Source organism: Enterobacter sp. JBIWA003 (genome assembly GCF_019968825.1).
GTDB lineage: Bacteria > Pseudomonadota > Gammaproteobacteria > Enterobacterales > Enterobacteriaceae > Enterobacter > Enterobacter quasiroggenkampii.
In genome coordinates this window covers 1,832,579-1,889,286 of record NZ_CP074170.1, presented here as the reverse complement: position 1 = coordinate 1,889,286, position 56,708 = coordinate 1,832,579, and the positions used below count along the sequence as shown (strand labels likewise).

Sequence of the window (56,708 nt, the reverse complement as noted above, 5' to 3'; positions counted from 1 at the left end):
GGTAACATTGCCGACCCGCAGTGGACGCCGTGGAAACTCTACAGCCAGGACGACATTCGCCAGTCCTCAGCGTATACCTCCGCCCGCTTCTCGCTGGCCGATCCGCTGCATCTGATCCTCGGCGCACGTTATACCAACTATAACATCCGCTATAACCCTGCGGGCTCCCCGGACACCCGTCTGGAAAGTACCAAAGATGACGTGACGCCCTACGCGGGCCTGGTCTACGACATCAATGAAGACTGGTCGACCTACGTCAGCTATACCTCTATCTTCCAGCCCCAGGACAAGCGGGACGCCAGCGGACGCTATCTCGACCCCACTACGGGCAAAAGCTACGAAGCCGGTGTGAAAGCAGACTGGTTCAATACCCGTCTTACCACCTCGCTGGCGATTTTCCGCATTGAGCAGGATAACGTAGCAAGCAATACCTATACCTATATGCCGAGCGGTGAGTCGATTTACCAATCGCTGGACGGCGTAGTGAGCAAAGGGATCGAGTTCGAGCTGAACGGCGCGTTGACCGATAACTGGCAGCTGACCTTCGGCGCGACCCGCTACATTGCGGAAGATAAGAATGGCAACGCCGTCAGCTCCGATCAGCCGCGTACAACCATGAAGCTGTTCACCCGTTATCAACTGCCAATGCTGCCGGAACTGACCGTGGGCGGAGGCGTGAACTGGCAAAACAAGGTGTGGACGGATGTGGATGGCGCGCCGGCTGGCCGTACCCGCGCGGAGCAAGGCAGCTACGGGCTGGTTAACCTGTTCAGCCGTTATCAGATCACCAAAGATTTTGCTGTTCAGGCGAACGTCAACAACCTGTTCGACAAAGAGTATTACGATTACGTCGGCTCTTATGTGGTTTATGGTGCGCCGCTGAACGTCTCGGTGAGCGCGAGCTACGACTTCTGAGTGTTAAGCCGGGTGGCGGCTACGCCTTACCCGGCCTACATTTGCATTTCGTAGGCCCGGTAAGCGCAGCGCCGCCGGGGATGACAAACAGCACAAATAAAAAAGGCAGCCATTCGGCTGCCTTAGTCTCCCCAGGGTCACAACTTAGTTGTTGCGGATGTACTCATCCATTTCGGTTTTCAGGTTATCGGATTTAGTACCGAAGATTGCCTGTACACCCGAACCTGCAACAACTACGCCAGCTGCACCCAGTTTTTTCAGACCCGGCTGGTCTACTTTCGCGACGTCAGCAACGCTCACACGCAGACGAGTGATACACGCGTCCAGGTTAGTGATGTTCTCTTTACCACCGAACGCGGCAACCAGTGCAGGAGCCATTTCGCTGGTCGCGCCCGCTTTGCTGTCTTCTGTCGCATCTTCACGGCCTGGGGTTTTCAGGTCCAGTGCTTTAATCAGCACGCGGAAGATGGTGTAGTAAACAACGGCATAGCACGCACCGACGATTGGGAACAGCCACAGTTTGCTGCTGTTACCGGACAGAACGATGAAGTCGATCAGGCCGTGAGAGAAGGACGTACCGTCACGCATACCCAGCAGAATACAGATTGGGAACGCCAGACCCGCCAGAATAGCATGGATAACGTACAGGATCGGCGCAACGAACATGAAGGAGAACTCGATCGGCTCGGTGATACCGGTCAGGAACGAGGTCAGCGCTGCGGAGATCATGATACCGCCCACTTTTGCACGGTTCTCTGGCTTCGCAGAGTGCCAGATAGCAATCGCCGCTGCTGGCAGACCGTACATTTTGAACAGGAAGCCACCAGACAGTTTACCTGCAGTTGGGTCGCCCGCCATGTAACGTGGGATATCGCCGTGGAATACCTGACCTGCTGCGTTGGTGAATTCACCAATCTGCATCTGGAATGGAACGTTCCAGATGTGGTGCAGACCAAATGGCACCAGGCAACGCTCGATGAAGCCGTAGATACCAAACGCCACAACCGGGTTCTGGTAAGCAGCCCACTGAGAGAAGGTCTGGATAGCGGAACCGATTGGTGGCCAGATGAAGGACAGGATCACGCCAGTGAAAATCGCTGCCAGACCAGAGATGATCGGAACGAAACGCTTGCCCGCGAAGAAGCCCAGGTACTCAGGCAGCTTGATGCGATAGAAGCGGTTGAACATATACGCTGCAATCGCACCGGAGATGATACCGCCGAGAACACCGGTGTCTGCCAGGTGTTTCGCAGCGATCTCTTCTGCCGGTAAATGCAGAACCAGCGGCGCAACCACAGCCATGGTTTTCACCATGATGCCGTAAGCAACCACTGCAGCCAGCGCAGATACGCCGTCGTTATTGGTGAAGCCCAGAGCCACACCGATCGCGAAGATCAGTGGCATGTTAGCAAAGACAGAACCGCCTGCTTCGGCCATCACATGGGACACTACGGCTGGCAGCCAGCTGAAGTTAGCAGAACCGACACCCAGCAGGATACCTGCGATAGGCAGTACGGATACTGGCAGCATCAGCGATTTACCGACCTTTTGCAGGTTAGCAAATGCATTCTTAAACATAATTGAGAGTGCTCCTGAGTATTTGTGCTTTTTTTACGCTTTCACGCATTGGCCCGGGGGGAGTACCGTGCCGTGGACAGGACATCTAAGCGCCCTTTATTTATTACACAGAGTAAAATAATTCCCTCTGAGTTTGTTTGACGGCTATCACGTTTCAGCTTAAGACGGTCGAAAAACTTTCAGTTATTTACAAAAAGCATGTCCGGATGTGTCTAAAAACAGCATCACCGCCCCAAATGAGGCGGTGAACTTTACTCGGTTTATTTATTAATTACGAGCCTAAAAAAAACAGGTGTATCAGACAGATTGCAGGCGGGCAGGGTCAATATGGAACAGCGTGGAGAAGTTTTCTGTCGTCACGCGGGCCAGCTCTTCGATGCTGACGCCCTTCAGGACGGCCATGTACTCAGCCACATCTCGCGTCATCGCGGGCTGGTTCTCTTTACCGCGATGCGGAACCGGTGCCAGATAGGGAGAATCGGTCTCTACCAGAATGCGATCGAGCGGAACATAACGTGCAGCATCACGCAGCTGCTCAGCGTTACGGAACGTCACAATCCCGGAAAACGAGATATAAAACCCCAAATCAAGCAGTTTACCCGCCGTTTCTCTGTCTTCTGTGAAACAGTGTAGTACGCCACCGCAATCCGTCACGTTTTCTTCCCGTAGGATCGCCAGGGTATCCGCACGCGCATCGCGGGTGTGGACGATAACCGGCTTGTTCAGTTCGCGGCCAATGCGAATATGGTTGCGGAAGGACGCCTGCTGGCGCGGTTTGGTTTCCGGCGTGTAGAAATAGTCCAGCCCGGTCTCGCCCATTGCCACCACGCCCTCTTCCGACGCCAGACGACGCAAATCGTCAACGTCATATTCTTCATCCTGGTTCAGGGGGTGTACGCCGCAGGAAAACACCACGTTATCGCGAACGCCCACCAGCTCGCGCATCGTGCGATAGCCCGGCAGCGTCGTCGCTACCGCAAGACAGAATTTCACATCGCGGGCGGCGGCTTTTTCCAGCACGTCATCCACGTTTTTATGCAGGGATTGATAATCCAGGCCATCAAGATGGCAGTGTGAGTCGACTAAAAACATAATGTCTCTCTCAGAGATGGGAAACCGGCGGTGTGGTGCCGGGTTGCAGGTAGTGTTCAATACGCAGTAACTGGTCGGTCAGTAAAAGCTCGCGATTAAGACCCGTCACGGTTAAAAGCTGTTCTCGACTCTGGCAAATTTCATGAAGCATCGCATGAAGAATCGTCCCTGAGAGGCGGTTCGCCAGCGTATTCACCAGTGTCCACGCGTCCGGGTTGGTCAGCAGCGTTGCCCCTTGCTGAAGTTTGAGGGCATCCAGCAGCAACGAGGCCAGCCAGTGCAGACGCTCAACGGCCTGATCGCTGTTAAGCGCAGGCAATACGCTTAGCCAGTCGTGGTTATTCAGTGCCATTTCGACGGCCCGGCAAAGCGTTTCTCGCTGTGACCAGACGTCAGGCTGCAGCAATGCCAGCGCCGCTGCGGGCGCGCCGCTGCTCAGGCGCAAGGCGGACAACGCACTCTCAGGTGACGTTGTCACCTCTCGCTCCAGCCAGCTCAGCGCCCACGATTCCTGAGGCACAGCAAGGTGATGAAGACGACAGCGGCTGCGCAGCGTCGCCAGCAAGCGTCCCGGGTCACGGCACGAGAGGAAAAACCACGTTTTTACCGGCGGCTCTTCCAGAGTTTTCAGCAGGGCGTTAGCTGCCGCCTCGGTCAGCTGCGTGGCGTCTTTAAGCCAGACCACTTTAGCGCCGCCCAGCCGCGCGTGTTCGTACAATTTTTCACTGACTTCCCGCACGGCATCGATACCGAGCGCGCTTTTCCCCTTCTCAGGCTCAAGCGTGTAGTAGTCAGGATGTGTGCCCGCCTGCATCAGCTGACAGCCACGGCATTTGCCGCAGCTTTTATGCCCTTCAGGCTGCTGGCACATCAGAAAACGGGTGATGGCATAAATCAATGCATCATCGCCCATTCCCGGCAATGCCTGAATCAGTAACGCATGATGCCCCCGCCCCGCCTGATAGCTGCCGATCAGCTGTTCAAAGTGCGGGCGCAACCATGGATACCATTTCATGCCTGCTGCTCCTGCACCCACTGCGTCACGGTTTGCTGAATGTCACGCGTCACCTCATCCAGGGATTGCGTTGCATCGATGGTACGAATGGAGCTGTCCTGTGCGGCCAGCTCAAGATAGCGCGCACGGGTGCGGTTAAAGAAATCAAACGACTCTTGTTCAATGCGGTCGAGCTCGCCGCGCGCGCGGGCGCGTTTAAGACCCACTTCCGGGGTCACATCCAGATAGAGCGTCAGGTCGGGGCGAAAATCCCCCAGTACGGCATTGCGCAGCGTTGCCAGCATGGTCTGGTCAATACCGCGTCCACCGCCCTGATAAGCCTGAGTCGACAGATCGTGACGATCGCCGATTACCCACTTGCCATCGGCCAGGGCGGGTTTGATCACCGTCTCAACCAGCTGTACGCGCGCCGCGTAGAACATTAATACTTCGGCTTTGTCAGTGATAACTTCGTCGCCAACGGATTTAATATCCAGCACCAGGCTGCGCAGTTTCTCCGCAAGTTGCGTACCGCCCGGCTCGCGGGTGAAGACCATGTCGGCGACGCCAAGCGATTTCAGCGTATCCACCACCACGTTGCGGGCGGTGGTTTTACCCGCCCCTTCGAGTCCCTCAATGACAATGTATTTACTGCGCATTTTTTTCCTTAAGTGCCTTCAGATAGTCCTGAACAGAGCGATTGTGGCTGGCAAGGTTGGTGTTAAAGGTGTGTCCCCCTTTTCCATCAGCCACAAAATAGAGATACGGTGTTTTCGCCGGATGCGCGGCGGCTTTGAGAGAAGCCTCGCTCGGCGTGGCAATCGGGCCAGGCGGTAAACCGCTAATCACGTAGGTATTATACGCCGTTGGCGTCTCCAGATCTTTTCTGGAAATCTTGCCCGTGTAGCTCTCGCCCATGCCGTAGATGACGGTAGGGTCGGTTTGCAGGCGCATACCAATGCGCAGACGGTTGATAAATACTGACGCCACCCGATCGCGCTCGGCGGCAACGGCGGTCTCTTTCTCGATGATCGAGGCCATGGTGACAAACTGGTTTTGATCTTTATAGGGTAACCCCTCCATTCGCCCTTCCCAGGCCGCATCCACGGCGGCGACCATTTTTTTGTGCGCCCGCTTCAGGATCGCCACATCGGTCGTACCGGCGGTGTACATCCAGGTATCTGGCCAGAACCAGCCTTCCACCCATTCGGGATGCTCAAACTTGAGCACATCGGCCACCGTCTGGTAGCTGTCATCCTTTAGAGTATGTTTGATATACGGCGCATCGCGCAGCTGTTTGAGGTAATCACTCAGGCGCATCCCTTCCACAAATCGCAGAGGGAACTGGGCTTCTTTGCCGCTTTCCAGCAGCTGCAGCATCTCTCTGACGGTCATTCCCGGCGTAAAGCGATAGGTACCGGCTTTGAAATGTGACAGTTCAGGCTCCACACGCAATAACCACTGGAATACCCGTGGACGATTGATAATTTTATCACCGTAGAGCTGTTCCCCAAGCGCCTGGCGGCCGGTTCCCGCTTTCAGGGTAAAGATCGTTTCGTCATTAACCAGGATCTTGCTGTCCGCCAGCTGGCGAACTTTCCATACGCCTGCTCCGCCAGCAACGCCCAGCGCAACAATGAGGAGAAGGACAAAGCGCAACATTTTTTTCATGACTATCTGGTTTGCTCACATATCGGGGCTAAAAACTGAAACAGCTCGCGCGACGACCAGCGTAGCTGGCCGCAGGCGCGAACGGGCACAACAGGCATCAGCGCGTTACAAATAATGACTTCATCAGCAGTCTGTAGCACCTCTTCCTTTGCGTTAACTTCGACAACGTGAAAGTCAGAGTGTGCCAGCTGCTGCAAACAAAATTGGCGCATTATGCCGTTCACGCCAGCCTGATCCAGAGCGGGGGTGAACACGCTCCTGCCCTGTCGCCAGAACAAATTAGCCGCACAGCATTCCGTAACGAACCCTTCGCTGTCAAGGACCAACGCCTCATCAGCGTCCGTCTGTTCAAGATGAGTACGAATTAAGACCTGTTCAAGGCGATTCAGATGCTTGAGACCCGCCAGATAAGGATTACGCCCGAGTGATACCGGGCTGGGCGCCAGCGTCACGCCGTCTGCTTTCCAGCGGACATAGTGAGAAGGATAAGGGGAAACATGAAGGATGCGCGTTGGATGCTGACACCCTGCCGTACTGTAACCTCGCCCCCCCGCCCCGCGGGTGATCGTCACTTTCAGGACGCCCTCCGCATAAGGCTGTGCCAGGCGACGCATTTCGTCACTGAGTAACTCCCAGTCCTGAAACGGGATAGCCAGTCGGGTACAGGCGTCCTGAAGGCGAGCCAGATGGCGCGCTAACATCACAACATTTCCGGCATCAATACGTGCAGTGGTGAAACAGCCGTCACCAAACTGAACTCCACGATCGTTTGCTGCCAGTTTATCAATCACTTCACCATTAATCAGAAACATGGGGCCCTCCGTACACAGGCGTACCAGAGTGTCAGGTGAAGGACAGCATCGCAAGCTTTTTGCATGCAGGAATCGAATAGATGTTTCTGAATATTAATATTTTTTTATTGCAAGTGACGCCGTTTAAACGTCACCGTGAAGGGAAAAATATTTTATTCCGAAATAAAAACAACAGATAAAATACACCCCTATTATTTATGTCAGAAATGAATTTAGAAAAATTAAAATTGTTTTTTAAATTAAGTTTATAGTTAACAAAGACACAAATAAATATACTCCTGACAAATAATTAACGGATGCAACAAGACTTTGCAGATGAAATAACACGTCATTATGTATTAAGCAAGTTTACCCTCGGGTGAGCTTGCTTAATATTCGCAAAGAAAATAAACCAAGAAAGGAACTTCTGAAATGAAAGGAAAATTGGCTGCTGCGGCACTGCTTACCGCCATGGGTATGGCATCGTCAGCGATGGCACAGGACGGTACCGTCAACTTCACGGGTAAAATTATTGAGGCAGGCTGCCAGGTCGACAGCAGCGTCACCAACCCACAGTCTGTGAAAATGGGTGAAGTGGCAAAAACGGCATTCGCTGCCGCCGGTGACACCGCAGCCACCACCAAATTTTCACTGGTGTTAAGTGGCTGCCCGGCAGACCTGCTGGGCAAACCGGTCTCCGTTAAGTATGACGGTACACCTGATACCCTCAACAATGACTATCTGCAGCTCACGGGCTATGGCACTACCGGGGTTGCCGACGGCGTTGCAATTCAGTTATTGAACGCTGACAGCACGGCACTGCCGCTCGGTACCGCGTCTAAAGCCATCAACATTAAAGGCAGCACAACTGCACCTGAGTCAACCAAACTCGATTTCTTCGCTCGCTATATTGCAACCAAAGCGGCAGTCACTGGCGGGAGCGCGAATGGTTCCGTCAACTTTACGCTGACCTATAACTAATTGCTAAAAACGGTTTGTCCGTAATATGAAACGCATAAAGCCGGAAGTGCTCCGGCTTTATTTTTAAGGTAATGCCATGAATAAATACATCCCCTTTATTGCCGCAACCGTGCTTACCGTTACGGCGTCAGCGCAGGCTGGCGTTATTGTCGGTGGAACGCGCGTTATTTATAACGGCGATAAAAAAGAGATCTCTCTTAGCGTTAAAAACCCTGATAAATCATCCTATCTCATTCAGTCATGGAGTGATGCGGGTGAAAACAGCGCGGATAAATCCCCCTTCATGGTGACTCCGCCCCTCTTTCGCCTTGGATCTGGCCAGGAAAACACGCTGCGCATCATACGTACGGGTGGCAACCTGCCGGAAGATCGCGAATCGCTTTACTGGATGAATATTAAATCCATTCCGGCCACCGAAAAGCAGGACAACGCCAACACCCTGCAAATTGCGGTTAAAACGCGAATCAAGTTGATCTACCGCCCGACATTCTTAACGCAGCAACCGGAAGCGCTCACCGGCAAGCTCCGCTGGCAGCGCAGTGGAAACACACTCACGGTGACCAATCCCACGGCGTATTACATGAACTTTAGCAAGCTCAAGGTCGGGACCGGCGTGGTAACGGACGCTACCTATGTTGCACCGATGAGCTCAGCCAGCTTCACCCTTCCCATTAATGCCAGCGGGGATGTGACCTGGACATTGATTGATGATTTTGGTTCCGTTGGCGACGAGCATCGCGCGCGCCTCTAACACCATTACCGAAAGGATATCGGGATGCATGCAGACGCATACAAAAAAACAATGACATTGAGTCAACTTGCCTGCTTTATCGCCTTGCAGTGCGCCCTGCCGCTATGTAATAGCGCAATGGCCCGTGAATACTTTGATCCGGCACTTCTGGGAATTGACGGCCCGGGCAAAGACCTGACCGACCTGTCTGCCTTTGAGGAAGGCGTTGGCCAGATGCCAGGCACCTACCGTGTTGACGTGGTTCTCAATAACACCGTATTCGGCACACGCGACATCGAATTCGCACTAAAAAAAGACGCCGCTGGCAACAGTTCACTCCAGCCGTGTCTCAGCACAGAAATATTACGTGAGTTGGGTGTACGCCTCGAACAGTTTCCTGCCCTTACGGGCAGTTGCGCCGATTTAAGCGTCATTCCTCAGGCTAGCGCCAAATTTATTTTCGAACGCCAGCAGCTGCAGCTTTCTTTTCCACAGGCGGCTATCAACGCGCAGGCGCGAGGCTATGTACCACCCGAACAGCTTGATGAAGGTATTAATGCCCTGCTGCTTAACTACAACTTCAGCGGCGATAATACGCAAGGCCGACGCAGTGAAATACCTGACTCTGATAACTACTACCTGAGCCTGCGTCCGGGACTCAACGTTGGGCCGTGGCGTATCCGTAACTACAGTACCTGGAACCGCAGCACTAACGGCAGCGACACGCAGGAAAGCTGGGATTCCATCTACACCTACGCACAGCGCAACATTATTTCCCTAAAAAGCCAGCTGACCGTCGGGGACAGCAACGCGCCGTCGGACATGTTCGACAGCGTGCCGTTTCGCGGCGCACAGCTCGCATCTGATGATGACATGCTGCCGGACAGCCTGCGCGGCTACGCGCCGGTCGTGCGTGGCATCGCCCGCACGAACGCTCAGGTGATTATTAAGCAAAACGGCTACACCATTTACCAGAGCTACGTCTCGCCCGGTGCCTTTGAAATCACCGATATGTACCCGACAGGAAGCAGCGGCGATCTTGATGTCACGATCAAAGAGGCTGACGGCAGCGAACAGCATCAGACCGTTGCATTCGCCTCATTACCCGTCCTGCAGCGCGAAGGACGCGTTAAGTTCAGTCTGACCAGCGGTCAGTATCGACCCTATGATGGCGATATCGACAAAGAGATGTTTACCCAGGCTACTGCCATTTACGGTCTGCCGGCCGGGTTTACGGTATATGGCGGCGGTCAGTTCTCGCAGCACTATCAGTCTTTGCTCAGCGGTGTTGGTAAGAACTTCGGTACGATTGGCGCGGTATCCATTGATGGCACACAGGCATGGTCCAGCCAGAAGGATCAGGATAAAGAGAGCGGCCAGTCATGGCGCGTTCGCTACAGTAAAAACATTCTGGAAACGGGGACAAACATCTCTATCGCCGGATACCGCTATTCCACCTCAGGCTATTATACCCTGTCTGAAGTGCTGGATACCTGGCGTGACGACGCGTGGCGCACAAATAACGATCGCCGACGTAACCGCGCCGAGTTTCTCCTGAACCAGAATATTGGTGAGAAATTTGGCTCACTGTCATTAACGACGATGAGCGAGGACTACTGGAACAGCGATCGGAAAATGCGTTCGATCGGCGTTGGCTATAGCAACAGCTGGTCAGGCATCACCTACAACCTTAGCTACAGCTATAACCGCAACACGACCGATTCGGAGAACGACAAAATTTACGACGAGGACCAGATTTTCTCGTTAAGTATTACCGTACCGCTCGATAGCTGGTTGAGCAACAGCTACGCCACTTACAGCCTGAATACCAGCAAGCGCGGCGATACCAGCCATAACGTCGGGTTGAACGGGTCGCTGCTCGAGGATCGCAACCTCAACTGGAACGTTCAGGAGAGTCAAACCAACCACGGTGAAGGCAACGGTGGCTATGCCAGCCTGGACTATCAGGGCACCTATGCCCGGGTGAATAGCGCCTACAGCTACGATCACGACCAGAAGCGTGTTAACTACGGCATTGAGGGCGGCATTGTTGCCCATGCCCATGGTGTGACGCTGAGCCAGGCACTGGGTGAAACAGCCGCGCTGGTGGAAGCCCCTGGCGCGAACGGCGTCTCGGTGAGTAACCAGACGGGGGTCAGAACCGACTTTCGTGGTTACACGGTCGTCCCTTATGTGACGCCGTACCGGGAATCCACGCTGTCGCTGGATACCGCCACTCTGCCAGAGAGTGCTGACGTAGAGCTATCCAGCCAGAAGATCACCCCTACCCGCGGTGCAATCGTCCGTGCGCATTTTGATACGCGTGTCGGTAAACGCGTACTGATGACGCTGATTCGAAGCAATGGCGAACCCGTACCGTTTGGGGCGATGGTGACCGCTTCCGACAATGCGTCAGGGAACATTGTTGGCGACAGCGGGCAGGTTTATTTAACCGGCATGCCGCAGAAAGGCTCCTTGCTGCTGAAATGGGGTAATGCTTCAAAAGAACAGTGCAGCGTCAGCTACCGTCTTTCGGAAGAGCCCCCGGCAAGCGGCGTGATTGAACTCAATGCCACCTGCCAATAGAGAGACTCAAGCAATGAAGAAGCTATCTATATTCACCGCGATGATTATGAGCACCTTTTTCGCCATAATCCCCGCCCATGCTGACTATTTTTCGGTCGTTAACTTCCATGTGATGACTTATGACCTTGATGATTTCACCGTTCCCGCTGCAGTGGGTGAAACCAGCAGCAGCTGGCACGACTCGGGTTCTATCAAATATGAAATCAACAGCAGTGAAGGTAACCAATCCTATATGGAACTCTCGGTCAATGGCACGCTGAGCGGTGATGGCGTCTCATGGCTAACAAGCAACCCCGGGATTGGTATCCAGTTTTACGTTGTACCGGGTTTAAGCGGTTTTACACCTGCTGAAACCACAACGGCACCTAACTATCGGCTCAATCTCACTGCCGTTACCAGCGGTACGTGGAAAACCTCCTATTACCATTTGAAATACCGACTCGTCAGACTGCTAGATAAGGTGCCAGCGGGCCGTATTACCCAGATGCCGACGGTGACCCTCAATGTCTATAACCCGGACGGCGAAGGTACCGCAGCGATGTCAGGCGTTATCATGTCCGGAATAAGCACGCAGCCTACGGCGGGTGCATGCACGGTTAATGCTCCAACAGAGATCGCACTGCCTACGCTGTACGGTAATGTTCTGCAAAACGGGGCGCAGTTCGCGACCGCCTCTCCATCCATCTCTCTGACAAATTGCCCCGGTGCAGTTGACGGTATCTCCTACAACTTCTCTGCCGTATACGGAACCCAGGATGCGGCAAATGGCGTGATGAAAACCGTCAGTGGCGACGGATATGCACAGAATGTCTATATCCAGGTGCAGAATGCCGACGGAACGCCGCATGCGGTAAATACAGCGGTACCGCTAAACGGATATACCGGTTCTGGTGATTATAAAATCCCCGACTTCAAAGTCGCTTATTACGTTAACGATGCCGAAAACGTTACGGCTGGAAACGTCAAATCAGCGATTGAACTCAAAATGATCTACAACTAATAAGGATTATTTATGCACATCATATACGGAAAGAAGATGATTATCGGTTTACTGGCCTGTAGCGGATTGTTCTCTGCGGCCAGCCATGCGGTCAATATTGATATTACGGGTAAAGTGGTTGCTTCTCCCTGCGTCGTGAATGGCAACAACGATTCTATGGCCGTTAACTTAGGCGATAATATTCAGGCAGATTCGCTGGCAACCAGCGGCAGCGCCACGGCCTGGACTGACGTCACGCTTCGACTCACCGGTTGCCCCGCCTCGACCACCTCTTTCAGCGTCGCCTTTGCCGGTACCGCTGATACCGACGGGAATTATTACAAAAACACGGGAACGGCCACCAACCTGAAACTGGAGCTGACGGACAGCACCAGTAATAACGCCTACAAGAATGGGGCAACATTGCAAAACGTTGCGATTCCCGCGTCTCACAGCTATGACCTTGCCATGCGCGCTCGCGCCGTATCAACCGGCAACGTACTGCCCGGGACTATCGTTGGCCAGGTGCAGGCAACCTTTACCTACCAGTAAGTCGGGACAGGACAATGGCGCAACAAAAAACTAAACGGCTTCTTGCTCTTGCTTGTCTGTTGGCAGTCAGTGGAACGCATGTAGTGTACGCTGCCGATATCAATTTAAGCGGAACCGTCGTCGCTTCCGCCTGTACGGTAGATACGGGCACCAAAGAACAGACCGTCACATTTGATCAGGCTCGCGCCGTTGACTACACGAAGGTTGGCAATACCAGCGAGTGGCAGGACTTTGAACTCACGCTTACAGGCTGCCCACTCTCAACCACGCAGGTGACCGCACTGTTCAGCGGCAATGCCGATCAAGATGACGGCACGAAATTTGCCAACGCACAAGGCAGTGCAACGGGTATGGCGCTCCAGATTATGACCCGCGATCATCTCAAGGAGATCCCGCCCGCGGGCAAGCTGGCAGTGAATATCGACGGTACCAGTCGCCGTGCGGTATTCCCGCTTTCAGCACGAATGTATACCCCGACGGGGATGGTAACAGCAGGCGAGTTCAGGACGGTCGTTCAGCTCACCTTTACGTACCAGTGATCAAGTGCATAAAAAAAACGGAGCGCAATGCGCTCCGTTTTTTTGGCTTCAGGATCTGCTAGACACGCTTGAAGATCAGAGAACCGTTGGTACCGCCAAAGCCGAAGGAGTTACACAGGGTATACTCCATTCCGCTAACCTGGCGCGCTTCGTGAGGAACGAAGTCCAGATCGCAACCTTCATCCGGGTTATCCAGGTTGATGGTTGGTGGAACAGCCTGATCGCGCAGCGCAAGGATGGAGTAGATTGACTCTACTGCACCCGCCGCACCCAACAGGTGACCGGTCATGGATTTCGTGGAGCTCACCAGTACGCGGCTGGCAGATTCGCCGAAGATAGACTTAACCGCCTGAGCTTCCGCTTTATCGCCTGCAGGTGTAGATGTGCCGTGGGCGTTGACGTAGACAATCTGAGCCGGGGTAATACCCGCATCACGGATCGCGTTTTCCATCGCCAGCGCAGCACCTGCACCGTTCTCCGGAGGAGACGTCATGTGATACGCATCGCTGCTCATACCAAAGCCAACGACTTCAGCATAAATTTTCGCACCGCGTTTTTTCGCGTGTTCGTACTCTTCCAGTACGATCATGCCCGCACCGTCGCCCAACACGAAGCCATCACGGTCTTTATCCCACGGACGGCTTGCCGCCTGTGGATTATCGTTGCGGGTAGAGAGCGCACGGGCCGCGCCGAAACCGCCAACACCCAGTGGGGTACTGGCTTTTTCAGCACCGCCGGCAACCATAGCATCTGCATCGCCGTACGCAATAATGCGCGCGGCCTGGCCGATGTTATGTACGCCAGACGTACAGGCGGTGGCGATAGAAATGCTTGGCCCACGCAGGCCGAACATGATGGTCAGGTGACCTGCCACCATATTAACAATCGTGGACGGAACGAAGAACGGACTGATCTTACGCGGGCCGCCATTCATCAGGGATGTATGGTTTTCCTCGATCAGGCCAAGACCGCCAATCCCGGAGCCGATAGCGGCGCCGATACGGGTTGCGTTCTCTTCCGTAATCACAAGGCCAGAATCCTGCATGGCCTGAACGCCAGCGACAATTCCATATTGAATGAAGGCATCCATCTTGCGCTGCTCTTTGCGCGAGATGATCTCTTCACAGTTAAAATCCTTTACTAAGCCAGCAAATTTCGTTGCATAGGCGCTAGTATCGAAATGGTCGATTAGGCTGATGCCGCTCTGACCGGCAAGGAGAGCTTTCCAGGTGGACTCTACGGTATTGCCGACAGGAGACAACATGCCAAGTCCGGTCACAACTACACGACGCTTAGACACGTTTGTCCTCCAGGGAGGGATAAAAAAAGAGATTCGTGGGACTAAAAAAGATAAAACTCAGGCGGTCGAATGACCGCCTGGAGATGTTCACTTACGCCTGGTGACCGTTGATGTAATCAATGGCAGCCTGAACGGTGGTGATCTTCTCAGCTTCTTCGTCCGGAATCTCAGTATCAAACTCTTCTTCCAGAGCCATTACCAGCTCAACGGTGTCAAGAGAATCTGCGCCCAGGTCTTCAACGAAGGAAGCGGAGTTCACAACTTCTTCCTGCTTAACGCCCAGCTGTTCGCCGATAATTTTCTTAACGCGTTCTTCGATAGTGCTCATACTCTTAAATTTCCTATCAAAACTCGCTTTCGCGATGGTTTTCGTAGTGTATAAAATGTTGAAAAATTTGCAACTAAATCCCGGCAGTTCTTACCACGATTTTACGTTATTTTGAGGCCATTCGCCCTAATAACGCAAATATTTTTCATCGTGGTTAAACCATATACATCCCGCCGTTGACGTGGAGGGTCTCACCAGTGATGTAACCCGCTTCGTCAGAGGCTAAAAATGCAACCGCACTGGCGATTTCTTTAGGGTCGCCAAGACGACCCGCCGGAACTGCCGCCAGCGTACCCGCACGCTGCTCATCAGTCAGCGCACGCGTCATGTCCGTTTCAATAAAGCCCGGAGCAACAACGTTTACCGTAATACCGCGGGACGCGACTTCACGCGCCAGCGACTTACTGAAACCAATCAGACCGGCTTTCGCCGCAGCGTAGTTAGCCTGACCAGCATTTCCCATGGTACCAACCACAGAACCGACAGTGATAATACGACCATGACGCTTTTTCATCATAGCGCGCATTACCGCTTTTGACAGACGGAATACAGATGACAGGTTGGTTTCGATAATATCGTTCCACTCGTCGTCTTTCATTCGCATTAACAGGTTATCGCGAGTGATCCCGGCGTTGTTTACCAGAATATCCACTTCGCCAAACTCTGCGCGAATATTTTCCAGAACAGATTCGATAGATGCAGGTTCGGTCACATTCAGTACCAGACCTTTACCGTTTGCACCCAGATATTCACTGATAGCCTGAGCGCCATTCTCGCTGGTTGCTGTCCCAATCACCTTCGCGCCGCGCGCAACCAGTGTTTCAGCAATTGCACGCCCGATACCGCGGCTTGCGCCAGTGACCAGGGCAATTTTTCCTTCAAAACTCATGGTATTCCTCTTTTATTGCGAGAGTGCCGCTGACATCGCTTCCGGCTCGTTAATCGCCGAGGCTGTCAGGGTGTCAACAATACGTTTTGTCAGACCGGTGAGGACTTTCCCTGGGCCGACTTCATACAGATGCTCAACGCCCTGAGAGGCCATAAACTCAACGGTTTTGGTCCACTGTACCGGGCTGTAGAGCTGGCGAACCAGCGCGTCGCGGATAGCTTCCGGCGCGGTTTCGCATTTCACATCGACGTTGTTCACAACGGAAATTGTCGGTGCGTTAAACGTAATTTTTTCCAGCTCAACCGCCAGTTTCTCGGCAGCGGGCTTCATCAGCGCACAGTGAGACGGCACGCTGACCGGCAGCGGCAGCGCACGTTTCGCCCCCGCCGCTTTACAGGCTGCACCGGCACGCTCAACCGCTTCTTTATGACCGGCGATAACCACCTGGCCCGGCGAGTTGAAGTTAACCGGAGAGACAACCTGACCTTCAGCAGACTCTTCACACGCTTTTGCAATCGCGGCATCATCCAGACCGATGATGGCTGACATGCCACCCGTGCCTTCTGGCACTGCTTCCTGCATGAATTTACCGCGCAGCTCCACCAGACGAACCGCGTCAGCAAACGCGATCACACCGGCACAAACCAGCGCTGAGTATTCACCCAGGCTATGTCCTGCGAGCAGTGCGGGCGCTTTACCGCCCTGCTGCTGCCAGACACGCCACAGCGCAACGGACGCGGTCAGCAGCGCGGGCTGGGTCTGCCAGGTTTTGTTCAGCTCTTCGGCAGGACCCTGCTGGGTCAGCGCCCATAAATCATAACCCAGTGCATCAGAAGCTTCACGGAAAGTCTCTTCAATGACCGGATAGGTTGCTGCCATTTCAGACAACATCCCAACGGTTTGAGAGCCCTGCCCCGGGAACACAAAAGCAAATTGCGTCATTTTTTATTCCTTATCCTAGAAACGAACCAGCGCGGAACCCCAGGTGAACCCGCCACCGAAGGCTTCAAGCAAGACCAGCTGGCCCCGTTTGATTCGCCCGTCGCGTACCGCTTCATCAAATGCGCACGGTACTGACGCCGCAGAGGTGTTGCCGTGACGATCCAGCGTCACCACAACGTTATCCATCGACATGCCCAGCTTTTTCGCGGTTGCGCTGATGATACGCAGGTTCGCCTGATGCGGCACCAGCCAGTCGAGTGCGGAGCGTTCAAGGTTATTCGCTTCCAGCGTTTCATCAACGATGTGCGCAAGCTCAGTCACCGCCACCTTGAACACCTCGTTCCCTGCCATCGTCAGGTAAATCGAGTTGTCCGGATTTACGCGATCGGCGTTAGGCAGGGTCAACAGTTCGCCATAGCTGCCGTCAGCATGCAGATGCGTAGAGATGATACCCGGCTCTTCGGACTGCCCCAGCAGCACCGCACCCGCACCATCACCAAAAATAATGATCGTTCCGCGATCGGTCGGATCGCAGGTACGCGCCAGCACGTCAGCACCGATCACCAGCGCATATTTAACGGCACCGGACTTCACGTACTGATCGGCTACGCTCAGCGCATAGGTAAAACCTGCGCATGCGGCAGCGACGTCAAACGCCGGGCAGCCCTTAATACCGAGCATGTTTTGCACCTGGCACGCCGCGCTTGGGAAAGCATGCGTGGCAGACGTCGTGGCCACCACGATCAAACCGATCTGTTCTTTATCAATGCCCGCCATTTCGATAGCACGCTGTGCGGCTTCGTAACCCATGGTCGACACGGTTTCGTCTGGCGCGGCAATACGACGTTCACGGATACCTGTGCGCGTGACAATCCACTCGTCAGACGTATCTACCATTTTTTCCAGATCGGCGTTGGTACGCACCTGTTTTGGCAGGTAGCTGCCGGTACCTAAAATCTTCGTATACATGTACGCTCAGTCACTTTTAGCTAATACAGATCCCAGGCGAGCGGCAATCCGCTGAGGGACTTGTCGCTGCACCGCCTGCACTGCCTGTTCAATCGCGACAGCAAATGCTCGCGGATTGGCGGCACCATGACTCTTAATCACGATGCCGCGCAATCCTAACAGACAGGCGCCATTATACTGGTCGGGGTTGAGGTGACTGAATCGCCGCGTCAGGCTCTTTTGTAACCAACGCTTCAATAAAATCAGCCACCAGGCGCTTTTTTTGCCCTCTCCCTGTGATTTCAGCAGAGAAAGAAACATCCGCACGACCCCTTCCATGGTTTTCAACGTCACGTTCCCGGTGAAGCCATCGCACACCAGAACATCCGTTTTACCCGTCAACAACTCATTGGCTTCGAGATAACCAATATAGTTGATGGAGGGAACCTGTTTGAGCAATTCAGCTGCTTCGCGAATGCTGTCCAGGCCTTTGGTCTCTTCTTCACCAATGTTCAGTAACGCAACACGGGGAGTGTTGATCCCGACCACCTCTTCTGCCAGCACCGATCCCATGACGGCAAACTGAGCCAGCATTGTACTATCACAATCGACGTTCGCGCCCAAATCGAGCACTACCGTCTTGCCCTTCTGCTGATGCGGCAAAACCGTCACCAGCGCCGGACGCTCAATACCGTCAATCGGTTTGAGCAATAATTTCGACAGCCCCATCAGCGCGCCGGTATTTCCCGCGCTAACGCAAGCCTGGGCTCGACCTTCTTTCACCAGCTCCAGCGCTATCCGCATCGAGCTGCCGCGGCTATTACGAATCGCCTGCGAGGGTCGGGCATCACTGGCAATAACTGACTGCGCAGGAATAATCTGCAGACGTGAACGTTGTTCAAAGTCAGCTTTTGCAAGTAATGGCGTGATTGTGTCGGGATTGCCGACTAAAAGAAGAGTGAGTTGCGAATTAGAATTCAGTGCCTGCAATGCTGCAGGCACTGTCACGGAAGGGCCAAAATCTCCCCCCATGACATCTAACGCCAGGGTTAGACGTGTCAAGGTATCGTCGCAGCCTGGTTCGGTAAGTTCCCCGTTTGCACGGGGAGCTCCTCACTAAGCCTAATCACGCTGACGCGTGATTACTTAGTGATAACCTTGCGGCCGCGGTAGAAACCGTCAGCGGTGATGTGGTGACGCAGGTGTTTCTCACCAGAAGTCTTGTCTACAGACAGGCTGGTAACTGCAGTCAGCGCGTCATGGGAACGACGCATGCCACGTTTGGAACGGGTTGGTTTATTCTGTTGTACGGCCATGGACCTTACTCCTCAATTACTTACGCTTTAAGCTGGCTAATACGGCAAATGGGTTTGGTTTTTGCGCTTCATCAGGCAGTTCCCCAAAGACCATGTCCGCCTCGGACACTTCACAGTGTTCAGAATCATGCACCGGAACCACTGGCAAGGTGAGGATGATTTCATCTTCAACCAGAGCCAGAAGATCGATTTCACCGAATTCGTTAACCTCAATCGGCTCATACGCTTCCGGGAGTGCTTCAGCCTGTTCGTCAGAACGAACCGGACTGAAACAATACGTTGTGTGAACATGCTGTACAAACGGTTTCCCGCAACGCTGACACTCGAGCGTTACCGTCACCTTTGCATCACCGGTTAAAACGGCGAGACGCTGGTTGTCGATAGCGAACGACATGGAGCATTCTACATCACTGTCCACACTGACTACGGATTCGGCAATACGCTCAGCCTGATCGGAAGTATAGATACCTTCGTAATCGAGGCGTTTTTGAGCCGTACGAACCGGATCAAGAGTCAGGGGTAATTTTACCTTTTGCATAGGGCGCGCATATTAACTTTGTAACGTCATAGAGTCAAAGAAAAAGGCAACCAGAGCTGCCTTTTGCCAATTATTCGCACACATTGCGGCCTGTAGTTTAAAATGGCTGGCATCGATACGCTATATCTGGTGATAAAAATATGCCAAATCTCGTCCTTGCTTCCACGTCTCCCTACCGCCGAATGCTGCTGGAAAAGCTCGGGATCCCGTTTGAATGCGCCGCGCCAGAGGTGGATGAGACGCCACAGCCGGGCGAGTCACCGCGCCATCTGGTGACGCGTCTTGCTAAGGAGAAGGCGCAATCGCTGGCCACACGCTATCCTTCGCATTTGATTATAGGCTCCGATCAGGTTTGCGTGCTGGACGGCGAAATCACCGGCAAGCCCCATACTGAGGAAAATGCCTGCCAGCAGCTTCTGCGTGCGCGCGGTACTATCGTGACCTTCTATACGGGCCTGGCCCTCTATAACTCCGCGTCAGGCCATCTGCAAACCGAGTGTGAGCCGTTCGACGTACACTTCCGTCATCTCAGCGAGCAAGAGATTATGGATTATGTGCGCCGTGAGCGACCGCTGAACTGCGCGGGGAGCTTTAAAAGTGAAGGATTAGGGATTGCGCTGTTCGACAAGCTGGACGGTCGCGATCCCAACACCCTGGTGGGGTTACCGCTGATTGCCTTGTGTCAGATGTTACGGCGAGAAGAGTGTAATCCGCTGATCATGTGACTTTTGCCCAGCGGCGCTTCGCTTGCATGGGCCTACGGGTTTTGTAGGCCGGGTAAGCGCAGCGCCACCCGGCACAAAATCAGCCGCGCAAAACCTTAAGACAGCGTTTCAGCTGCTCATCCAGCGGCGCTTCAATACGGATCACTTCACCGGTATTCGGATGGGTAAACTTCAGCGCTGCCGCATGCAGGAACAGACGCGACAGTCCCGTCCCCGCCAGCTGCTTATCAAACTCGCGGTCGCCATAGCGGTCATCAAAGGCGATGGGGTGCCCTGCAAACTGCGTATGCACACGGATCTGGTGGGTACGACCGGTCACCGGACTGCAGCGCACCAGCGTGGCAAACTCATAGCGCTCTTCAACCTTAAAGCGCGTCTCAGACGGTTTCCCTTCCTGGCTCACGCGGACAATACGCTCACCGCTTTGCAGAATGTTCTTCAGCAGCGGCGCCTGCACCACTTTTACATGGGACTGCCACTGGCCGCGCACCAGCGCCAGATAGTCTTTCTGCATCCCTTTTTCACGCAGTTGTTCATGCAGGGAACGCAGCGCGGAACGCTTTTTCGCCACCAGCAGGACGCCTGAAGTGTCGCGGTCAAGACGGTGCACCAGCTCAAGGAAGCGCGCTTCCGGGCGCAGGGCACGCAGCCCTTCAATCACGCCGAAGCTCAGACCGCTACCGCCATGGACTGCCGTTCCTGACGGTTTATTCAACACCAGAATATGGTCGTCTTCGTAAAGGATGACATCGCTCAGGGCCGCCACTTTCTGCAGCTTCGGTGAAACGGTCTCTTCTTCACGCTCTGCCACGCGCACCGGCGGAATACGGACTTCGTCACCGGCTTCGAGCTTATACTCAGGCTTCACGCGTTTTTTGTTAACCCGCACCTCGCCCTTACGCAGGATGCGATAAATCATGCTCTTTGGCACCCCTTTCAGCTGGGTACGCAAAAAGTTATCGATACGTTGCCCCGCTTCATCGTCGGCGATGGCAACCATTTTTACGGCTGGAGTCTCTGTTTTCATGGTTGGCGATTCTAAATATCGACAGCCATTAGCGCCACTCATTTTTCTATGCTTATATTTACTTTTATCCGGCCTGTCCCCCGTTTCGCGCAACCGATTTGGTGGTTATTAAACCAATCGCCATTCTGAAGTGAAGAAACTGTGAGTAACCGGGTGATAATTGGTAAAAGTCATCTTGCTATAACCCGGCGAGCAGTGGAATAATGAGGCTGTTTTCCGTGTTAAATCCTGGTTAAGTAAGGATGTTGACGGAATGACCAATTTTGTCTGACCGATCATCCACGCAGCAATGGCGTAAGACGTATTGATCTTTCAGGCAGTTAGCGGGCTGCGGGTTGCAGTACTTCCCGGTATAAGGATTGTTCTCTGGAGAGTTCTACCCAGGCAATTCCCCTGATAATTGCGCTGTGTTTCCGTATGAAATACAGGCAACCGACACTCTGCGCCTCTTAAGCGAGCGACAACCGTGAGGTTGGCGACGTGAACAGACACGAGGCCATCGGTTCATACCCCGGAAAGCGTCACCTTGCCCGCAGCTTTGTCGTCAATGTAAGAATAACGAGTAAGTTACGATGAAAAGAATGTTAATCAACGCAACTCAGCAAGAAGAGTTGCGTGTCGCCCTTGTGGATGGGCAGCGCCTGTACGATCTGGATATCGAAAGTCCTGGACACGAACAGAAAAAAGCGAACATTTACAAAGGTAAAATCACCCGCATTGAACCAAGCCTTGAAGCTGCATTTGTCGATTACGGTGCTGAGCGTCATGGTTTCCTCCCTCTGAAAGAAATCGCCCGCGAATATTTCCCTGCAAACTACAACGCCCATGGCCGACCAAACATCAAAGATGTTCTGCGTGAAGGTCAGGAAGTTATCGTTCAGATTGATAAAGAAGAGCGTGGCAACAAAGGTGCCGCACTGACTACCTTTATCAGCCTGGCAGGGAGCTATCTGGTGCTGATGCCTAACAACCCGCGTGCGGGTGGCATCTCTCGCCGTATCGAAGGTGATGACCGTACCGAGCTGAAAGAAGCTCTGGCAAGCCTTGAACTGCCTGATGGCATGGGGCTTATCGTGCGTACCGCGGGCGTCGGCAAATCCGCCGAAGCGCTGCAGTGGGACCTGAGCTTCCGTCTGAAGCACTGGGAAGCCATCCAGAAAGCAGCGGAAAGCCGCCCTGCTCCGTTCCTGATCCACCAGGAAAGCAACGTGATCGTGCGTGCCTTCCGTGACTACCTGCGTCAGGACATCGGTGAGATTCTGATCGATAACCCGAAAGTGCTTGAGCTGGCCCGCCAGCACATCGCCGCGCTGGGTCGTCCGGATTTCACCAGCAAAATTAAACTGTACACCGGTGAAATCCCGCTGTTCAGCCACTATCAGATCGAATCCCAGATTGAATCCGCCTTCCAGCGTGAAGTGCGCCTGCCGTCCGGCGGTTCTATCGTTATCGATACCACTGAAGCGCTGACCGCTATCGACATCAACTCCGCTCGCGCAACGCGCGGTGGCGATATCGAAGAGACCGCCTTCAACACCAACCTTGAAGCCGCTGATGAAATCGCCCGCCAGCTCCGCCTGCGCGACCTGGGCGGTCTGATTGTTATCGACTTCATCGACATGACTCCTGTTCGCCACCAGCGTGCGGTAGAAAACCGTCTGCGCGAAGCGGTGCGTCAGGATCGTGCGCGTATCCAGATTAGCCATATCTCACGCTTCGGCCTGCTGGAGATGTCCCGTCAGCGTCTGAGCCCGTCGCTGGGTGAGTCCAGCCATCACGTTTGTCCGCGCTGCTCCGGCACCGGTACCGTGCGTGATAACGAATCGCTGTCCCTCTCGATTCTGCGTCTGATTGAAGAAGAAGCGCTGAAAGAGAATACCAAAGAGGTGCACGCGATTGTCCCTGTGCCAATTGCCTCTTACCTGCTGAACGAAAAACGTGCAGCGGTCAGTGCCATTGAAGCGCGTCAGGGTGGCGTTCGCTGCATCATCGTGCCAAACGATCAGATGGAAACCCCGCACTATCACGTGCTGCGTGTCCGTAAAGGCGAAGAGACGTCAACGCTCAGCTACCTGCTGCCGAAGCTGCACGAAGAAGAGATGGCCCTGCCTTCAGATGAAGAGCCAGCAGAGCGTAAACTGCCAGAGCAGCCTGCGTTAGCTACCTTCATCATGCCAGAAGCCCCACCGGAAGCAGCCCTGGAAAAACCAGCGGCCAAACCTGCGGCGCAGAAACCAGAAGCAACGGCAGCGAAAGCCCAGCCGGCGCAGCCGGGTCTGCTGAGCCGCTTCTTCGGCGCGCTGAAGAAAATGTTTGCCGGTGAGGAAGTTCAGCCAGAGCAGCCGAAAGAAGAGCCAAAAGCGGCCAAGCCTGAACGTCAGCAGGACCGCCGTAAGCGTCAGAACAACCGCCGCGACCGTAATGACCGTAGCGATCGTAATGACCGCAGCGAGCGTCGTGACAACCGTGACAACCGCTCTGAGAACAATGAAGGCCGTGAGCAACGCGAAGACAATCGTCGCAACCGTCGCGAGAAACAGCAGCAGAATGTTGAAGATCGTGAAATTCGCCAGCAGGCGGGCGATGAGTCTGAGAAGAGCAAACAGCGTGACGACCAGCAGCCGCGCCGTGAACGCAACCGTCGCCGTAACGACGAGAAGCGTCAGGCACAGCAGGAAGTCAAAAACCTGAACCGCGAAGAACCTGTTGAACAGCAGGACGGCGAGCAGGAAGAACGTACTCAGGTCATGCCGCGTCGTAAGCAGCGCCAGCTTGCTCAGAAAGTCCGCTTCGCCTCCGAAGCAACCGAAGAGTCAGCAATCGTCGCGGTTGAAACCCGCGAGAGCGCAACCGGCACGCAGCTGGCAAAAGTTGACCTGCCAGCGATCGTTGATAACAACGTTGAGCAGGATGAAAACGGTGAAAACCGTGATAACGCCGGCATGCCGCGCCGTTCACGTCGTTCTCCACGTCATCTGCGCGTCAGCGGTCAGCGCCGTCGCCGCTATCGTGACGAGCGTTACCCGACTCAGTCGCCAATGCCACTGACCATTGCCTGTGCTTCGCCAGAAATGGCTTCCGGCAAAGTCTGGATCCGCTACCCGGTAGCGCGTCCGGAGCAGGTTGTTGAAGGACAGCCAGTTGCGGAAGAGATCATTGCACCTGCGGCAGCGGTAGAAGACGTTGTGACTGAAGCGGCAACCGTGGTTGAACCTCAGGTTGTTGAAGCGGAAGCACCTCAGGCAGCTGAGGTCGAAACCACGCATCCGGAAGTGATTGCCGCGCCGGTTGATGCCGCACCGCAGCTTATTGCTGAAGAAGATGTGGTGGTGGCTGAGGAAATCGCTGAAGAAGCTGAACCTGTAGCCGCCGTGGAAGACACCGCTGAAGCCATCGTCGAAACGACCACTGAAGAAATCGTTCAGGACGTTGAGATTGAGGTTGAACCGGTTGTTGAAGAACCGAAAGCGCCTGAAGTGAAACCTGAGCCGGTTGTCTCTGCACCAGCCGCTGCCCACGTGGCGACAGCACCGATGACCCGCGCTCCGGCGCCGGATTACGTGCCTGAAGCACCGCGTCACAGCGACTGGGTTCGCCCGGCATTCAGCTTCGACGGTAAAGGCGCTGCAGGCGGTCACAGTGCAACGCATCAGGCGACTGCACCCGCGACGCGTCCACAGTCTGTCGAATAACGACAAACAACGCTGAAAGTAAAAAGCCGACCTTAAGGTCGGCTTTTTTTATGGCTGCTGTACGGGCTTCCTCATTCCGGTCACCTCCGGCATGACCTGCCGCATCAGCTCAAGAAAACGCCGCAAGCGTGCCGGATAATAACGGGACCAGGGATAGACCAGATGCACCGGTAGCGCCGCTGGCTGCCACTCCGGCAGCAAATGCACCAGCCGCCCTTCCCGAATATCATCCTGTACCGTCCAGCTTGATACGACCGCCACACCGAGCCCGGTCAGTGCCGTATTGCGTGCAACGTACAGGCTGTCGGTGCTGAGGCGTGGCGTAATAGCAATCCGCGCGGTGGCGGGCGAAGCATCGTGAAATAGCTCCACGTGGCGCTGGTAGAAAGAGCTGATGGCTATCCAGGGAAACTGCTGCAAATCTTCCGGCGTATTCACCGCCGGGAAGCGGGCCAGCAGCGCTGGCGCGGCCACCACCGAGCGAGGCACTTCCGCCAGCAGCACGGATACGGTCGCCGGATCGACCTCCACACCCACCCGAATAGCGCAGTCAAGATTGTCGCCGAGAAAATCTGCCGACCGATCGTTGAGCATCCACTCAATCGAAAGCTGGGGATAGCGTTGCAAAAATTCGGTTACGGGTTTCAGAAGCTGGTCCTGACCAAACGCGTGGGGAGCGCGCACCCGCAGCACGCCTACCGGCTCATCTTCCGTCTGCCCCACCTCATCTTCCAGCGCCAGCCAGCTGTCGATCACCCGACGGGCGTGCTGATAGCAGCGCTCGCCGTCATCCGTTAGCCGCGTCGTGTGGGTGGTGCGCAACATCAGGCGCACGCCCAGCATGGTTTCAAGCGACTGCAACCGTCGGCTTACCGTGGCCTGGGTTGTCGCCAGCTGCCGTGCCGCCGCAGAAAGCGAACCCGCCTCGACAATGCGCACAAACGTCCGCATTAGCTCTACCCTGTCTATACGCTCAGCTCTTTTCATAGCATTTTCAGTTATACGTTTAACGTATAAGCGTTTTACCACCGGGCCCGCTACCGTCGCAAGGCGTACTGATAAAAAATAGCCGCACACGACGAATGAGGAACAACTTATGAACACAACAACAACTCCCCATGCTGTAAGCCGCTGGGTGATCTTTATGCTGGCTCTGGGGGCTGGCTTCAGCGTGGCATCAATCTATTACGCGCAGCCCCTGCTGCCGCTGATGGGTGCTGACCTGCATCTGAGCATTGAAGGTATGGGCCTGGTGCCAACATTAACGCAGGCAGGCTACGCGCTCGGCATCCTGTTCCTGCTTCCTCTGGGCGATCGCCACGACCGCAGGACGTTAATTCTGCTCAAAAGCGCGGCGCTGGCGCTATTTCTTCTCAGCTGTAGCCTGACCGGGCAGATCCATTCTCTTCTGCTGGCAAGCCTGCTCATCGGCATGGCCGCCACCATGGCGCAGGATATCGTCCCCGCCGCGGCCATTCTCGCACCGGAAGGTAAACAGGGGAAAACCGTGGGCACGGTAATGACCGGCCTGCTGATGGGTATCTTATTATCCAGAACCGTAAGCGGCGTGGTGGGCGAAGCGTTCGGCTGGCGCGTCATGTACCAGCTGGCGGCGGCGAGCATCGCGTTCATCGGGGTGATGATGTGGTTTGTGCTTCCCCGTTTTGCCATTCACTCCACGCTGAGCTACCCCGCGCTGATGCGTTCGATGGAGCACCTGTGGCGTCGTTATCCGGCACTGCGCCGCGCGGCGCTGGCTCAGGGTTTCCTGTCGATTGCCTTTAGCGCCTTCTGGTCAACGCTGGCGGTCATGCTGCTGGAACGCTACCATCTGGGTAGTGCCGTCGCAGGTGGTTTTGGTATTGCCGGTGCCGCGGGTGCGTTAGCTGCCCCACTGGCGGGAGGTCTGGCGGACAAACTGGGGGCCGGAAAAGTCACGCAGCTTGGTGCCGTTCTTGTGACCGTCTCTTTCGCCCTGATGTTCCTGATGCCCGCATTGGGCGTTCATGGACAGCTGATGCTGATCGCCATCTCTGCCGTCGGGTTCGACCTGGGCCTGCAATCCAGCCTGGTCGCCCACCAGAACCTGGTGTACAGCCTTGAACCGCAGGCGCGTGGTCGTCTCAACGCCCTGCTCTTTACGGTGGTCTTTATCGGAATGGCGCTGGGGTCCGCGTTAGGCAGCAATATCTACTCGCTGGCTGGCTGGACGGGTGTGGTCGCACTGGCCACCGTCTGTGGCGTCATTGCGCTGGTCATCCGTCTGATAGAAAGCGCGCGTGTCGCCTCCGTACCGGCGGAAGCCGCATAAAAAAAATGCCCAATCCAGACGGATTGGGCAGTAAAACATGCCCAGTTTCAAGACATGTTCCAAGAGGTCAAGATGTTATTTGTTCAGCTGGAACAGAGACATGCCCTGCATATCGCTAAACGCTTTATAAGACGCCTGCAAGGCCGCCTGCTGCATGGTGTAAGAGGAAATCGCTTCGTTCCAGTCGACATCAACCAGGTCGCTCATCTGCTTGGTCTGACCCAGCGCGCGGTCATCGCCAAGCGTATCGAGTTTTTCCAGCTCGTTCATCTTGGTGCCCACATCCGCAACGACCGTCAGAATATTGTTCTGGGCGTTTTTGATGCCGATTTGCGCATTGGCAATCACCTGGCTTTGCGCCGTTGCGGCAGCCGGATCGTTCTCAATCGGCGTCTTCAGCGACGCAATCGCAGAATCCAGGATTTTGAACATGTTCGTCTCGCCATATCCACCGCCCGGCAGCTGTTCCGCATTACTGGTAATGCTTTCGAAAATTTGCTGCCCGGTATGGCTAATGGCCATATTACGCGCCGTATCGACCTGCTGCGTGATGGCCTCAGTGCCGCCGTTATAATCCCCGGTCGCGGCATCAAACGGTGCGCTCTCGGTTTTGTATCCCGCAAAGATAAAGCGACCATTACCATCCGTTGTGTTAGCCAGGTTCATAAGCTGATCGCGGATCCCCTGAATATCGGTCGCCAGAGAAAGACGGTCGTCATCGCTTAATGTGCCGTTCGAGGCGTAAACGAGCTTCTCGCGCACGCTTGAGATCGCGGTGTTCACCTGAGTTAACACGTTATCTTCCAGCGAGACTTTTTGCGTGGCGAAGGTACGCGCAAGCGCGAACTGGCTGTTTTGCGACTGCGATTGTGACAGAACGATGGCCTGCGACGCGGCGATAGGATCGTCCGACGGACGGTTGACGCGCTTGCCGGTGGACATCTGCTCACCGTAGCTCAGCCATCTGCTCTGGGAATCGGTGATCCCACGCATGTTCTGCTCATACATCATCTGGGTGCTAATACGCATTGTTCACCTCAACCTTAACGAATGTTGATAATTGCATCGAAGAGCGTACTGGCAGTCTGGAGAACCTGGGCGTTCGCCAGGTAATACTGCTGATAACGCTGCAAATTGCCATACTCTTCGTCGAGGTTTACCCCAGAGATGGTCTGCTGCTGCTTGATTAACTGCGTCTCCACGTTGGCTTTCGTCTGGCTGCTCACCTTCAGTGACGCCGTTGAGCTACCCACGGTACTGACGAGAGAGGCATACGCATCGTTGAAGGTTTTGTTGCCCCCCACGACTTTCGCGTTTTGCAGATCGAGCAGTTTCTGGCCGTTACGGTTATCACTTTCGCCGCCGTTCTGCACTGACGCCATCGCCAGTTTGGACTCGTCGCTGATCGCCAGATCCATGTTCATGATGACGTCGGAAACCGGCTTCACGGTAAAGCTGTCTTTGGTATTTGCCGTGCCGCTCACGTTGACGTTAAGGCCATCAAACGACAGATTGCCGCTGGCATCCGGGCTCATCGTAAAGCTGGTTTTGTCTGATGTACGGGTGATCGTCCAGTCAGTGCCATTGAACTGCAGCTTATAGTCTGTCGTCTGGACCTGTTTGCTGTCCGTCACAGAGGCCGTAACAACCGCCGATCCGCCGTTCTTGCTGTTGGACAGCACCGCCGGAGAACCAAAGTTGAACAGCTTACCTCCCGCATCACCGTTAGCGTCAAAACCGGCTTCATGCTGCGTGTTCATCGAATCGGCAAAGGCCAGCGCCATCTGGTTCAGGGTATTACAGGCTTTATCCAGATCTTCCGTACGGAAAGTCAGTAAACCGCCTAATGAACCGGTGGTGATCATTTTTTCCGGGATCTCGACGTTCCCGGCCACGTCATCGACATAGGCCACGGTAGTACGGGCCGGATCGGCACTCGACTTCACGGCAGCCAGCTGGTTGGCTTTGCTGCCCTGTACCAGGCTGTAACCATTGCCGAAAGAGATGTTAAACGTGCCGCTATCCTGGACAGAGACTTCCACGCCGACGATTTTGTTCAGCTCATTGACGAGCTGATCGCGCTGATCAAGCAGATCGTTAGGCGATGCGCCCGCGCCGACGCCGGTCAGACGGGAAATCTGATCGTTCAGATTGGCAATCTGTTTGGCATAGTTGTTGATCTGAGAAACGCTGGTGCTAATCGCGGTATTGACCTGCGTATCCTGGTCGCGAAGATACTGATCGTTGGTTTTAAACTGATTGACCAGACCGCCCGCTTTACCCAGCACCGTCTGACGTGCCGCCGGGTCTTCCGCGTTGCTCACCAGCGTTTGCAGACTCTTGAAGAAGTCCTGCAGCGTGGTGGAGAGCGAGTTGGTGGTATCGGAGAGCACGTCGTCGATTTTTGACATCTGCTGGTAGCGCGTCGTCAGGCCGCTGCTCTGCGTCTGCGCGGCGCGCAGCTGGTTGGTGATGAAGGCGTCATACTCACGCTGGACACCGGAGACATACACCCCGTTACCCACCCAGCCACCGCCGGTCAGCGTGCTGTTAGATGCGCCCAGCACCGTGGTCTGGCGGGTATAGCCTGCCACGTTATAGCTTGAAATATTATTACTGACGGTATTGAGTGCCGACTGCGCAGCACTGAGGCCACTCATGGCGCTGTTAATCAAACTGGACATGGGGGTTCCTTTTATACGTTCAGACACGAGTCCTGATGAAGGTTATCGGCAACCTCCACCGGGACTTGAGAACTTTCAGAACAGATTTTCAATATCTGTGCTATAGGCTTTGCTGACCTTCTCGCCCATTGATTTCAGCTGCTGGATCATGCTGGTGAGCTTACGCGCATAGTTCGGGTCGGTCGCGTAGCCCGCGTTTTGCAGCGCCTGAGCGCCCTGCTCCGCCGTCGCCGCCTGCGTCACGGCGGTATAGCGCGGATTTCGGCTCAGCAGGCCAACATAATCGGACAAGGCTTCCAGATACGAGCTGTAGACGCGGAATTTGGCTTTCACCTTCACCGCCGCACCGTTCTCGTATTCGGTGGTCGTGATCTCCGTGGTTGGCCCCTTCCAGCTGGAGGTAGCCTTCACGCCGAAGATGTTGAAGCTCGGCTCGCCGTTTTCCTTGCGGATCTGGCGCTGACCCCAGCCCGACTCCAGCGCGGCCTGCGCCAGAATCAGGTGATGCGGCACGCCGCTCTGTTCGCTGGCAAGGCGCGCAGGCAGAGAAAGCTGCGCCAGGAAGTCTTTGCTGTCACCGGAGAGCGGCTCATCGCCGCTGCCCGTAGCTTTCGGCATGGCTTTACGCACCATTTGCGTCAGAGCCTGGTTCTGATAGCTGGTCACCGTTTCCAGGTCGAACTTCATCGGTACCTGCTGCGGCTGATCCTGAGGCTGAATGCCCTGCGCGGCTTCGGTCTGCTTGACAATCATGTCAGCCAGTCCGAGGCCTTTCCCGGCGGTCATCTGCTGCGCAATCTGCTGGTCATACATGCTGGTGTAGAGACGCGTTGAATCACTGCTGAACATCCCGTCTTTCGGCAGGGTTTCGCGCATGCTTTTCAGCATCATCTGTACAAACATCCCTTCCACCTGGCGGGCGACCGGGCGGATATTCGCCGCCGGGTCTTTTCCTGCTTTGGTTTTCAGTTCGTTGAGCGACTGGGCATCCCAGGCTGCACTGGTCAACAGTTTGCTATCGGTCAGCATTAGATGATTTCCAGTTTGGCGCGCAGGCAGCCCGCGCTTTGCATCGATTGCAGGATGGACATCAGATCCATCGGCGTTGCCCCCAGGGCATTCAGGGCACGTACCACGCTGTTCAGGTTGGCGCTGGAGCGCACGCTTTGCAGTGACCCGCCGCTCTGACGCATATCAATCTGCGTTTGCGGCGTCACCACCGTCTGACCGCCACCAAATGGCGTATTCGGCTGGCTCACGTTCGCGGAGCGGTTTACCGTCACGGAGAGGTTCCCCTGCGCCACGGCGCAGCTGTCGAGCGACACTTCCCGGTTCATGACCACCGAGCCGGTACGGGAGTTGATGATCACCTTCGCATCCTGGACCGGAACGTTCACTTCCATATTCTGGATATCGGCCAGCATGCGCACCTGGTTGCTGCTGCCGGTGGAGGTGCGGATCTGCACGGTGCGCGCATCGAGTGCCGTTGCATTACCGTAGCCGCGGCTGCGGTTGATGGTATCGGCAATCTGCTGCGCCATCGTGAAGTCTTCATTATTGAGCTGCAGGTTGATGGTGTTGCCCGCGCCAAACTGGGTCGGCAGTTCACGCTCAATGATCGCCCCGTTGGTAATCCGTCCGCCGTTGAGCTGGTTCACCTGCACGCTGCTTCCGCCTGCGGATGCTCCCGCACCGCCGACCAGAATGTTCCCCTGCGCCAGCGCATAAACCTGGCTGTCGACGCCTTTCAGCGGGGTCATCAGCAGCGTACCGCCGCGCAGGCTTTTGGCGTTACCCATTGAGGAGACCACCACGTCAATGGTCTGTCCCTGGCGCGCAAACGCCGGGTAGGACGCGGTGACCATTACTGCCGCCACGTTTTTCAGCTGCATATTAGTTCCCGCTGGCACGGTAATGCCGAGCTGGGAAAGCATGTTGTTCAGGCTTTGGGTGGTAAAAGGAGTCTGGGTCGTCTGGTCACCGGTACCGTCCAGCCCCACCACCAGGCCGTAGCCAATCAGCGAGTTTTCGCGCACGCCCTGAACGCTGGTGAGATCGCGAATACGGTCAGCCTGGGCAAAGGTAGCCACCAGCGCGAGCGCCACGGCGAAGATCGATTTAAACATGGGTCACCTCGCTTACATCGGCGATAAATTAAGGAAGAAGCGCTGCAGCCAACCCATATTTTGCGCTTCATTGATATAGCCGTTCCCGACGTACTCAATGCGCGCATCCGCCACCTGAGTGGACGGAACGGTGTTGGTGCCGCTGATGGTGCGAGGGTTAACCACGCCCGAGAAGCGAATGAATTCAGTGCCCTGGTTGATGGCGATCTGTTTTTCACCCACAACGTGTAGGTTGCCGTTAACCAGTACCTGGTCAACCGTCACCGTCAGCGTACCGCTGAAGGTGTTGCTGGCATTCGCGCCGCCTTTACCGTTAAAGGTATTGCCGCCGGACGCGTTCACATCAGCACGCGCGTTGCCGAACAGCCCTTCGAGATAGCGTGGCACGGTGTCGAAGCCAAAATTCGTTTTGCCATCGCGGCTGGCGTTCGCCGACGAGCTCTTGCTCGCGCTGACGTTTTCCTGCAGCACAATGGTCAATGTATCGCCGACGTTACGCGGGCGGCGATCTTCAAACAGCGGCTGATAGCCGTAATTAATCGGCTGCGCGGTCTGGAAAATGGAGCCGTTTACCACTGGCGCAGGGCCAGGAACGGGTTGGGCAGTCGTCGCACCCTGGACCAAAGGTTTAGACGGGATCCAGGCACACCCGCTGAGGGTGACGGCCAGAACAGTCAGTATCGGATAACGAAACGCCGCGTTTTTTTGCATTGCCTTCATCTTCGAAAACAGGGAGCCGGCGCGGCGTTTACCGCACCGGGCTACACCTTAGAGTTGCGTCAGTTTCTGCAGCATCTGGTCGGTCGTCGACACTGCTTTACTGTTAATTTCATACGCGCGCTGGACCTGGATCATATTCACCAGCTCTTCCGCCACGTTCACGTTGGAGGTTTCAACATAGCCCTGATACAGCAGGCCCGCGCCGTTCAGGCCCGGGGTACTTTCATTTGGCGTACCGGAGGATTGCGTCTCGGTGTAGAGGTTCTCACCAATGCTTTCCAGACCGGTATCGTTCATGAAGGTGGTCAGGTTAAGCTGCCCAACCTGAACCGGCGCGGCCTGCCCCTGCTGGGTTACGCTGACCACACCGTCACGACCGATGGTGATGCTCAGGGCGTTCGCCGGGATGGTAATCGCAGGCTGGACCTGGAAACCGCCCGCCGTCACCAGCTGGCCGTTCTGATCGACCTGGAACGAGCCGTCGCGGGTGTAGGCGGAAGTCCCGTCAGGCAGCTGCACCTGGAAGAAGCCCTGGCCTTTGATCGCCACGTCTTTGCTGTTGTTGGTCTGAGACAGGTTGCCCTGACTGTGCAGACGCTCGGTGGCCACCGGACGAACACCGGTACCGATCTGCAGACCCGATGGCAACGTCGTCTGTTCAGAAGACTGCGCCCCCGGCTGGCGGATGGTTTGATAAAGCAAATCTTCGAAAACGGCGCGCTGACGCTTGAAACCATTGGTGCTGACGTTTGCCAGGTTGTTGGCAATCACGTCCATATTGGTTTGCTGGGCGTCCAGGCCAGTTTTCGCGATCCATAAAGAACTGATCATAAGGAATCCTGTTAGCTCATAGCCAGAAGTTGGTTAGCCTTGCCCGCGTTTTCATCAACGCTGCTGATGATCTTCATCTGCATTTCAAAGCGGCGGGCGCTGGCGATCATGTCGGTCATGGCTTCGACCGGCTTGACGTTACTGCCTTCCAGAACGCCGGACATCACGCGGATGCTCGGATCGGCCTGTAAGGTGGCACCCCGCGTCGCCTGCGCCGCCTGAGTCAGACGGAACATGCCGTCGTCGCCACGCTGCACCTCTTTGCCTTCCGCCTTAACCAGCTTCAGACGACCGACGGGCGCAACGGTATTGGCCGGGTCGCCCGGGTTGAGCGCCGAAATGGTGCCGTCCGCAGCGATAGTCAGCTCAGAGCCTTCCGGTACGGTCAGCGGACCCGCTTCCCCCATCACCGGATGCCCCTGAATCGTCAGTTGGCCCGTCGCGCTCACCTGAATGTTCCCGTTACGGGTATAGCCTTCACTGCCGTCCGCCGTTTGCACCGCCAGCCAGCCGTCCTGCTGCAGAGCCACGTCCAGCGGGCGTGAGGTGTAATCCATCTGCCCTGGCGTCATATCGGCGCCTGGGGTCGATGCGGTCACCAGCGTTCGGGTCGGCAGGGAAAGCCCTTCTACCGGCACCGCGCGCAGCGCATTAAGCTGCGCGCGAAAGCCCGGCGTTGAGGCGTTTGCCAGGTTGCTGGCGGTAACGGCCTGCTGATTGAGCGTCTGACTTGCCGCGCCCATCGCGGTATATATTGCGTGATCCATTGCGCTTTCCTGTTAGCCGCTTAACGCAGGTTAACCAGCGTGTTGAGGATCTGGTCCTGGGTTTTGATGGTCTGCGCGTTCGACTGATAGTTACGCTGCGCGACGATCATGTTCACCAGTTCTTTACTCATATCCACGTTGGAAGCTTCCAGCGCGCCGTTGGTCAGCTTGCCAAAGTTACCGGTGCCTGCGGTACCCAGCAGCGCCACGCCAGAGGACTGGGTGGCAGACCAGACGTTATCGCCTTCCGATTTCAGACCTTCGTTGTTGGCGAAGTTTGCCAGCACGATCTGACCCAGAACCTGAGACTGTTCGTTAGAGTAGCTTCCCACCACGGTGCCATCGTCGTTGATCTGGTAGCTCACTAGATCGCCTGGCTTGTAGCCGTTCTGATTGGTAGCCACCACGCTGTTCGCGCCGGTATTCTGCTGCATGGAGTTCTGGAAGCTCAGGGAGAAAGTCGCCGCCGTTGCACCGCTGACGGAGCCCGTGGTGATGTTAATGGCCGGCGTGGCGTTTGGCGCTGCGCTCAGCACACCCGCTGCGTCGTAGTTATACACACCAGCCAGGTTGCCGTTCGCATCAAAGTTCATCTGCGCCGCTTTCGTCGCTGCAGAACCCGCTACGCTGCCGTCCTGAGTGTAAAGATCCCATTTATTGTCAGCCGTCTTAACGTAGTAGACGTACATGTTATGGGCGTTACCCTGACTGTCGAATACGGTCACGGTCCCTTTTTTGTTGTAGGTATCCGGGTTAGTCGCATCGAAGGGAGCGGTTTGAACAGGATCGGTTGAGTTCAGGTTGATCTGCTGCGTCGCGGTGGTGGTCGATTTCGCCGCCATCAGGGTATTCGGGATGGTAATTGCCTGAGGGTTCGCACCGGTCTGAACGGTAGGCGGCGTTCCCGCTACCGGGTAGCCCGTCAGCTGCATGCCCTGCATGTTCACCAGCGTACGGTTTTCATCCAGCTTGAACTGGCCGTTACGGCTGTAGAACACAGAGCCGTTGGAATCGACCATACGGAAGAAACCGTTCTGGCTGATGGCAACGTCCAGACCGCGACCGGTGTTGGTGGTGGTGCCGTCGCTAAAGTCCTGAGTGATGCCCGCAACTTTCACGCCCAGGCCGACTTTGGAACCGGCAAACATGTCTGCAAAGGAAGCAGAACCGGATTTAAAACCATAGGTCGCGGAGTTGGCGATGTTGTTGCCAATGACGTCCAGGTTGGTGGCCGCAGCATTCAGGCCGCTGACCGCTTGAGAAAAGGCCATGACTTACTCCTGATAAGTGTTAAGGCTTAGATAATCTGCCGAACTTCGTCGAGTGTGGTGGAACCAGAGGTTCCCAAATCCAGTTTGTTGCCGTCGCTTCCTTTAATCACGCCCTGGACCAGCGCGAACTGCAGCGGCTGCGCTACCAGCTGGGTCGTCCCGTTGCTGGCGCTGATTGCCACTTTGTAGGATCCGTTTGGTGCTTTGGTGCCGTCGGTCAGGCTGCCATCCCAGGTAAAGGTGTGAACGCCCGCCTTCAGCTCGCCGATATCAATGGTGCGAACCACCACGTTATTGGCATCCGTGATCGTTGCCGTCACCTTCTCAGCTGGCTGCTGGAGCTCAACGCCAAACGGCGTGGTCGTCGTGGTGGTATTGCCGTCGGTGGTGCTGGTGCCTGCCAGAATCGTGGTTCCCGGGATCATCACCCCGTGGCCAATCAGGCTTGCCGCCTGCAGAGACTGGGCGCTGTTAATCTGCCCAGAGACGGAACCGAGGGTGGTGTTCAGTTTCTCAATGCCGCTCACGGTACTGATCTGCGCAAGCTGCGTGGTCAGTTCGTTGTTCTGCATTGGGTTGGTGGGATCCTGGTTCTTAAGCTGCGCCACCAGCAGCGTCAGAAAGCTGCCCTGAAGGTCGGCGGCGTTACTCCCCGTCAGGGAGTTAGAACCTGTCGTACTCTTTGTGTTGTTAACACCCGAGTTCGTAGGATCATTCACATTTACGGCGATGGACATGCATGTCTCCTTTACTGGCCGAGAGTGAGTGTTTTGAGCATCATGCTCTTCACGGTATTAAGCACTTCGACGTTGGCCTGGTAGCTACGGGAAGCCGACATGGAGTTCACCATCTCACCCACCACATCCACGTTTGGCATCTTCACGTATCCGCTGGCATCCGCAAGCGGGTTACCCGGCTCATACACCAGCCTGTCCGGCGCCTGGCTCTCTACCACATCAGAGACCTTCACGCCGCCCGTCGCCGCGCCTGGCGCAGCATCGACCTGAAAGACAACCTGTTTGGCACGATAGGGCTGGCCGTCGGGTCCGGTGACGCTGTCGGCGTTCGCCAGGTTACTGGCGGCCACGTTCAGGCGTTTGGACTGTGCGGTTAACGCCGAACCGGCGATATCAAAAATATTCAGCAAGGCCATCTATCAGTTCCCCCCCTGCAGGACGTTCATCATGCCTTTGATTTGTCCGCCAAGTACGGTCAGGCCCGTCTGGTATTTCAGGCTGTTGTCGGCAAACTGGGTACGCTCCCGGTCCATATCCACGGTGTTACCGTCGAGTGAGGGCTGATCGGGAATGCGATAAAGTAAATCGGTCGCTGGCGCGGTCATCGCCTGAGCAGGAATATGGCGAGAGGATGTCATGGCAAGTGCAACACCCGTTCCTTCGGCACGTCCACGCTCCATCACCTTTTTGAGTTCACTGGAAAAATCAATATCGCGCGCCTGATACCCCGGGGTATCGGCGTTAGCGATATTGGCGGCTAAAATCTCCTGCCGCTGGGCGCGTAAGTTGAGCGCTTCCTGCTGAAAACGTAACGCGGCGTCGAGTTTATCGAGCATGTCTCCTCCGCTGATGGCAAAATTTCAGTTCACAGCTTAAATCTCACCCGGTCTCCCCTATCGACGGAATAAGCGCAAAATGCGTCGCTATTTATTCCGTTGATGCAAAACCACTGCAGGTAGAATTCGTTCAACTCTGGAAACGGTGGAACTTGCGATGCAAACGTTAAAACGTGGTCTGGTGGCGGCTCTCTTGCTGTTAAGCCCTCTGGCGCAGGCTGAAGGGTTACAGGATCGGCTAACGGCTTTTTTTGCTGAAAAACTGGCAGGCTTTAGCGATGACGTGACCGTTACCGTGCGCACGCCACCGAATCTGTACCCGACGTGTGACCAGCCGTCCTTCAGCGTGGTAGGGTTCACAAAGCTTTGGGGGAATGTGAACGTGCTGGCACGCTGCGCCAACGAAAAACGCTATTTACAGGTTGCCGTTCAGGCGACGGGCAATTATGTTGTCGCTGCCGTGCCCATTGCGCGCGGCAGCGTGCTGCAGACAAACAGCGTGACGCTGAAGCGCGGCCGTCTGGATCAGCTGCCGCCACGCACCATGCTGGATATTAACCAGGCACAGGACGCCGTCAGCCTGCGCGACGTCGCGCCAGGCCAGCCGATACAGATCTCCATGCTGCGTCAGGCATGGCGGGTAAAAGCAGGCCAGCAGGTGATGGTGGTGGCCAACGGAGATGGCTTTAGCATCAACAGTGAAGGGAAAGCGTTGAACAATGCCGCGGTGGCGCAAAACGCCCGCGTCAGAATGTCCTCAGGCCAGGTGGTGAGCGGAACCGTCGATGCTGATGGGAATATTCTGATTAACCTATAATCTTTTTAAAGATTTCGCGGCGCGTGCCGATAAATATTCCACTAATGATGATGTCAGGCGCAAACGCCGCGAACCCTCGATGAGGACAACACTATGAGCATTGATCGTACATCAGCCCTGAAGCCGGTAAGCGCTGTACAACCTCGCGAAACGAATGACGCTACGGCGCAGAAAACGCGTCTGGAAAAACCGTCAACGTCCAACAGCACCAGCGTGACCCTGAGCGACGCGCAGGCAAAACTGATGCAGCCGGGCAGCAACGATATCAATATGGAACGTGTTGAAGCGCTGAAAACAGCTATTCGTAACGGTGAGCTGAAAATGGACACCAGCAAAATCGCTGACGCCCTGATTCAGGAAGCACAGAGTTTCTTACAGAGTAACTAACCGTATGAGTCGACTGTCAGAAATACTGGATCAAATGACGGTTGTCCTGAACGACCTGAAAACGGTAATGGACGCTGAACAGCAGCATCTCTCTTCCGGTCACATCAACGGCAGCGCGCTGCAGCGTATTACTGAAGACAAAAGTTCGCTTCTGGCAACGCTGGATTATCTGGAGCAGCAGCGACGCGCTGAGCAGGATCCTAAGCGCAGCGCCAATGACGATATTATTGAGCGCTGGCAGACCATTACCGAAAAAACCCAGCACCTGCGCGATCTTAACCAGCATAACGGCTGGCTACTGGAAGGTCAGATTGAGCGTAATCAGCAGGCGCTTGAGGTGTTGAAACCGCATAAAGAAACCGGACTGTATGGTGCGGATGGTCAGACAGCGACTGCACGTATTGCGGGTGTGAAAAAGATTTCGATTTGACGCTAAAGCGACAAATTATGCAGTGGGGAGCACCCTAAGGTGAACTCCCCTTTTGGTGTTTATGCCGTCCGGCGGGCAAACTCTTTGACTTTGAAACCCAGCACCGCGAGCGTGGCAAAGTACGCCACCACCCCGACGCCTACTACGGCCATCAGCCGCATCAGACGATAAGGCATGGTACCCAGGGACCATTCCGGCATCACGTACATCATGCCAAGCAGCGCGGCAGACATCACCAGTACCGCAACGATCAGACGCACCAGGAAACTTCCCCAGCCCGGCTGCGGCGTGAAAATATCCTGCTTGCGCAGCTGCCAGTACAGCAGCCCGGCATTCAGACAGGCCGCCAGACCAATCGATAATGACAGGCCCGCATGCTTCAGCGGACCAATAAACGCCAGGTTCATCAGCTGCGTCATAATCAGCGTCACGATGGCAATTTTTACCGGCGTTTTGATGTCCTGACGCGAATAAAAGCCCGGCGCCAGCACTTTCACCACGATCAGCCCCATCAGTCCCACCGAGTAGGCAATCAGCGCGCGCTGGATCATGGCGGCATCGAAGGCGGTGAATTTCCCATACTGGAAGAGCGACACCGTCAGCGGTTTGGCCAGAATACCCAGCGCCACCGCGCTTGGCAGGGCCAGCAGGAAGCAGAGACGCAGGCCCCAGTCCATCAGGCGGCAATACTCATCATGATTACCGCTGGCAAAGCTTTTCGACAGCGACGGCAGCAGGATGGTCCCCAGCGCCACGCCCAGCACCCCGGACGGGAACTCCATCAGGCGGTCGGCATAGTACATCCAGGAAACCGAGCCGGACACCAGGAACGAGGCAAAGATGGTGTTGATAATCAGCGAGATCTGGCTGACGGAGACGCCGAGAATGGCGGGCCCCATCTGCTTGATGACGCGCATCGCCCCGGCATCTTTGAGGTTGATGCGCGGCAGCACCAGCATGCCGATTTTTTTGAGATGCGGCAGCTGATACGCCAGCTGCAGCACGCCGCCCACGGTGACCGCCCAGGCCAGCGCCAGTACCGGCGGGTTGAAGTGCGGCGCGGCGAACAGGGCAAAGCCGATCATGCTGACGTTAAGGAACGTCGGCGCAAACGCAGGAACAGAAAAGCGGTTCCAGGTGTTGAGGATCGCCCCCACCAGCGAGGCCAGCGAGATCAGCAGAATATAAGGGAAGGTGATGCGCAAAAGCTGCGAGGTCAGGGCAAACTTGTCGGCCGTATCGGCAAAGCCGGGCGCGGTCACCATAATCACCCAGGGCGCAGCCAGCATCCCGAGGACGGTCACTACCGCCAGCGCCAGCGTCAGCAGGCCGGAGACATAAGACACAAAGACGCGCGTTGCGTCCTCGCCCTGCTTGCTTTTATATTCCGCCAGGATGGGGACGAATGCCTGAGAAAACGCCCCTTCCGCAAAAATACGACGCAGCAGGTTCGGTAATTTGAACGCGACGAAAAAGGCGTCCGTGGCCATCCCTGCACCAAATACCCTTGCCACAATGGCGTCGCGCGCAAAACCCAGCACGCGGGAAAACATGGTCATCGAGCTGACGGCCGCCAGCGATTTTAATAAGTTCATTAACGTGAATTTCCAGAACCATACGGATTTCCAGGACGGGCAAGCGTAAGCGCCACCCGGCAAAGCCTACAAGCGGCGCTTAGTCTACCCGGATTTCAACGAATTACTATCCGCAGATGTTACAGCGAGTTATTCACTCATGGCCTCGCGCCAGAGCCTTTCCACAACGCGCTGCGCCATGATGGCCTGCTCGCCGGACGTTTCAGGAACCGTCTGATTTTGCACGCAGGAGATAAAGTGACGGGCACAACCGGCAAAACCGCGCTGTTCAAGCGTGCTCTGCCAGCCAGGGGCAGGTAGCGTCACCACGCCGCTGCCCTTCTCCTCACGCCATTCACGCATGTCGGTAATGTCGTACAACGCGCCGTCGGTGACGGCCTGGACGCATTCTCGCTGGCTGCCCGCACGACGATGCATACTGGTGGTTACCTGCAGATGGTCAATCGAGAAATGATGTTCGGCGTAGACCATTTCACCCTGCTCGTTCGTCAGTAGCGTGCCACTTTGCAACTGCGCACTGCCGCTGGCGAGCCACAGCGCCGTATCCACAACGTGCAGATAGTCATCCAGCAGCGTGAAGCGCAGATCGTTCGGCCCGATGCTGTCTGTGCGGTGTTTATCCATCCGCAGCGAGGAAAGCGTGTCCGACTGTGCCTTCAACTGCTGATAAAGCGGTGCGAAGCGGCGGTTGAAACCGACCATCAGCGTCAGTTTTTTGCGCGCGGCCAGTTCAATCAGCCGCTCGGCATCCTGAACATTTTCCGCCAGCGGTTTGTCCACGCAGACGTGAACCCCCAAATTGAGCAGTTCGCTCACCACCTGATAATGGGTTGCCGTTGAGGTATGGACAAAGACCGCATCGCACTCGCGGGCCAGATCCTGCAATGAGGCAGCATACGGCATGCGCCAGGTTTCGCAGATACGTTCTGCCTTTTCTCGGGTGGGTGACCATGCCGCTTGCAGGGTCCAGTCCGTCGCCGCACCTAAAACAGGCAGCCAGGCTTTTTGTGCAATACCGCCCAGCCCCACCACGCCTACGCGTAATTTTTTCACCGTCAGTCTCCCAAATGTGCCAGCAAGGCATCCAGACGCTGTTTCAGCCCGGCGACCTCGTCTTCCAGCGCCTCTACGCGGGCAACCAAATCGTCATCTCCAGCATTCATATCGGTTGCGCTGGATTTAACTGAAATATCAACGTCACCGCTGAACAGATGCATATAGCGGCTTTCACGCTTGCCCGGCTCGCGCGCCAGACGCACCACGTATGGGCCGTCTTCGCGAGAAGCCAGCCCTTCCAGGGTCTGCTCAACCTCCTGCATGTCGCTGAACTCATGCATGCGGGAAGCGCGGGTGCGCAGTTCCCCCGGCGTCTGTGCCCCACGCAGCAACAGCGTGGTGATGACCGCCACTTCCGCACTGCTCAGCTTCAGGTCGCCAAATTCGGAGTTACAAAAGCGCTGTTCGTATTTGGTCACGCGGTTGCCGAATCCGCTGACGGTGCGCAGATAGTGGCGTTTTACCAGGGCGTCCAGGACGTCCTGAACGTCATGTTCGCTGAGGTTCATCACCGGCTCGCGGTTGGTTTTCTGGTTGCAGGCCATGGTCACGGCGTTGACGGAGAGCGGATACTGCTCCGGCGTGGTGACCTGTTTTTCGAGTAAGCACCCAATCACGCGCGCTTCTGTACCGTTTAGCTGATACTTCATCTTTTCTCCTTAACGACCTGCAGTCCAGTCCCGGGTGGTTAATGCCGTCAGAACGTGGTCGCGCCACTCTCCGTCTATCAGAAGATAGTCTTTGGCGTAACCCTCTTTCTCGAACCCTAAACGCGCCAGCAGATTTCCGCTGCGCTGGTTATGCGGCATATAGTTCGCCATAATGCGATGAATGTGCTGCGTGCGTTGCATATAGCGGATCGCTACCGTCAGCGCCTCATACATCAGCCCCTGCCCCTGCCACTTCTGGCCGATGGAGTAGCCAAGGTAGCAGGCGTGAAACGATCCCCGCACCACGTTTGAAAAATTGGCGATCCCGATAATCTCTTTCTCTTCAGGATCCAGCAGCGCGAAGTAAAACGCGCTGCCCTGCTTGTGAAATTCCGTAATCATGCTGAGGCGCGCCTGCCAGCCGGAAGGGTAACAATGGCTCTCATCACGAACGGGTTCCCAGGGCTTTAAAAACTGGCGATTCTCGGCGTAATAATCCGCCAGACGCCAGGCATCACGCTCATGCACCAGACGAACGACCAGCCTGTCCGTTGTCAGACGCACTTTTGGCACATTACTGCGATAGCCAAACATCGATACCACTCCTTCCCGTCACTTCAGCTTACCCATTAGCTTTACTATACCTGCGCCTGCGCCGTCTGTGAAAACAGTGACATACCATTTTCACCTCTTTTCACACTTTTCGATGAGAACTCTCTATCAAAGCACCCTTTTGATAAAAAAATATTGTCGCGTTCAGGGGTGGGAAAAAACGCGGCGACACCGCAGAATGTTAGCGTGCTCACCATCTTATTTTCCCTGGAGGGAAAATGTCCCGCGTATCACAGGCCAGGAGCCTGGGTAAATATTTCCTGCTCGTCGATAACATGCTGGTCGTGCTCGGCTTTTTTGTCGTTTTTCCGCTTATTTCGATCCGCTTTGTCGATCAGATGGGCTGGGCGGCATTAATGGTCGGCATTGCCCTGGGGCTACGCCAGTTTGTCCAGCAGGGCCTGGGCGTCTTTGGCGGGGCCATCGCCGACCGCTTTGGTGCTAAACCGATGATCGTCACCGGTATGCTGCTTCGCGCGGCAGGCTTTGCCACGATGGCGGTCGCTCAGGAGCCGTGGCTGCTCTGGTTCTCCTGTTTCCTCTCCGGTATCGGGGGCACGCTGTTCGATCCGCCCCGCACCGCGCTGGTGGTAAAGCTAATTCGCCCGCAGCACCGCGGCCGCTTCTTCTCGATTCTCATGATGCAGGACAGTGCCGGGGCGGTTGTCGGCGCCCTGCTGGGAAGCTGGCTGCTGCAGTATGACTTCCGTCTGGTCTGTGCGGCTGGGGCGGTACTCTTTATTCTGTGCGCGCTGTTTAATGGCCTGTTCCTGCCGGCGTGGAAACTGTCGACGGTGAAAGCGCCGGTCCGGGAAGGGCTTGGTCGCGTCCTGCATGACAAGCGCTTTGTCACCTATGTGTTGACCCTGACGGGATATTACATGCTGGCCGTGCAGGTCATGCTGATGCTGCCGATCATGGTTAACGACATTGCAGGTACCCCTGCGGCGGTGAAATGGATGTACGCCATCGAAGCCTGCCTGTCGTTAACGCTGCTCTATCCGATTGCCCGCTGGAGCGAGCGACGTTTTCGTCTGGAACATCGTCTGATGGCCGGACTGTTCCTGATGACGCTGAGCATGATGCCGATCGGCCTGGTGAACACGCTCCAGCAGCTGTTTACGCTGATTTGCACATTCTATATTGGCTCGATCATCGCCGAGCCTGCCCGCGAAACGCTGAGCGCCTCGCTTGCGGATGCGCGTGCGCGCGGCAGCTATATGGGGTTCAGCCGCCTGGGGCTGGCACTCGGCGGGGCATTAGGTTACGCCGGGGGCGGCTGGTTGTTTGATGCCGGCAAAGCGTTAAATCAACCTGAACTCCCGTGGATGATGCTTGGCGCGGTGGGCTTTATGACGCTACTCGCCCTGTGGTGGCAGTTCAGCCAGAAACGCAGCGCGAGCGGCATGCTCGAGCCAGGCGCGTAGCCTTTCCTGAGGTATCCCCACGGATTAATGTGGGCAGAGAACAATCCCCTCGCCCCTTTGGGGAGAGGGTTAGGGTGAGGGGAACATACGACTGTGGTGGTCATTCCGTTCACTTTATATTTCTTGCTACTCTTTAACGACATGACCGGTGAACGTGCCAGGGCGGCTCCCGCCCCACTTCTCAGTTTTTTCTGCTGGTTTCTACCCATTCACGCTGACATACTGGCGTAACAGGACAGAAGCGCCGATTTTTCGTTGAGGAACACTATGAAGAAAATTGTTTTAGCCGCGGCATTGGTTGTCAGCGGTCTGCTGGTTGGCTGTAACCAGCTCACACAATATACCGTCAGTGAACAGGAAATTAATCAGGCGCTGGAAAAACATAACAATTTCTCGAAAGACATTGGCGTACCGGGTCTTGCCGATGCGCATATCGTGCTCACAAATCTCACCAGCCAGATCGGACGTGAAGAGCCAAACAAAGTCACCCTGGCCGGTGATGCGGACCTTGATATGTCCTCCCTCTTTGGTAACCAGAAAGCCAACATCAAGCTCAAGCTGAAGGCACTCCCTGTTTTCAACAAAGAGAAAGGGGCAATTTTCCTGCAGGAGATGGAAGTCGTCGATGCGCAGGTGTCTCCGGACAAAATGGCGCCGGTACTGCAAACCCTGATGCCCTATCTGAATCAGTCGCTGCGGAATTACTTTAACCAGCAGCCCGCGTACGTCTTAAGTGAAGACAAAAGCAAGGGTGAAGCCCTGGCGAAAAAATACGCAAAAGGGATAGAGGTTAAGCCGGGTGAAATTATCATTCCTTTCACCGATTAACCTGAAGGGCGCTGCGGCGCCCTTTTTTTTACGGAAAAGTGTGCAAACGAAAACGTTTCCGCTTATGATTTGTGTCCGGCAAAAACAGCCATCCTAATGACTGATTCCTGACAAGCCGGAGCTTCCATGACTGCACAACCCCAGGTTCTTAAAATCCGCCGCCCTGACGACTGGCATATTCATCTGCGTGATGGTGATATGCTGAAAACCGTCGTGCCTTATACCAGCGAAATTTATGGCCGCGCGATTGTCATGCCTAACCTGGTGCCACCAGTCACCACCGTCGATGCCGCGATAGCCTATCGTCAGCGCATCCTCGATGCCGTTCCTGCGGGACACGATTTTACCCCGTTGATGACCTGCTACCTGACCGATTCACTGGATCCGAACGAAGTGGAGCGCGGCTTTAACGAAGGCGTGTTTACGGCAGCGAAACTCTACCCGGCGAATGCCACCACCAACTCCAGCCACGGCGTCACCAGCATTGATGCCATTATGCCGGTTCTGGAACGCATGCAGAAACTGGGTATGCCGCTGCTGGTTCACGGTGAAGTGACGCATGCTGACATTGACATCTTCGACCGTGAAGCCCGTTTTATCGAGACCGTGATGGAGCCTCTGCGCCAGCGCCTGCCCGCGCTGAAGGTGGTCTTTGAGCATATCACCACCAAAGACGCGGCAGAGTACGTGCGTGACGGCAACAATCTCATCGCCGCCACCATTACGCCACAGCACCTGATGTTTAACCGTAACCACATGCTGGTGGGCGGGGTGCGCCCTCACCTCTACTGTCTGCCTATCCTCAAGCGCAACATCCACCAGCAGGCGCTGCGTGAGCTGGTCGCCAGCGGGTTCTCCCGCGCGTTCCTCGGTACCGATTCCGCGCCTCACGCCCGCCATCGTAAAGAGGCAAGCTGCGGCTGTGCAGGCTGCTTCAACGCCCCAACGGCGCTTGCCAGCTACGCAACTGTATTTGAAGAGATGAACGCGCTGGAACATTTCGAAGCATTCTGCTCTCTTAACGGCCCACGCTTCTACGGCCTGCCAGTCAATGACACCTTCATCGAACTGGAGCGTAAAGCGAGCCACGTAGAGGAATCCATTGCCCTGACGGATGACACGCTGATCCCATTCCTGGCGGGTGAAACCGTAAGCTGGACGGTAAAACGTTAAAAAATCAATGCCCCTTGTTGTCAAACTGATAATATACCTGTATAAATAAACAGTATATTACACAGGGGGCATTTATGCGTATTGAAGTCACCATAGCCAAAACTACCGTTCTGCCTGCCGGCGCGCTTGATGCACTGGCAGGCGAATTATCCCGTCGTATTAACAATACCTTTCCTGACAACGCAGGTGCCGTCACGGTGCGTTACGCCGCGGCAAACAACCTTTCCGTTATTGGTGCCGCAAAAGAAGATAAAGATCGCATCAGCGAAATCCTGCAGGAAACGTGGGAAAGCGCTGACGACTGGTTCATCACGGATTAACACTGCTCCCTCATTGTGTTTTTTGCCGGGTCGCCCCGGCTTTTTTTTGCCTAAAATCCCGTAAGTTCAAATTAATTCGGCATCTTCTTTAAAAATCGTGAACGAGATGGTGTTTTATTGTTCGAACAATCCTAAAAAGCAGAAAAATGTGTTGCCACCTGTTTATTTTTCCCTTCGGAACCCTTATTACTTGGTATACTGAAGTTGCTTTCAGAAAAACATGCATTGAACCTCAAAGCCGTTGTCTTCTAACACGCATTAAGGGGGTTATAATGGAAAAGAATAGTGAAGTCATCCAGACCCACCCACTCGTTGGCTGGGATATCAGTACCGTAGATAGCTACGATGCGCTGATGCTGCGTTTGCACTACCAGACCCCAAATCAACTCAACCGTGAAGAAGCGGAAGTTGGACAGACGCTGTGGCTAACAACAGACGTCGCCCGTCAGTTTATTTCTATTTTAGAGGCAGGTATTGCAAAAATAGAATCTGGCGACTATCAGGAAAATGAGTATAAACGGCACTAAGCTTATGCCCACTTTTCACTCAACAGGCACCCTCGCGGTGCCTTATTTATTTCTCCCTTGTCTAACCCCGCGTTGTTAATTACTCTGCTAACAAAACATCAGTTTACGAGATGCATATGAGATACGACTTAATCATTATTGGCAGCGGATCCGTGGGTTCTGCCGCCGGTTATTACGCGACGCAGGCGGGCCTGAAGGTCCTGATGATCGATAGCCATCTTCCGCCTCATGCGGAGGGCAGCCATCATGGCGATACCCGCCTCATCCGCCATGCGTATGGCGAAGGCGAGCGCTATGTTCCGCTGGTGCTTCGCGCCCAGACGCTGTGGGACGAACTGGCGAAACAGACTGAAGACCGCATTTTCGAACGTACCGGCGTTATCAACCTGGGCCCGGCCCATTCTGAATTTCTCGCCGGCGTCGAACGCAGCGCGAAAGCGTTTAATCTGGACGTTGAGAAACTGGACGCGACGGGCATTAGCGCGCGCTGGCCCGAAATTAGCGTCCCGGACGATTATATTGGCCTCTTTGAAGCCCACTCTGGTGTGCTGCATTGTGAAACGGCGATCAAGACCTGGATCGAGCTTGCCGAGAAGGCAGGCTGCGCGCAGCTGTTCAACTGTCCGGTAGACGCCATCACCCATGACGGTAATGGCGTCACGGTAACGACCCTTGACGGTGAATATTCCGCGGATCGCCTGCTGGTCAGCGCGGGAACCTGGGTTACCCGCCTGCTGCCCGATCTGCCGATCCAGCCGGTGCGCAAGGTCTTCTCCTGGTTCCAGTCGGATGGTCGTTACAGCGTCCAGAATAAATTCCCGGCCTTCACTGGCGAATTACCCAACGGCGACCAGTTCTACGGCTTCCCGTCAGAAAAAGACGCGCTGAAAATCGGTAAACACAACGGGGGCCAGGCTATCTCCTCCCCTGAAGAGCGTAAGCCTTTCGGCGCCTTTCCTCAGGATGGTTCGGAAGCCTTCTCGTTCCTGCGCACTATTCTTCCAGGCGTCGGCGGCTTGCTGTATGGCGCGGCCTGTACCTACGACAACACGCCGGATGAAGACTTTATCATTGATACGCTGCCGGGGCATGACAACACGCTGCTCATCACCGGACTGAGCGGCCACGGCTTTAAGTTTGCTTCCGTGCTGGGTGAAATCGCCGCGCAGTTTGCCCAGGGTATTGCACCGCAGTTTGATCTGACGCCCTTCTCCCTCTCGCGTTTTAACAGATAATTCGCCACGGGCGCCGGACGTCCCGGGGCCCGTTTCATTCACACTGCATTACGGGGCGTTATGCGCAGGATCGTTAGCTTTCTGATGAATAATATTCGCGAGCATTTTATGCTCTATCTCTTATTGTGGGCGCTGTTGGCCATTATTGATTTTGTTTACATTGTATTTTACTGAAAAGCCTTACTGACAATAATTGACGTTAATTTATCTTTATTGAAACTCACCATTTCGCTTGCACGAAGAGATTGAATTAGCGCTACCGATCCTTTTCAAAATTGCTGAAATAAATAAAATAAAAATCAATAGCCAATTATTTCAGTTGCAATATCCCGCCTTCCCGTTCATTATTACTTTCCGGTTAATTTGAAAATGGACATTCTGATGCAATTGCGTAACTCCTCCCGGCGCTACGGAATAATATCCATAGGTTTGCACTGGATATTTGCTCTTGCCGTCTACGGTATGTTTGGACTTGGGCTCTGGATGGTCACGCTCAGCTATTACGATGGCTGGTATCACCAGGCGCCGGAGTTGCATAAAAGCATTGGTGTCCTGCTGATGCTGGGGCTGGTTTTCCGCGTGATCTGGCGACATATTTCCCCGCCGCCCGCTGCGCCAAAGACCCACAGTAAATTTACCCGCCTCAGTGCCGTCGCCGCGCATATTGCCCTCTATGCACTGCTGTTTGGCATCCTGATTAGCGGCTATCTCATTTCGACGGCTGACGGTAAGCCGATTAACGTCTTTGGCCTGTTCGACGTTCCGGCAACACTGAGCGATGCCGGGGCGCAGGCCGACACGGCGGGGGTCATTCACCTCTGGCTTGCCTGGAGCGTGGTGATCCTGTCCGTACTTCACGGGCTTGCCGCCCTCAAACACCATTTTATTGATAAAGACGATACGCTAAAGCGCATGCTTGGCCGCTCGTCAGTTGACTCTGGAGCATAAAATGAAAAAACACCTGCTGGGTATCGCACTGGGTTCTCTGTTATTCACCGCCGGTTCCGCCGTGGCGGCGGATTATAAAATTGATAAAGAGGGCCAGCACGCTTTCGTCAATTTCCGTATTCAGCACCTGGGATATAGCTGGCTGTACGGCACCTTTAAGGATTTTGACGGCACGTTCACCTTTGACGAAAAAAATCCCGCGGCCGATAAAGTCAATGTGACGATTAATACGAACAGCGTCGACACAAACCACGCAGAGCGCGATAAACACCTGCGCAGTGGGGAGTTCCTCAACGTCGCGAAATTCCCGCAGGCGACCTTCACTTCTACTGAGGTGAAGAAAGACGGCGATAAGCTGAATATTACCGGCAACCTGACGCTTAACGGCGTAACCAAACCGGTCACGCTTGATGCGAAATTACTGGGTCAGGGTGATGACCCGTGGGGAGGTAAACGCGCAGGTTTTGAAGCGGCAGGGAAAATTCACCTGAAAGATTTTAATATCACAACGGATTTAGGCCCGGCGTCTCAGGACGTGGAGCTGATTATTTCCGTTGAAGGTGTACAGCAGAAATCGTAATAACGTCGCCCGGCAGGCTTTCACCGTGCCGGGCGTTATTATCATTCCGGGTCAGGGATACCCAGTTTGGTATTCAGGCGACCGCGTGATTTATTGAAAATCTTGTTGCCGTTTTCACGTCCTGCGCGACGGCGACGCTGCTCTTCTTCCGGCAGGATGCTCTCTTCGCTGCACAGCTCGCTACAGCAACCGTTAAACTTCTCGGCACAGGCCGGGCACTGAATGAACAGCAGATGGCAACCGTCATTTTTGCAGTTGGTGTGGGTATCGCACGGCGCGCCGCACTGGTGGCACTGGGCAATGACGTCGTCCGAAATACGTTCGCCCATACGCTCGTCAAAGACAAAGTTTTTCCCGATAAAGCGTACCGGCAGCCCCTGCTCACGGGCGCGGCGAGCGTACTCGATAATCCCGCCTTCAATGTGCCAGACCTTATTAAAGCCGTTGTGCTTCATCCACGCGCTGGCTTTCTCACAGCGGATACCGCCGGTGCAGTACATAACGATCTTTTTATCTTTATGCTCCTGCATCATCTCAACCGCTTTCGGCAGCTGCTCGCGGAAGGTATCGGCCGGGATCTCCATCGCGTTCTCGAAATGCCCCACCTCATACTCATAGTGGTTACGCATATCAATAAACACGGCATCCGGATCGTCCAGCATCGCATTCACTTCCGCCGCCTTCAGGTATTCACCGACGTCCGCCGGGTTAAACTCAGGATCGTCGATACCGTCCGCCACGATGCGTTCACGCACCTTCATGCGCAGCACCCAGAAGGATTTCCCGTCATCATCCAGGGCAATGTTCAGGCGTAAGCCGTTAAGGGCCGGGTCAAACTGATAAAGTACGTCACGGAAGGCGCTGACTTTGCTTTCCGGTACGCTAATCTGCGCGTTAATGCCTTCACGGGCAAGGTAGACGCGGCCGAAGACGTTCAGCGCTGTGAACGCCTGATAAAGCGCATCGCGGGTCGCCTGCGGATCGTCGATCGTGAAGTATTTATAGAATGAGATGGTGGTGCGCGGTTCGGTTTCAGCCAACATACGCGCTTTTAACATCTCATTCGACACGCGGTTGTGTAACACTGGCATGGTGTACAGTCCTGGAATCGTTAGAGAGAATGAAAATTCGGTCGGCATCATATAGCAAACAAAACCAATTTACATCCACACAATTTACGCTACATTTCACACACCCTGATTAATCAGGCTTAACAATTGCTGTATTCGTGCACGCTTCGAAAGCAGATATTTTGGCTACGCCTCAAAAAATGAGACACTAGCAAAACAGGACGTTTGAACACAGGAAAGACATGACCCAGTTACCAACATTTACTGCCGCCCTTTTGCATCCCCGTTATTGGTTGACCTGGCTTGGCATCGGCTTTTTATGGCTTCTGGTACAGCTTCCCTACCCTGTTATTTTTCGGTTGGGTAAATTTCTGGGCCGTTTCGCACAGCTGTTTATGAAGCGTCGCGCCAGAATCGCGTACCGCAACCTTGAGCTGTGTTTTCCGCAGATGAGCGAATCAGAGCGTCACGACATGGTCGCGAAGAATTTTGAATCCGTCGGGATGGGGCTTATGGAAACCGGCATGGCGTGGTTCTGGCCGGACAAACGCATGGCTCGCTGGAGTGAGGTGACGGGAACCGGCATGGATCCGGTGCATACGCTTCAGGCCAACCAGACGGGCGTTCTGCTGATCGGCGTCCATTTTCTGACGCTGGAAATCGGGGCGCGTATGTTCGGCATGCAGGCGCCCGGCATTGGCGTTTATCGCCCTAACGATAACCCGGTCATCGATTTAATCCAGACCAACGGCCGCATGCGCTCTAACAAAAGCATGATCGACCGTAAAGATCTGAAGGGAATGATCCGCGCGCTGAAATCCGGTGAAGTGGTCTGGTATGCCCCCGACCACGACTATGGCCCACAGGCCAGCGTTTTTGTCCCCTTCTTCGCCGTTGAAGAGGCCGCGACAACCACCGGTACCTGGATGCTGGCGCGGATGTCCAAAGCCGCCATCGTGCCTTTTGTTCCCCGCCGCAAGCCTGACGGTTCGGGCTACGAGCTGATGATGCTGGAGCCGGAACTCGCACCGCCGCTTGACGATGCAGAAACCACCGCACGCTGGATGAACAGCGTTGTGGAGAAGTGCATCATGCTCGCCCCGGAGCAGTATATGTGGCTGCACCGTCGCTTTAAAACCCGGCCAAAAGGCACGCCGTCCCGCTATTGATTTTCAACGTGCGGCCCTCAGGGCCGCATGCTGTTTTAGCTTTAAAAGCTCCCCCTCATTGCGGCAATCATAACCCAGGCGCATAATTAGCAGGCTTATTACTTCATGCTTCAGGTGCTCAGCACCTCATTATGCGGATTGTTATGTCACCCTCAGATGCCCCCATAAACTGGAAGCGTAACCTCACGGTTGCGTGGCTTGGCTGTTTTCTCACCGGTGCAGCGTTTAGCCTGGTCATGCCTTTCCTGCCGCTTTACGTCGAACAGCTGGGCGTGACGGGCCACAGCGCGCTCAATATGTGGTCCGGCCTGGTATTCAGCATCACGTTCCTGTTTTCCGCGATAGCCTCGCCCTTCTGGGGTGGCCTTGCCGACCGCAAGGGGCGAAAAATTATGCTGCTCCGCTCGGCGCTGGGGATGGCCATCATCATGGCGCTGATGGGCGTGGCGCAAAACGTCTGGCAGTTCCTGATTTTGCGCGCGTTGCTGGGCCTACTGGGAGGCTTTATTCCGAATGCCAATGCCCTGATTGCCACACAAATTCCTCGCCATAAGAGCGGCTGGGCGCTGGGCACGCTCTCAACCGGCGGCGTGAGCGGTGCCCTGCTGGGGCCCCTGGCCGGCGGACTCCTGGCCGACAGCTATGGCCTGCGCCCGGTATTCTTCATCACCGCCAGCGTGCTGTTCCTGTGCTTTATCGTCACCCTGCTCTGTATTCGGGAAAACTTCACACCCGTTGCGAAGAAAGAGATGCTCCACGCCAGGGAGGTGCTGACCTCGCTCAAAAATCCCAGACTGGTACTCAGCCTGTTCGTGACGACCCTGATTATTCAGGTTGCAACCGGATCGATTGCTCCTATCCTCACGCTGTACGTTCGCGATCTGGCGGGCAACGTCAGCAATATTGCATTTATTAGCGGGCTGATCGCATCCGTGCCCGGCGTGGCGGCATTGCTCAGCGCCCCGAGGCTGGGGAAACTGGGAGACCGCGTCGGCCCGGAAAAAATTCTGATCTGTGCGCTGGTGATCTCTGTCCTGCTGCTGATCCCCATGTCGATGGTGCACTCGCCCTGGCAGCTTGGTGTTCTGCGCTTTTTACTGGGCGCCGCCGACGGCGCGTTACTGCCCGCCGTCCAGACCCTGCTGGTCTACAACTCAACAAACCAGATTGCCGGGCGTATTTTCAGCTATAACCAGTCGTTTCGCGACATCGGTAATGTCACCGGGCCGCTCCTCGGGGCTGGTATTTCCGCCAGCTTTGGTTTTCGCGCCGTCTTTATCGTGACGGCAGGCGTAGTGCTGTTTAATGCGATCTATTCGTGGTTCAGTTTATCCCGCGCGTTACGGCCAGTGGCGGAATAAGACGAACGCCTGAAGCTTATTTTCATATTCATACTTGCAGAATCAGATATTCAGCTATTCTTTCCCTGAAACCTTCTGGAAAACAGGGAGACACCAATGACCATGTACGCCACGCTGGAAGAAGCTATTGATGCCGCTCGTGAAGAGTTCCTCGCCGATAACCCCGGCGTTGAAGAAGAAGATGCTGACGTGCAACAACTTAATATCCAAAAATACGTTCTGCAGGATGGGGATATTATGTGGCAGGCCGAATTCTTTGCCGATGAGGGTGAAGAAGGGGAATGCCTGCCGGTCCTGAGCGGTGAAGGTGCGCAGGCCGTCTTTGACGGTGACTATGATGAAATCGAACTGCGGCAGGAATGGCTGGAAGAAAACACCCTGCACGAGTGGGATGAGGGCGAATTTCAGCTCGAGCCACCACTCGATACGGAAGAAGGTCAAACCGCAGCCGATGAGTGGGACGAGCGTTAATTTACGCTACTCGTAAGGGCCGTGGCTGGCATCGATCGGCAGCAGCAGCGTGTCGAAAATTAGCGAGAATGGCAGATCCAGCACGGTGAGGTAGCGCCATGCGGAGTCACGGAGATCCCATTTCACGCCCGGGTAATACTGATTCCCGTGGCCTTGCCCTGGAATGGTGCGGCTGATGATGCTGCCGCAGCCGCTGAGCAGGCATGCCATCAGAACGACGATGATTATTCTCATGAGTAACCTCTAAAAAAATACCGGCGATTAAGCCGGTATTTTATCTGGCGGGTGGCGCTTCGCTTACCCGCTCTACTTAACCACTTACTTCGCCTTCAACGCCAGCGGGTTCAGCTTCAGTACTTTATAGTAGTTTACCCACGAAGAGTATCTCTCCGGCGCGGACCACACACGGTAGTGAAGACGCGCCATCGTGACCGGGTCGCTCAACAGGACCAGACGACGGTCACGGTTGAGTTTTTCCGGGGTCTCGTTCAGCGCCTGCTCAACGTGACGATCGCGGGCAATCTCCAGCACCTGGCTGGCACGGTGGCGCGCGGTGGCCATCGCCGTTGCCAGGGCGTTGAATGACGGGTTAAACACGGCGTGCATAAAGCCGTCATCCAGCGTGCGATTGCGGTTCTGCTCGAGATAACGATCGGTGTCCACCAGCACCTGAGGCGGGGAATACTCTTCCGGGATCAGGAACAGCTTCCAGCGTTTGGTCCGCAGCCCCACCGTCGAACGGCTGGAGATCACGGAGACAAACGGCGACAGGATCAGCGAGAAGACAATCGGCGCCAGCCAGAACAGGAAGCGCAGATCCAGCCACGCCATTCCGGCCGCCCACACCAGACCCAGCAGCAGCTGAGAACCGTGGCGCATAAAGGCTTCGCTCCACGGCGTGGAGTCGTCATCACGCTGCGGTGAGTTCCAGACCACTTCCCAGCCCAGGAACGCACTGACCACGAACACGGTGTGGAACAGCATACGCACCGGTGCCAGCAGCACGGAGAACAGCACTTCCAGCAGCAGTGAAAGGGTCACGCGGAAGAAACCGCCGTACTCTTTCGAGCCTTTGCACCAGATCAGGATGATGCTGAGCAGCTTAGGCAGGAACAGCAGCACCATGGTGGAGGCAAACAGCGCAATCGCCAGTTCCGGGCGCCACTGTGGCCACACCGGGAACAGCTGCCGCGGTTGCAGGAAGTATTGCGGCTCCGTCAGGGCATGCACGACCTGCAGCGCAGTAGAGAGCGCAAGGAACATAAACCACAGCGGTGCGGAGAGATAAGACATCACGCCCGTCAGGAACACTGCACGGTGAACCGGGTGCATCCCTTTCACCAGGAACAGGCGGAAGTTCATCAGGTTACCGTGACACCAGCGGCGGTCACGCTTGAGTTCGTCCAGCAGGTTCGGCGGCAGCTCTTCGTACGATCCCGGCAGGTCGTAGGCAATCCAGACGCCCCAGCCAGCACGACGCATCAGCGCCGCTTCCACGAAGTCATGCGACAGAATAGAACCGGCAAACGAACCCTCGCCCGGCAGCGGCGCCAGCGCACAGTGTTCAATGAACGGCTTCACGCGGATAATCGCGTTGTGACCCCAGTAGTGCGATTCACCCAGTTGCCAGAAGTGCAGACCCGCCGTAAACAGCGGCCCGTAAACACGGGTGGCGAACTGCTGGCAGCGCGCATAGAGCGTGTCCATACCCGAGGCTTTTGGCGAAGACTGAATGATACCCGCGTTCGGGTTGGCTTCCATCAGACGCACCAGACCGCTCAGGCAGTCACCGCTCATGACGGAGTCCGCATCCAGCACGACCATATAGCTGTACTGATTACCCCAGCGACGGCAGAAGTCATCGATGTTACCGCTTTTACGCTTCACACGACGGCGGCGGCGACGGTAGAAGATCTGCCCTTCGCCCTGCACTTCTGCAATCAGTTCCATCCACGCTTTTTGTTCCGCCACGCAGATATCCGGGTTGTAACTGTCGCTCAGGATGTAAACGTCGAAATGCTCCGCGTTGCCAGTCGCCTTTACGGACTCCCAGGTGGCACGCAGGCCCGCAAACACGCGGTCAACGTCTTCGTTACAGATAGGCATAATCAGCGCGGTACGGTGCTCAGGATTGAGGGGTTCATCCCCGACCGTTGACGCCGAAATGCTGTATTTGTCACGCCCCATCAGCAGCTGCAGGAAGCCCATCAGCGCGGTCCAGAAACCAGCCGAGACCCAGCAGAAGAGAACCGCGAACAGCAGAAGGATGCCGCTCTGCAGGATGTACGGCAGCAGCTGCATGAAGGAGACCCAGAGATCCTGGCCCATCATGTCCGTCGGATTGATAAACGCCCAGCCCTGATAAGGCAGGATGGTTTTCATATACCAGGTCGCGACGACCGTCTGCGCCAGCGTCAGCAGCAGCAGGATGTAGCGACGGATGGTCCCCACGGTACGCCATTTCTGTTCGGAAGCCTGCTCTTCTTTCGTCAGGCGTGACAGATAGCGGGGCGTCACATCACGCCCGCGCAGGCGATCCCAGAAGCGGCCCACCGGGTTGGTGCGCCATGGGTCGGGGAACATTGAGGAACGCGTGGCCTTCGGCATCGCCTGAAGCTGATCGCGCCCTTCGTCGTCTTTAATCAACTGCCCTTCT

General features: G+C 55.4%; 59 protein-coding genes (2 of these 59 running past the window's edge). 25 read left to right on the top strand and 34 right to left on the bottom strand.

All coding sequences use genetic code 11. The features are described from left to right. Nucleotides 1-915, top strand: partial view of a ferric-rhodotorulic acid/ferric-coprogen receptor FhuE gene (gene fhuE / locus KGP25_RS08975; protein ID WP_223540283.1) — the final stretch only. 1,275 nt of this gene lie to the left of the window's left edge; 915 of the gene's 2,190 nt are visible here — the last part of the coding sequence; the start codon falls outside the window, past its left edge; its stop codon occupies nt 913-915. Between the two features lie 144 nt (nt 916-1,059). Here the strand turns inward: fhuE and ptsG are convergent, their stop codons facing one another. The 6 genes from ptsG to pabC form a co-directional block, all read right to left on the bottom strand. Then, entirely contained in the window at nt 1,060-2,493 is a 1,434-nt protein-coding gene (gene ptsG, locus KGP25_RS08970; RefSeq protein ID WP_008500788.1) for a PTS glucose transporter subunit IIBC, read from the bottom strand. A gap of 297 nt (nt 2,494-2,790) precedes the next feature. Further along, complete coding sequence (locus KGP25_RS08965) at nt 2,791-3,585, bottom strand: metal-dependent hydrolase (RefSeq protein WP_069719447.1); 795 nt, start codon at nt 3,583-3,585, stop codon at nt 2,791-2,793. A gap of 10 nt (nt 3,586-3,595) precedes the next feature. After that, nucleotides 3,596-4,600 (bottom strand): DNA polymerase III subunit delta', encoded by a 1,005-nt coding sequence (gene holB / locus KGP25_RS08960; protein ID WP_048027447.1) that lies wholly within the window; start codon nt 4,598-4,600, stop codon nt 3,596-3,598. Beyond that, nucleotides 4,597-5,238, bottom strand: a complete 642-nt coding sequence (gene tmk / locus KGP25_RS08955) for a dTMP kinase (RefSeq protein WP_045910204.1) — start codon at nt 5,236-5,238, stop codon at nt 4,597-4,599. The genes holB and tmk overlap by 4 nt, the downstream gene beginning before the upstream one ends. Further along, nucleotides 5,228-6,250: a cell division protein YceG gene (gene yceG / locus KGP25_RS08950; RefSeq protein WP_223540282.1), complete on the bottom strand. Its 1,023-nt coding sequence runs from the start codon at nt 6,248-6,250 to the stop codon at nt 5,228-5,230. Before yceG ends, tmk begins: the two co-directional genes overlap by 11 nt. Nucleotides 6,251-6,252: 2 nt before the next feature. Next, a complete protein-coding gene (pabC, locus tag KGP25_RS08945) occupies nt 6,253-7,062 on the bottom strand; it encodes an aminodeoxychorismate lyase (RefSeq protein ID WP_223540281.1) in 810 nt (269 codons plus the stop codon). A gap of 411 nt (nt 7,063-7,473) precedes the next feature. Between pabC and KGP25_RS08940 the strand changes: the two genes are divergently transcribed. From KGP25_RS08940 to KGP25_RS08915, 6 genes are all read left to right on the top strand, one after another. Further along, nucleotides 7,474-8,022 carry a fimbrial protein gene (locus tag KGP25_RS08940; RefSeq protein ID WP_167212705.1) on the top strand — a complete coding sequence of 183 codons (549 nt, stop codon included), beginning with the start codon at nt 7,474-7,476 and terminating at the stop codon, nt 8,020-8,022. A 76-nt stretch (nt 8,023-8,098) separates the two neighbouring features. Beyond that, on the top strand, nt 8,099-8,773 hold the full coding sequence (locus KGP25_RS08935) for a molecular chaperone (protein WP_223540280.1): 675 nt from the start codon (nt 8,099-8,101) through the stop codon (nt 8,771-8,773). Nucleotides 8,774-8,797: 24 nt separating this feature from the next. Continuing rightward, entirely contained in the window at nt 8,798-11,338 is a 2,541-nt protein-coding gene (locus KGP25_RS08930) for a fimbria/pilus outer membrane usher protein (protein ID WP_223540279.1), read from the top strand. Between the two features lie 13 nt (nt 11,339-11,351). After that, complete coding sequence (locus KGP25_RS08925; protein ID WP_223540278.1) at nt 11,352-12,338, top strand: fimbrial protein; 987 nt, start codon at nt 11,352-11,354, stop codon at nt 12,336-12,338. 12 nt (nt 12,339-12,350) lie between these two features. Further along, complete coding sequence (locus KGP25_RS08920) at nt 12,351-12,869, top strand: fimbrial protein (RefSeq protein ID WP_223540277.1); 519 nt, start codon at nt 12,351-12,353, stop codon at nt 12,867-12,869. A 14-nt stretch (nt 12,870-12,883) separates the two neighbouring features. Beyond that, entirely contained in the window at nt 12,884-13,408 is a 525-nt protein-coding gene (locus KGP25_RS08915) for a fimbrial protein (protein WP_348984750.1), read from the top strand. Nucleotides 13,409-13,466: 58 nt separating this feature from the next. Here KGP25_RS08915 and fabF read toward each other — a convergent pair whose 3' ends face one another. The 8 genes from fabF to yceD form a co-directional block, all read right to left on the bottom strand. Beyond that, nucleotides 13,467-14,708, bottom strand: a complete 1,242-nt coding sequence (fabF, locus tag KGP25_RS08910) for a beta-ketoacyl-ACP synthase II (protein WP_223540275.1) — start codon at nt 14,706-14,708, stop codon at nt 13,467-13,469. A 91-nt stretch (nt 14,709-14,799) separates the two neighbouring features. Beyond that, complete coding sequence (gene acpP / locus KGP25_RS08905; protein ID WP_003857954.1) at nt 14,800-15,036, bottom strand: acyl carrier protein; 237 nt, start codon at nt 15,034-15,036, stop codon at nt 14,800-14,802. A 154-nt stretch (nt 15,037-15,190) separates the two neighbouring features. Beyond that, nucleotides 15,191-15,925 carry a 3-oxoacyl-ACP reductase FabG gene (gene fabG / locus KGP25_RS08900; protein ID WP_008500795.1) on the bottom strand — a complete coding sequence of 245 codons (735 nt, stop codon included), beginning with the start codon at nt 15,923-15,925 and terminating at the stop codon, nt 15,191-15,193. Nucleotides 15,926-15,937: 12 nt separating this feature from the next. Further along, nucleotides 15,938-16,867, bottom strand: coding sequence for an ACP S-malonyltransferase (fabD, locus tag KGP25_RS08895; protein WP_045910200.1), 930 nt, complete (start codon nt 16,865-16,867; stop codon nt 15,938-15,940). Nucleotides 16,868-16,882: 15 nt separating this feature from the next. After that, complete coding sequence (locus KGP25_RS08890) at nt 16,883-17,836, bottom strand: beta-ketoacyl-ACP synthase III (RefSeq protein ID WP_008500797.1); 954 nt, start codon at nt 17,834-17,836, stop codon at nt 16,883-16,885. A gap of 6 nt (nt 17,837-17,842) precedes the next feature. Continuing rightward, nucleotides 17,843-18,877, bottom strand: coding sequence for a phosphate acyltransferase PlsX (gene plsX / locus KGP25_RS08885; RefSeq protein WP_223540274.1), 1,035 nt, complete (start codon nt 18,875-18,877; stop codon nt 17,843-17,845). Between the two features lie 80 nt (nt 18,878-18,957). Next, the gene (rpmF, locus tag KGP25_RS08880; protein WP_003857964.1) at nt 18,958-19,131 is read right to left on the bottom strand and encodes a 50S ribosomal protein L32; all 174 of its coding nucleotides are present in this window, start codon (nt 19,129-19,131) and stop codon (nt 18,958-18,960) included. A 16-nt stretch (nt 19,132-19,147) separates the two neighbouring features. Continuing rightward, on the bottom strand, nt 19,148-19,669 hold the full coding sequence (gene yceD / locus KGP25_RS08875; protein ID WP_014883375.1) for a 23S rRNA accumulation protein YceD: 522 nt from the start codon (nt 19,667-19,669) through the stop codon (nt 19,148-19,150). Between the two features lie 140 nt (nt 19,670-19,809). Between yceD and KGP25_RS08870 the strand changes: the two genes are divergently transcribed. Beyond that, nucleotides 19,810-20,394 (top strand): nucleoside triphosphate pyrophosphatase, encoded by a 585-nt coding sequence (locus KGP25_RS08870; protein ID WP_048027429.1) that lies wholly within the window; start codon nt 19,810-19,812, stop codon nt 20,392-20,394. 79 nt (nt 20,395-20,473) lie between these two features. On the opposite strand, the gene rluC is transcribed toward KGP25_RS08870, so the two are convergent. Beyond that, a complete protein-coding gene (gene rluC / locus KGP25_RS08865) occupies nt 20,474-21,421 on the bottom strand; it encodes a 23S rRNA pseudouridine(955/2504/2580) synthase RluC (protein ID WP_048027428.1) in 948 nt (315 codons plus the stop codon). 572 nt (nt 21,422-21,993) lie between these two features. On the opposite strand from rluC, the gene rne reads away from it, so the two are divergent. Then, nucleotides 21,994-25,113, top strand: coding sequence for a ribonuclease E (gene rne, locus KGP25_RS08860; RefSeq protein WP_223540273.1), 3,120 nt, complete (start codon nt 21,994-21,996; stop codon nt 25,111-25,113). A gap of 48 nt (nt 25,114-25,161) precedes the next feature. Here the strand turns inward: rne and KGP25_RS08855 are convergent, their stop codons facing one another. Next, on the bottom strand, nt 25,162-26,100 hold the full coding sequence (locus KGP25_RS08855) for a LysR family transcriptional regulator (protein ID WP_048027425.1): 939 nt from the start codon (nt 26,098-26,100) through the stop codon (nt 25,162-25,164). A gap of 109 nt (nt 26,101-26,209) precedes the next feature. On the opposite strand from KGP25_RS08855, the gene KGP25_RS08850 reads away from it, so the two are divergent. Continuing rightward, entirely contained in the window at nt 26,210-27,424 is a 1,215-nt protein-coding gene (locus KGP25_RS08850; RefSeq protein ID WP_223540272.1) for an MFS transporter, read from the top strand. A gap of 75 nt (nt 27,425-27,499) precedes the next feature. Here the strand turns inward: KGP25_RS08850 and flgL are convergent, their stop codons facing one another. The 11 genes from flgL to flgB form a co-directional block, all read right to left on the bottom strand. Further along, nucleotides 27,500-28,453, bottom strand: coding sequence for a flagellar hook-associated protein FlgL (flgL, locus tag KGP25_RS08845; protein WP_069719452.1), 954 nt, complete (start codon nt 28,451-28,453; stop codon nt 27,500-27,502). A 14-nt stretch (nt 28,454-28,467) separates the two neighbouring features. Next, nucleotides 28,468-30,108 carry a flagellar hook-associated protein FlgK gene (gene flgK, locus KGP25_RS08840; protein WP_223540271.1) on the bottom strand — a complete coding sequence of 547 codons (1,641 nt, stop codon included), beginning with the start codon at nt 30,106-30,108 and terminating at the stop codon, nt 28,468-28,470. Between the two features lie 75 nt (nt 30,109-30,183). Continuing rightward, nucleotides 30,184-31,137, bottom strand: a complete 954-nt coding sequence (gene flgJ, locus KGP25_RS08835; RefSeq protein WP_021240767.1) for a flagellar assembly peptidoglycan hydrolase FlgJ — start codon at nt 31,135-31,137, stop codon at nt 30,184-30,186. Beyond that, nucleotides 31,137-32,234 (bottom strand): flagellar basal body P-ring protein FlgI, encoded by a 1,098-nt coding sequence (locus tag KGP25_RS08830; RefSeq protein WP_029740346.1) that lies wholly within the window; start codon nt 32,232-32,234, stop codon nt 31,137-31,139. The genes flgJ and KGP25_RS08830 overlap by 1 nt, the downstream gene beginning before the upstream one ends. Before the next feature lie 12 nt (nt 32,235-32,246). Further along, on the bottom strand, nt 32,247-32,945 hold the full coding sequence (gene flgH, locus KGP25_RS08825) for a flagellar basal body L-ring protein FlgH (protein WP_032666985.1): 699 nt from the start codon (nt 32,943-32,945) through the stop codon (nt 32,247-32,249). Between the two features lie 57 nt (nt 32,946-33,002). Beyond that, nucleotides 33,003-33,785, bottom strand: a complete 783-nt coding sequence (gene flgG, locus KGP25_RS08820) for a flagellar basal-body rod protein FlgG (RefSeq protein WP_008500810.1) — start codon at nt 33,783-33,785, stop codon at nt 33,003-33,005. A gap of 11 nt (nt 33,786-33,796) precedes the next feature. Beyond that, a complete protein-coding gene (locus KGP25_RS08815; RefSeq protein ID WP_008500811.1) occupies nt 33,797-34,552 on the bottom strand; it encodes a flagellar basal body rod protein FlgF in 756 nt (251 codons plus the stop codon). A gap of 20 nt (nt 34,553-34,572) precedes the next feature. Next, nucleotides 34,573-35,823 (bottom strand): flagellar hook protein FlgE, encoded by a 1,251-nt coding sequence (gene flgE / locus KGP25_RS08810; protein ID WP_032650841.1) that lies wholly within the window; start codon nt 35,821-35,823, stop codon nt 34,573-34,575. 26 nt (nt 35,824-35,849) lie between these two features. Continuing rightward, a complete protein-coding gene (flgD, locus tag KGP25_RS08805) occupies nt 35,850-36,560 on the bottom strand; it encodes a flagellar hook assembly protein FlgD (RefSeq protein WP_032650840.1) in 711 nt (236 codons plus the stop codon). Between the two features lie 11 nt (nt 36,561-36,571). Further along, nucleotides 36,572-36,976, bottom strand: coding sequence for a flagellar basal body rod protein FlgC (gene flgC / locus KGP25_RS08800; protein ID WP_008500814.1), 405 nt, complete (start codon nt 36,974-36,976; stop codon nt 36,572-36,574). A gap of 3 nt (nt 36,977-36,979) precedes the next feature. Further along, nucleotides 36,980-37,396 (bottom strand): flagellar basal body rod protein FlgB, encoded by a 417-nt coding sequence (gene flgB, locus KGP25_RS08795; RefSeq protein ID WP_008500815.1) that lies wholly within the window; start codon nt 37,394-37,396, stop codon nt 36,980-36,982. Between the two features lie 157 nt (nt 37,397-37,553). On the opposite strand from flgB, the gene flgA reads away from it, so the two are divergent. The 3 genes from flgA to flgN all read left to right on the top strand — a co-directional run bounded on the left by flgA (nt 37,554) and on the right by flgN (nt 39,030). Further along, nucleotides 37,554-38,213: a flagellar basal body P-ring formation chaperone FlgA gene (flgA, locus tag KGP25_RS08790; RefSeq protein WP_023327100.1), complete on the top strand. Its 660-nt coding sequence runs from the start codon at nt 37,554-37,556 to the stop codon at nt 38,211-38,213. Nucleotides 38,214-38,306: 93 nt separating this feature from the next. Continuing rightward, on the top strand, nt 38,307-38,600 hold the full coding sequence (flgM, locus tag KGP25_RS08785; protein ID WP_008500817.1) for a flagellar biosynthesis anti-sigma factor FlgM: 294 nt from the start codon (nt 38,307-38,309) through the stop codon (nt 38,598-38,600). Nucleotides 38,601-38,604: 4 nt separating this feature from the next. Then, the gene (gene flgN / locus KGP25_RS08780; protein ID WP_008500818.1) at nt 38,605-39,030 is read left to right on the top strand and encodes a flagella biosynthesis chaperone FlgN; all 426 of its coding nucleotides are present in this window, start codon (nt 38,605-38,607) and stop codon (nt 39,028-39,030) included. A 59-nt stretch (nt 39,031-39,089) separates the two neighbouring features. On the opposite strand, the gene murJ is transcribed toward flgN, so the two are convergent. From murJ to rimJ, 4 genes are all read right to left on the bottom strand, one after another. Beyond that, nucleotides 39,090-40,625: a murein biosynthesis integral membrane protein MurJ gene (gene murJ, locus KGP25_RS08775; RefSeq protein WP_223540270.1), complete on the bottom strand. Its 1,536-nt coding sequence runs from the start codon at nt 40,623-40,625 to the stop codon at nt 39,090-39,092. A 129-nt stretch (nt 40,626-40,754) separates the two neighbouring features. Continuing rightward, the gene (locus KGP25_RS08770; protein WP_223540269.1) at nt 40,755-41,678 is read right to left on the bottom strand and encodes a Gfo/Idh/MocA family oxidoreductase; all 924 of its coding nucleotides are present in this window, start codon (nt 41,676-41,678) and stop codon (nt 40,755-40,757) included. Between the two features lie 2 nt (nt 41,679-41,680). Beyond that, nucleotides 41,681-42,331 (bottom strand): YceH family protein, encoded by a 651-nt coding sequence (locus KGP25_RS08765; protein WP_045910188.1) that lies wholly within the window; start codon nt 42,329-42,331, stop codon nt 41,681-41,683. 9 nt (nt 42,332-42,340) lie between these two features. Continuing rightward, nucleotides 42,341-42,925 carry a ribosomal protein S5-alanine N-acetyltransferase gene (gene rimJ / locus KGP25_RS08760; protein ID WP_008500822.1) on the bottom strand — a complete coding sequence of 195 codons (585 nt, stop codon included), beginning with the start codon at nt 42,923-42,925 and terminating at the stop codon, nt 42,341-42,343. Nucleotides 42,926-43,161: 236 nt separating this feature from the next. On the opposite strand from rimJ, the gene mdtH reads away from it, so the two are divergent. The 9 genes from mdtH to KGP25_RS08715 all read left to right on the top strand — a co-directional run bounded on the left by mdtH (nt 43,162) and on the right by KGP25_RS08715 (nt 49,981). After that, nucleotides 43,162-44,370, top strand: coding sequence for a multidrug efflux MFS transporter MdtH (gene mdtH / locus KGP25_RS08755; protein WP_063621367.1), 1,209 nt, complete (start codon nt 43,162-43,164; stop codon nt 44,368-44,370). A 267-nt stretch (nt 44,371-44,637) separates the two neighbouring features. After that, the gene (locus tag KGP25_RS08750; RefSeq protein ID WP_045910186.1) at nt 44,638-45,198 is read left to right on the top strand and encodes a lipoprotein; all 561 of its coding nucleotides are present in this window, start codon (nt 44,638-44,640) and stop codon (nt 45,196-45,198) included. Between the two features lie 126 nt (nt 45,199-45,324). Further along, complete coding sequence (gene pyrC, locus KGP25_RS08745; protein ID WP_223540268.1) at nt 45,325-46,371, top strand: dihydroorotase; 1,047 nt, start codon at nt 45,325-45,327, stop codon at nt 46,369-46,371. 74 nt (nt 46,372-46,445) lie between these two features. Continuing rightward, on the top strand, nt 46,446-46,691 hold the full coding sequence (gene dinI / locus KGP25_RS08740) for a DNA damage-inducible protein I (protein WP_008500826.1): 246 nt from the start codon (nt 46,446-46,448) through the stop codon (nt 46,689-46,691). A gap of 272 nt (nt 46,692-46,963) precedes the next feature. Further along, on the top strand, nt 46,964-47,218 hold the full coding sequence (gene bssS / locus KGP25_RS08735) for a biofilm formation regulator BssS (protein WP_008500827.1): 255 nt from the start codon (nt 46,964-46,966) through the stop codon (nt 47,216-47,218). Between the two features lie 116 nt (nt 47,219-47,334). Then, complete coding sequence (solA, locus tag KGP25_RS08730) at nt 47,335-48,453, top strand: N-methyl-L-tryptophan oxidase (RefSeq protein ID WP_223540267.1); 1,119 nt, start codon at nt 47,335-47,337, stop codon at nt 48,451-48,453. Between the two features lie 60 nt (nt 48,454-48,513). Then, nucleotides 48,514-48,627, top strand: coding sequence for a DUF2770 family protein (locus KGP25_RS08725; RefSeq protein WP_032645429.1), 114 nt, complete (start codon nt 48,514-48,516; stop codon nt 48,625-48,627). Nucleotides 48,628-48,834: 207 nt separating this feature from the next. Next, entirely contained in the window at nt 48,835-49,401 is a 567-nt protein-coding gene (locus KGP25_RS08720) for a cytochrome b (protein WP_104950887.1), read from the top strand. 1 nt (nt 49,402) lies between these two features. Beyond that, nucleotides 49,403-49,981 (top strand): YceI family protein, encoded by a 579-nt coding sequence (locus KGP25_RS08715; protein WP_045401851.1) that lies wholly within the window; start codon nt 49,403-49,405, stop codon nt 49,979-49,981. A 41-nt stretch (nt 49,982-50,022) separates the two neighbouring features. Here the strand turns inward: KGP25_RS08715 and KGP25_RS08710 are convergent, their stop codons facing one another. After that, nucleotides 50,023-51,072, bottom strand: coding sequence for a rhodanese-related sulfurtransferase (locus KGP25_RS08710; protein WP_008500831.1), 1,050 nt, complete (start codon nt 51,070-51,072; stop codon nt 50,023-50,025). Between the two features lie 221 nt (nt 51,073-51,293). Here KGP25_RS08710 and KGP25_RS08705 point away from each other — a divergent pair, with 221 nt between their 5' ends. The 3 genes from KGP25_RS08705 to KGP25_RS08695 all read left to right on the top strand — a co-directional run bounded on the left by KGP25_RS08705 (nt 51,294) and on the right by KGP25_RS08695 (nt 54,052). Next, nucleotides 51,294-52,220 carry a Kdo(2)-lipid IV(A) acyltransferase gene (locus KGP25_RS08705; protein WP_045910183.1) on the top strand — a complete coding sequence of 309 codons (927 nt, stop codon included), beginning with the start codon at nt 51,294-51,296 and terminating at the stop codon, nt 52,218-52,220. Nucleotides 52,221-52,363: 143 nt separating this feature from the next. Next, a complete protein-coding gene (mdtG, locus tag KGP25_RS08700; protein ID WP_223540266.1) occupies nt 52,364-53,581 on the top strand; it encodes a multidrug efflux MFS transporter MdtG in 1,218 nt (405 codons plus the stop codon). Nucleotides 53,582-53,677: 96 nt separating this feature from the next. Next, a complete protein-coding gene (locus KGP25_RS08695; protein WP_008500834.1) occupies nt 53,678-54,052 on the top strand; it encodes a MysB family protein in 375 nt (124 codons plus the stop codon). 6 nt (nt 54,053-54,058) lie between these two features. Here KGP25_RS08695 and KGP25_RS08690 read toward each other — a convergent pair whose 3' ends face one another. Beyond that, a complete protein-coding gene (locus tag KGP25_RS08690) occupies nt 54,059-54,286 on the bottom strand; it encodes a YceK/YidQ family lipoprotein (protein ID WP_008500835.1) in 228 nt (75 codons plus the stop codon). A gap of 84 nt (nt 54,287-54,370) precedes the next feature. Further along, nucleotides 54,371-56,708, bottom strand: the 3' portion of a protein-coding gene (mdoH, locus tag KGP25_RS08685) for a glucans biosynthesis glucosyltransferase MdoH (protein ID WP_223540265.1). The gene runs 191 nt beyond the window's last position; the window shows 2,338 of its 2,529 coding nt (coding positions 192-2,529); the start codon falls outside the window, past its right edge — the gene reads right to left on this strand; its stop codon occupies nt 54,371-54,373.

Bases quoted from the DNA above. Each gene is read 5' to 3' on its own strand.
- ptsG (WP_008500788.1), bottom strand. From the start codon at position 2,493: ATGTTTAAGAATGCATTTGCTAACCTGCAAAAGGTCGGTAAATCGCTG.
- KGP25_RS08965 (WP_069719447.1), bottom strand. From the start codon at position 3,585: ATGTTTTTAGTCGACTCACACTGCCATCTTGATGGCCTGGATTATCAA.
- holB (WP_048027447.1), bottom strand. From the start codon at position 4,600: ATGAAATGGTATCCATGGTTGCGCCCGCACTTTGAACAGCTGATCGGC.
- tmk (WP_045910204.1), bottom strand. From the start codon at position 5,238: ATGCGCAGTAAATACATTGTCATTGAGGGACTCGAAGGGGCGGGTAAA.
- yceG (WP_223540282.1), bottom strand. From the start codon at position 6,250: ATGAAAAAAATGTTGCGCTTTGTCCTTCTCCTCATTGTTGCGCTGGGC.
- pabC (WP_223540281.1), bottom strand. From the start codon at position 7,062: ATGTTTCTGATTAATGGTGAAGTGATTGATAAACTGGCAGCAAACGAT.
- KGP25_RS08940 (WP_167212705.1), top strand. From the start codon at position 7,474: ATGAAAGGAAAATTGGCTGCTGCGGCACTGCTTACCGCCATGGGTATG.
- KGP25_RS08935 (WP_223540280.1), top strand. From the start codon at position 8,099: ATGAATAAATACATCCCCTTTATTGCCGCAACCGTGCTTACCGTTACG.
- KGP25_RS08930 (WP_223540279.1), top strand. From the start codon at position 8,798: ATGCATGCAGACGCATACAAAAAAACAATGACATTGAGTCAACTTGCC.
- KGP25_RS08925 (WP_223540278.1), top strand. From the start codon at position 11,352: ATGAAGAAGCTATCTATATTCACCGCGATGATTATGAGCACCTTTTTC.
- KGP25_RS08920 (WP_223540277.1), top strand. From the start codon at position 12,351: ATGCACATCATATACGGAAAGAAGATGATTATCGGTTTACTGGCCTGT.
- KGP25_RS08915 (WP_348984750.1), top strand. From the start codon at position 12,884: ATGGCGCAACAAAAAACTAAACGGCTTCTTGCTCTTGCTTGTCTGTTG.
- acpP (WP_003857954.1), bottom strand. From the start codon at position 15,036: ATGAGCACTATCGAAGAACGCGTTAAGAAAATTATCGGCGAACAGCTG.
- fabG (WP_008500795.1), bottom strand. From the start codon at position 15,925: ATGAGTTTTGAAGGAAAAATTGCCCTGGTCACTGGCGCAAGCCGCGGT.
- fabD (WP_045910200.1), bottom strand. From the start codon at position 16,867: ATGACGCAATTTGCTTTTGTGTTCCCGGGGCAGGGCTCTCAAACCGTT.
- KGP25_RS08890 (WP_008500797.1), bottom strand. From the start codon at position 17,836: ATGTATACGAAGATTTTAGGTACCGGCAGCTACCTGCCAAAACAGGTG.
- rpmF (WP_003857964.1), bottom strand. From the start codon at position 19,131: ATGGCCGTACAACAGAATAAACCAACCCGTTCCAAACGTGGCATGCGT.
- yceD (WP_014883375.1), bottom strand. From the start codon at position 19,669: ATGCAAAAGGTAAAATTACCCCTGACTCTTGATCCGGTTCGTACGGCT.
- KGP25_RS08870 (WP_048027429.1), top strand. From the start codon at position 19,810: ATGCCAAATCTCGTCCTTGCTTCCACGTCTCCCTACCGCCGAATGCTG.
- rluC (WP_048027428.1), bottom strand. From the start codon at position 21,421: ATGAAAACAGAGACTCCAGCCGTAAAAATGGTTGCCATCGCCGACGAT.
- rne (WP_223540273.1), top strand. From the start codon at position 21,994: ATGAAAAGAATGTTAATCAACGCAACTCAGCAAGAAGAGTTGCGTGTC.
- KGP25_RS08855 (WP_048027425.1), bottom strand. From the start codon at position 26,100: ATGAAAAGAGCTGAGCGTATAGACAGGGTAGAGCTAATGCGGACGTTT.
- KGP25_RS08850 (WP_223540272.1), top strand. From the start codon at position 26,210: ATGAACACAACAACAACTCCCCATGCTGTAAGCCGCTGGGTGATCTTT.
- flgL (WP_069719452.1), bottom strand. From the start codon at position 28,453: ATGCGTATTAGCACCCAGATGATGTATGAGCAGAACATGCGTGGGATC.
- flgK (WP_223540271.1), bottom strand. From the start codon at position 30,108: ATGTCCAGTTTGATTAACAGCGCCATGAGTGGCCTCAGTGCTGCGCAG.
- flgJ (WP_021240767.1), bottom strand. From the start codon at position 31,137: ATGCTGACCGATAGCAAACTGTTGACCAGTGCAGCCTGGGATGCCCAG.
- KGP25_RS08830 (WP_029740346.1), bottom strand. From the start codon at position 32,234: ATGTTTAAATCGATCTTCGCCGTGGCGCTCGCGCTGGTGGCTACCTTT.
- flgH (WP_032666985.1), bottom strand. From the start codon at position 32,945: ATGCAAAAAAACGCGGCGTTTCGTTATCCGATACTGACTGTTCTGGCC.
- flgG (WP_008500810.1), bottom strand. From the start codon at position 33,785: ATGATCAGTTCTTTATGGATCGCGAAAACTGGCCTGGACGCCCAGCAA.
- KGP25_RS08815 (WP_008500811.1), bottom strand. From the start codon at position 34,552: ATGGATCACGCAATATATACCGCGATGGGCGCGGCAAGTCAGACGCTC.
- flgE (WP_032650841.1), bottom strand. From the start codon at position 35,823: ATGGCCTTTTCTCAAGCGGTCAGCGGCCTGAATGCTGCGGCCACCAAC.
- flgD (WP_032650840.1), bottom strand. From the start codon at position 36,560: ATGTCCATCGCCGTAAATGTGAATGATCCTACGAACTCGGGTGTTAAC.
- flgC (WP_008500814.1), bottom strand. From the start codon at position 36,976: ATGGCCTTGCTGAATATTTTTGATATCGCCGGTTCGGCGTTAACCGCA.
- flgB (WP_008500815.1), bottom strand. From the start codon at position 37,396: ATGCTCGATAAACTCGACGCCGCGTTACGTTTTCAGCAGGAAGCGCTC.
- flgA (WP_023327100.1), top strand. From the start codon at position 37,554: ATGCAAACGTTAAAACGTGGTCTGGTGGCGGCTCTCTTGCTGTTAAGC.
- flgM (WP_008500817.1), top strand. From the start codon at position 38,307: ATGAGCATTGATCGTACATCAGCCCTGAAGCCGGTAAGCGCTGTACAA.
- flgN (WP_008500818.1), top strand. From the start codon at position 38,605: ATGAGTCGACTGTCAGAAATACTGGATCAAATGACGGTTGTCCTGAAC.
- murJ (WP_223540270.1), bottom strand. From the start codon at position 40,625: ATGAACTTATTAAAATCGCTGGCGGCCGTCAGCTCGATGACCATGTTT.
- KGP25_RS08765 (WP_045910188.1), bottom strand. From the start codon at position 42,331: ATGAAGTATCAGCTAAACGGTACAGAAGCGCGCGTGATTGGGTGCTTA.
- rimJ (WP_008500822.1), bottom strand. From the start codon at position 42,925: ATGTTTGGCTATCGCAGTAATGTGCCAAAAGTGCGTCTGACAACGGAC.
- mdtH (WP_063621367.1), top strand. From the start codon at position 43,162: ATGTCCCGCGTATCACAGGCCAGGAGCCTGGGTAAATATTTCCTGCTC.
- KGP25_RS08750 (WP_045910186.1), top strand. From the start codon at position 44,638: ATGAAGAAAATTGTTTTAGCCGCGGCATTGGTTGTCAGCGGTCTGCTG.
- pyrC (WP_223540268.1), top strand. From the start codon at position 45,325: ATGACTGCACAACCCCAGGTTCTTAAAATCCGCCGCCCTGACGACTGG.
- dinI (WP_008500826.1), top strand. From the start codon at position 46,446: ATGCGTATTGAAGTCACCATAGCCAAAACTACCGTTCTGCCTGCCGGC.
- bssS (WP_008500827.1), top strand. From the start codon at position 46,964: ATGGAAAAGAATAGTGAAGTCATCCAGACCCACCCACTCGTTGGCTGG.
- solA (WP_223540267.1), top strand. From the start codon at position 47,335: ATGAGATACGACTTAATCATTATTGGCAGCGGATCCGTGGGTTCTGCC.
- KGP25_RS08725 (WP_032645429.1), top strand. From the start codon at position 48,514: ATGCGCAGGATCGTTAGCTTTCTGATGAATAATATTCGCGAGCATTTT.
- KGP25_RS08720 (WP_104950887.1), top strand. From the start codon at position 48,835: ATGCAATTGCGTAACTCCTCCCGGCGCTACGGAATAATATCCATAGGT.
- KGP25_RS08715 (WP_045401851.1), top strand. From the start codon at position 49,403: ATGAAAAAACACCTGCTGGGTATCGCACTGGGTTCTCTGTTATTCACC.
- KGP25_RS08710 (WP_008500831.1), bottom strand. From the start codon at position 51,072: ATGCCAGTGTTACACAACCGCGTGTCGAATGAGATGTTAAAAGCGCGT.
- KGP25_RS08705 (WP_045910183.1), top strand. From the start codon at position 51,294: ATGACCCAGTTACCAACATTTACTGCCGCCCTTTTGCATCCCCGTTAT.
- mdtG (WP_223540266.1), top strand. From the start codon at position 52,364: ATGTCACCCTCAGATGCCCCCATAAACTGGAAGCGTAACCTCACGGTT.
- KGP25_RS08695 (WP_008500834.1), top strand. From the start codon at position 53,678: ATGACCATGTACGCCACGCTGGAAGAAGCTATTGATGCCGCTCGTGAA.
- KGP25_RS08690 (WP_008500835.1), bottom strand. From the start codon at position 54,286: ATGAGAATAATCATCGTCGTTCTGATGGCATGCCTGCTCAGCGGCTGC.